Annotated in this window: 30 protein-coding genes (1 of these 30 running past the window's edge); 13 read left to right on the top strand and 17 right to left on the bottom strand. The window is 56.5% G+C overall.

Features of this window, described 5'->3' with window-relative positions:
* From csrA to pncC, 5 genes are all read right to left on the bottom strand, one after another.
* Window positions 1-51, bottom strand: partial view of a carbon storage regulator CsrA gene (gene csrA / locus ACMV5H_RS18010; protein WP_004091602.1) — the 5' end (the start) only. The gene continues 135 nt to the left of window position 1, outside the view; 51 of the gene's 186 nt are visible here — the first part of the coding sequence; it begins with the start codon at window positions 49-51; the stop codon falls past the left edge of the window.
* Window positions 52-305: 254 nt separating this feature from the next.
* Window positions 306-2,933, bottom strand: a complete 2,628-nt coding sequence (gene alaS, locus ACMV5H_RS18005; protein ID WP_071682370.1) for an alanine--tRNA ligase — start codon at window positions 2,931-2,933, stop codon at window positions 306-308.
* A gap of 131 nt (window positions 2,934-3,064) precedes the next feature.
* Complete coding sequence (gene recX / locus ACMV5H_RS18000; RefSeq protein ID WP_414822246.1) at window positions 3,065-3,598, bottom strand: recombination regulator RecX; 534 nt, start codon at window positions 3,596-3,598, stop codon at window positions 3,065-3,067.
* Between the two features lie 58 nt (window positions 3,599-3,656).
* Window positions 3,657-4,721 carry a recombinase RecA gene (gene recA, locus ACMV5H_RS17995; RefSeq protein ID WP_065686951.1) on the bottom strand — a complete coding sequence of 355 codons (1,065 nt, stop codon included), beginning with the start codon at window positions 4,719-4,721 and terminating at the stop codon, window positions 3,657-3,659.
* Between the two features lie 112 nt (window positions 4,722-4,833).
* Window positions 4,834-5,322: a nicotinamide-nucleotide amidase gene (gene pncC, locus ACMV5H_RS17990; RefSeq protein ID WP_059199884.1), complete on the bottom strand. Its 489-nt coding sequence runs from the start codon at window positions 5,320-5,322 to the stop codon at window positions 4,834-4,836.
* A gap of 203 nt (window positions 5,323-5,525) precedes the next feature.
* On the opposite strand from pncC, the gene ACMV5H_RS17985 reads away from it, so the two are divergent.
* From ACMV5H_RS17985 to ACMV5H_RS17965, 5 genes are all read left to right on the top strand, one after another.
* Complete coding sequence (locus ACMV5H_RS17985; protein ID WP_209524145.1) at window positions 5,526-6,917, top strand: MFS transporter; 1,392 nt, start codon at window positions 5,526-5,528, stop codon at window positions 6,915-6,917.
* Between the two features lie 685 nt (window positions 6,918-7,602).
* On the top strand, window positions 7,603-28,902 hold the full coding sequence (locus ACMV5H_RS17980; RefSeq protein WP_414822245.1) for an Ig-like domain-containing protein: 21,300 nt from the start codon (window positions 7,603-7,605) through the stop codon (window positions 28,900-28,902).
* A 186-nt stretch (window positions 28,903-29,088) separates the two neighbouring features.
* Window positions 29,089-30,486 carry a TolC family outer membrane protein gene (locus ACMV5H_RS17975; protein WP_414822244.1) on the top strand — a complete coding sequence of 466 codons (1,398 nt, stop codon included), beginning with the start codon at window positions 29,089-29,091 and terminating at the stop codon, window positions 30,484-30,486.
* Between the two features lie 25 nt (window positions 30,487-30,511).
* Window positions 30,512-32,650 carry a type I secretion system permease/ATPase gene (locus ACMV5H_RS17970; protein WP_209528804.1) on the top strand — a complete coding sequence of 713 codons (2,139 nt, stop codon included), beginning with the start codon at window positions 30,512-30,514 and terminating at the stop codon, window positions 32,648-32,650.
* Between the two features lie 10 nt (window positions 32,651-32,660).
* Window positions 32,661-33,830 carry an HlyD family type I secretion periplasmic adaptor subunit gene (locus ACMV5H_RS17965; RefSeq protein ID WP_209524209.1) on the top strand — a complete coding sequence of 390 codons (1,170 nt, stop codon included), beginning with the start codon at window positions 32,661-32,663 and terminating at the stop codon, window positions 33,828-33,830.
* Window positions 33,831-34,402: 572 nt separating this feature from the next.
* Here the strand turns inward: ACMV5H_RS17965 and mltB are convergent.
* A complete protein-coding gene (gene mltB / locus ACMV5H_RS17960; protein WP_414822243.1) occupies window positions 34,403-35,482 on the bottom strand; it encodes a lytic murein transglycosylase B in 1,080 nt (359 codons plus the stop codon).
* A 267-nt stretch (window positions 35,483-35,749) separates the two neighbouring features.
* Between mltB and ACMV5H_RS17955 the strand changes: the two genes are divergently transcribed.
* The 4 genes from ACMV5H_RS17955 (at window position 35,750) to ACMV5H_RS17940 (ending at window position 40,762) form a co-directional block, all read left to right on the top strand.
* Window positions 35,750-36,487, top strand: a complete 738-nt coding sequence (locus tag ACMV5H_RS17955; protein ID WP_059199878.1) for a carbonic anhydrase — start codon at window positions 35,750-35,752, stop codon at window positions 36,485-36,487.
* Between the two features lie 196 nt (window positions 36,488-36,683).
* Window positions 36,684-37,157: a (2Fe-2S)-binding protein gene (locus ACMV5H_RS17950; protein WP_021179470.1), complete on the top strand. Its 474-nt coding sequence runs from the start codon at window positions 36,684-36,686 to the stop codon at window positions 37,155-37,157.
* Window positions 37,154-39,424 carry a xanthine dehydrogenase family protein molybdopterin-binding subunit gene (locus tag ACMV5H_RS17945; RefSeq protein WP_115160233.1) on the top strand — a complete coding sequence of 757 codons (2,271 nt, stop codon included), beginning with the start codon at window positions 37,154-37,156 and terminating at the stop codon, window positions 39,422-39,424. Before ACMV5H_RS17950 ends, ACMV5H_RS17945 begins: the two co-directional genes overlap by 4 nt.
* Window positions 39,425-39,430: 6 nt before the next feature.
* Window positions 39,431-40,762, top strand: coding sequence for a c-type cytochrome (locus ACMV5H_RS17940; protein ID WP_414822242.1), 1,332 nt, complete (start codon window positions 39,431-39,433; stop codon window positions 40,760-40,762).
* 212 nt (window positions 40,763-40,974) lie between these two features.
* Here the strand turns inward: ACMV5H_RS17940 and ACMV5H_RS17935 are convergent, their stop codons facing one another.
* Genes ACMV5H_RS17935 through ACMV5H_RS17925 form a run of 3 tightly spaced genes read right to left on the bottom strand, consistent with a single transcriptional unit; the run spans window position 40,975 to window position 44,240 of the window.
* The gene (locus ACMV5H_RS17935) at window positions 40,975-42,318 is read right to left on the bottom strand and encodes a sigma 54-interacting transcriptional regulator (RefSeq protein ID WP_115160342.1); all 1,344 of its coding nucleotides are present in this window, start codon (window positions 42,316-42,318) and stop codon (window positions 40,975-40,977) included.
* On the bottom strand, window positions 42,305-44,077 hold the full coding sequence (locus tag ACMV5H_RS17930) for an ATP-binding protein (RefSeq protein WP_414822241.1): 1,773 nt from the start codon (window positions 44,075-44,077) through the stop codon (window positions 42,305-42,307). Before ACMV5H_RS17930 ends, ACMV5H_RS17935 begins: the two co-directional genes overlap by 14 nt.
* Complete coding sequence (locus ACMV5H_RS17925) at window positions 44,067-44,240, bottom strand: hypothetical protein (RefSeq protein WP_181817575.1); 174 nt, start codon at window positions 44,238-44,240, stop codon at window positions 44,067-44,069. The genes ACMV5H_RS17930 and ACMV5H_RS17925 overlap by 11 nt, the downstream gene beginning before the upstream one ends.
* 153 nt (window positions 44,241-44,393) lie before the next feature.
* Between ACMV5H_RS17925 and ACMV5H_RS17920 the strand changes: the two genes are divergently transcribed.
* The 3 genes from ACMV5H_RS17920 to ACMV5H_RS17910 all read left to right on the top strand — a co-directional run bounded on the left by ACMV5H_RS17920 (window position 44,394) and on the right by ACMV5H_RS17910 (window position 47,238).
* Entirely contained in the window at window positions 44,394-44,846 is a 453-nt protein-coding gene (locus tag ACMV5H_RS17920) for a periplasmic heavy metal sensor (RefSeq protein WP_115160344.1), read from the top strand.
* A 322-nt stretch (window positions 44,847-45,168) separates the two neighbouring features.
* Window positions 45,169-45,636 carry a glycine zipper 2TM domain-containing protein gene (locus ACMV5H_RS17915; RefSeq protein WP_115160345.1) on the top strand — a complete coding sequence of 156 codons (468 nt, stop codon included), beginning with the start codon at window positions 45,169-45,171 and terminating at the stop codon, window positions 45,634-45,636.
* Between the two features lie 147 nt (window positions 45,637-45,783).
* Window positions 45,784-47,238 carry an alpha/beta hydrolase gene (locus tag ACMV5H_RS17910; RefSeq protein ID WP_209524117.1) on the top strand — a complete coding sequence of 485 codons (1,455 nt, stop codon included), beginning with the start codon at window positions 45,784-45,786 and terminating at the stop codon, window positions 47,236-47,238.
* A gap of 45 nt (window positions 47,239-47,283) precedes the next feature.
* Here ACMV5H_RS17910 and ACMV5H_RS17905 read toward each other — a convergent pair whose 3' ends face one another.
* The 7 genes from ACMV5H_RS17905 to ACMV5H_RS17875 form a co-directional block, all read right to left on the bottom strand.
* Window positions 47,284-47,862, bottom strand: coding sequence for a helix-turn-helix domain-containing protein (locus tag ACMV5H_RS17905; protein ID WP_223665112.1), 579 nt, complete (start codon window positions 47,860-47,862; stop codon window positions 47,284-47,286).
* Window positions 47,863-47,984: 122 nt separating this feature from the next.
* Complete coding sequence (locus ACMV5H_RS17900; protein WP_115160348.1) at window positions 47,985-49,169, bottom strand: fimbrial protein; 1,185 nt, start codon at window positions 49,167-49,169, stop codon at window positions 47,985-47,987.
* A gap of 122 nt (window positions 49,170-49,291) precedes the next feature.
* Complete coding sequence (locus ACMV5H_RS17895; RefSeq protein WP_414822240.1) at window positions 49,292-50,488, bottom strand: fimbrial protein; 1,197 nt, start codon at window positions 50,486-50,488, stop codon at window positions 49,292-49,294.
* Between the two features lie 63 nt (window positions 50,489-50,551).
* Entirely contained in the window at window positions 50,552-53,200 is a 2,649-nt protein-coding gene (locus ACMV5H_RS17890) for a fimbria/pilus outer membrane usher protein (protein WP_414822239.1), read from the bottom strand.
* A 75-nt stretch (window positions 53,201-53,275) separates the two neighbouring features.
* Entirely contained in the window at window positions 53,276-53,977 is a 702-nt protein-coding gene (locus ACMV5H_RS17885) for a fimbria/pilus periplasmic chaperone (protein ID WP_115160351.1), read from the bottom strand.
* 53 nt (window positions 53,978-54,030) lie between these two features.
* Window positions 54,031-54,576 (bottom strand): fimbrial protein, encoded by a 546-nt coding sequence (locus ACMV5H_RS17880; protein ID WP_059199865.1) that lies wholly within the window; start codon window positions 54,574-54,576, stop codon window positions 54,031-54,033.
* 118 nt (window positions 54,577-54,694) lie between these two features.
* Window positions 54,695-54,919, bottom strand: a complete 225-nt coding sequence (locus ACMV5H_RS17875; protein ID WP_414822238.1) for a winged helix-turn-helix domain-containing protein — start codon at window positions 54,917-54,919, stop codon at window positions 54,695-54,697.
* A gap of 875 nt (window positions 54,920-55,794) precedes the next feature.
* Between ACMV5H_RS17875 and ACMV5H_RS17870 the strand changes: the two genes are divergently transcribed.
* Window positions 55,795-56,613, top strand: a complete 819-nt coding sequence (locus ACMV5H_RS17870; protein ID WP_115160353.1) for a winged helix-turn-helix domain-containing protein — start codon at window positions 55,795-55,797, stop codon at window positions 56,611-56,613.
* A gap of 149 nt (window positions 56,614-56,762) precedes the next feature.
* Here the strand turns inward: ACMV5H_RS17870 and ACMV5H_RS17865 are convergent, their stop codons facing one another.
* Window positions 56,763-57,152, bottom strand: a complete 390-nt coding sequence (locus ACMV5H_RS17865; RefSeq protein ID WP_024484143.1) for an SHOCT domain-containing protein — start codon at window positions 57,150-57,152, stop codon at window positions 56,763-56,765.
* Between the last annotated feature and the right edge of the window lie 519 nt (window positions 57,153-57,671).

The raw sequence follows: 57,671 nt of genomic DNA, 5'->3' as shown, positions 1-57,671 counted from the left end.
CTCATCGCCAATCATGAGGGTTTCACCAACTCGACGAGTCAGAATTAACATTCTTTGCTCCTTGAAAGATTAAAAGAGTCGGGTCTCTCAGTTTCCCCGCCATTATCCATTATATGCAGTGAAAACGTAAGTCAAGAACCCACAATAAATGTAAGCAGACTTGGTGTCACTCCAGATTAAGAATAAGTTTAGCCGACCTGGAAAACTTTGTTCCCGCAATTGTCACTACATTGTGTTAGCACAGTCTAAAAACGCCATAAGCCACAGTGGCTTACGGCGTCAGTAACGCGCCTATTTATTTATATTCACAGTTTCGCGGCCACCCAGGCCTCTACGCTGTTTAATGCCGCAGGCAAGGCGTTGGCATCACTGCCCCCAGCCATTGCCATATCAGGGCGTCCACCGCCCTTGCCGCCAACCTGCTGTGCGATGTTGCCGATCAGCTCGCCGGCCTTAACCCGGTCGGTCAGATCTTTGGTAACCCCCGCAATCAGGCTGACTTTGCCTTCTTCCACCGTGGCCAACACGATGATCGCAGAACCCAGCTGATTTTTAAGATCGTCAACCATGGTACGCATGATCTTCGGCTCAACGTTATCCAGCTGACTGACCAGCAGCTTCACACCATTGACCAGCTTGGCTTGACTCGACAGCGAAGCACTTTCCTGCGCAGCTTGCTGATCTTTCAGCTGTTGCAGCTCTTTTTCCAGCGCACGAGTGCGATCGAGCACCGCACGCACTTTATCACTCAGGTTATTGCTGTCACCCTTCACCAGGTGAGCAACATCCTGTAACAAGTCACTCTGTTGATGCAAGGTCGCTATCGCCCCTTCACCCGTCACAGCTTCAATACGACGGATACCGGCTGCGGTACCAGACTCACTCTGGATGCGGAACAGGCCGATGTCACCGGTACGGTTGGCATGCGTACCGCCACACAGTTCGGTAGAGAAATCGCCCATCGTCAGCACACGCACGTGGTCATCGTACTTCTCGCCAAACAGTGCCATCGCGCCCTTCTCTTTGGCATCATCCAGCGCCATCACTTCGGTCTGCACCGACAGGTTACGACGGATCTGCTGGTTAACCAAATCTTCTACCGCGCGGATTTGTTCTGGCTTCATCGCTTCGGAGTGCGAGAAGTCAAAACGCAGGTACTTGTCGTTAACCAACGAGCCTTTTTGCGCGACGTGCTCACCCAGGATCTGGCGCAATGCCGCATGCAACAGGTGAGTGGCGGAGTGGTTCAGGCGGATACGGTTACGGCGTTCGCTGTCGATCACCGCATCAACGCGGTCATTCAGCTTCAGCGAGCCGCTAGCCAACTTGCCCAGGTGACCGATAGCCTGGCCATATTTCTGCGCATCGCTCACCACGAACTCGATGCCGGCCGCTTTAAGCACGCCTTTATCGCCGACCTGGCCACCCGATTCGCCATAGAATGGCGTTTCGTCCAGCACCACAACGGCCTCTTCACCCGCATGGATCTCATCCACCGGCTGACCATCACGGAACAAAGCGGTCACTTTCGCCTGTTGCTCTTCGCGATCGTAACCATTGAACTGGCTTGCGCCGTCAACACGGATCAGGCTGTTGTAGTCCGCGCCAAAACCGCTGGACTCACGCGCACGGCGGCGTTGAGCCTCCATGGCCTGCTCAAAACCTTGTTCATCAACCTTAAGACCACGCTCACGGCAGACGTCGGCGGTCAGATCCACCGGGAAACCGTAGGTATCATACAAACGGAATGCCGTTTCGCCATCCAGGGTATCGCCCTGCAGCTTGGCCAGTTCATCATCCAGCAGCGCCAAACCGCGCTCCAGCGTACGGGCAAACTGTTCTTCTTCTGATTTCAGTACCTGCTCAACCTGTGCCTGCTGACGCTTCAGTTCGTCGGCAGCCGGGCCCATCACTTCGATCAACGGAGCAACCAGCTTGTAGAAGAAGGTATCCTTCGCACCCAACATATTGCCATGACGGATCGCGCGGCGAATGATACGGCGCAGCACGTAGCCACGGTTTTCATTCGACGGGATCACGCCATCGGCGATCAGGAAGGCACAAGAACGGATATGGTCCGCAATCACGCGCAACGACTTGTTACCCATATCGGTTGCGCCGGTCAGTTTGGCGACGGCGGCAATCAGGGTGGTGAACAGATCGATTTCGTAGTTGGAATTGACATGTTGCAGCACCGCAGCGATACGCTCGAGGCCCATGCCGGTATCCACCGAAGGCTTCGGCAGCGGCAGCATGGTGCCATCCGACTGACGGTTGAACTGCATGAACACGATGTTCCAGATCTCGATATAGCGATCGCCATCTTCTTCCGGGCTACCCGGAGGGCCACCCCAGATATGGTCGCCGTGATCGAAGAAGATCTCGGTGCACGGACCGCATGGGCCGGTGTCGCCCATCTGCCAGAAGTTATCGGAAGCAAAGGCCGCGCCTTTGTTATCGCCGATGCGGATGATGCGTTCCGCAGGCACGCCAATCTGCTTCTGCCAGATGTCGAAGGCTTCGTCATCGGTCTCATAGACAGTAACCCACAACTTTTCTTTCGGCAGGTTGAACCAGTTTTCACCGGTCAGTAGTTCCCACGCGTAGCTGATGGCATCGTGCTTGAAATAGTCACCGAAGCTGAAGTTGCCTAACATTTCAAAGAAAGTATGGTGACGGGCGGTATAGCCGACGTTTTCTAGATCGTTGTGCTTGCCACCGGCACGCACGCAACGCTGTGAAGTGGTGGCACGCGAGTAGGCGCGCTTGTCCAGCCCCAGGAAAACGTCTTTAAATTGGTTCATGCCGGCATTGGTAAACAGCAATGTCGGATCATTGTTAGGTACCAGGGAGCTGCTTGCTACAACCTGGTGGCCTTTACTATGAAAGAAATCGAGAAACGCTTGACGGATCTCAGCGGTGCTCTTGCTCATAATTTTCCCGGAAAGACTAGAATAACGATGCGTGAACGAGGCTCGACATCCTGACGATATCCTCTGGTTCACGAACTAAATGTGGGGATAAGATAAATTTTCTTCGGGGGGAAGTAAAACGCCGTGTGCATTCATTGCGCAAAATCACGATAAATCGACTGAATTTCCTCCTGGAAGAAGCCGCGATAGAGCAGATAGCGCAACACCTTGGCTTTCTCTTTCCATTCTACCGGTAACGGATCGCCAAATTTGCGCAGCGCGATCTCCCTGGCTTGCTCACACCAGTCGATTTCGCATTCCGCCAGGGCGTCCTGCACTATTTCTTTATCTACGCCCTTTTGCATCAGTTCTGAGCGAATGCGTTGCGCGCCATATCCCTTGCGGCTGCGGCTGGCAATAAAGCTATTGGCGAAACGCCGATCGTCCAGCCAGTTATGCTGGTAGCAATAGCTAATCACCTGTTCAATGATTGCAGGATCGAGGGGTTCTTCGGAGGGTTCTGTAGGGGATTTGCTACCGAATCTGGCGTTAGCCATAAATGGCGGCGCCGCAAGTTTGCGGCGCAGTTCGGCTTCACTATGATCGCGTTGGGACAATAGCCGCATCGCACGGCTAATCAACGTATTTTGCTGATTACCAGCAGATTGGGAACCTACATCATTCATATCTGCAAGCCTTGGTGATCGGTATACGCCCTAAGGGGCGTATACCCACCGGCAAAGATTAAAACTCTTCGCTGGTTTCTGCTTCGTTGTCATCGGCCTTCTCGGCACTGGCAGCAGCTGGCTCACCATTGCTGTGCAGCAACAGGTCGCGCAGTTTTTTATCCAGTTCCGCAGCAATGGCCGGGTTTTCTTTCAGGAAGTTACAGGCATTGGACTTACCCTGACCGATCTTCTCACCGTTGTAGCTGTACCAGGCACCGGCCTTCTCGATCATCTTGTGTTTCACGCCCAGATCGACCAGTTCGCCACGGCTGTTGATCCCTTCACCATACAGGATCTGGAACTCTGCCTGTTTGAACGGTGCAGCGATTTTGTTCTTCACCACTTTCACGCGGGTTTCGCTGCCGATCACTTCATCACCTTCTTTGATCGCACCGATACGGCGGATATCCAGACGGACAGAAGCGTAGAACTTCAGGGCGTTACCCCCGGTGGTGGTTTCCGGGTTACCGAACATCACGCCAATTTTCATACGGATTTGGTTGATGAAGATCAGCAAGGTGTTGGCGTTCTTCAGGTTACCGGCCAACTTACGCATGGCCTGGCTCATCATACGTGCCGCCAGCCCCATATGGGAGTCACCGATTTCGCCTTCGATTTCCGCTTTCGGCGTCAATGCCGCTACGGAGTCAACGATGATGACGTCAACCGCACCAGAGCGGGTCAACGCATCACAGATTTCCAGCGCCTGCTCACCGGTATCCGGCTGAGAACACAGCAGGTTGTCGATATCCACGCCCAGTTTCTTGGCGTAGATAGGATCCAGCGCATGCTCGGCATCGATAAACGCACAGGTTTTACCTTCGCGCTGTGCAGCGGCAATAACTTGCAGAGTCAGGGTGGTTTTACCGGAGGATTCCGGGCCATAAATCTCGACGATACGGCCCATTGGCAAGCCGCCTGCGCCCAGTGCGATATCGAGTGACAGCGAGCCGGTGGAGATCGTTTCTACGTCCATGGAGCGGTCTTCACCCAGACGCATGATGGAGCCTTTGCCGAACTGTTTCTCAATCTGGCCCAGTGCTGCAGCTAACGCCTTTTGCTTGTTCTCATCAATAGCCATTTTTGCTCCTTCGTTGCGCAATGTCAGTGTGACTCACATTGCCGCTGAATGTATGTTGTGCAGGAAATTGCTGCTAATTATACTGTATGGTCATACAGTATCAAGCCTAATTTTACAAAAATTCATCAAGCGCCGTTTGCAGCGCAAAAAGGGTTGCCTGCAGGCGCACCGCATCGCGATCGCCGGTAAATTGCATTTTGCGCGCCAGCACCCGGCCGGAACGTTCGGCAAAACCAAACCAGACGGTACCCACCGGTTTTTCCACACTGCCACCGTCTGGGCCGGCAATGCCGCTGACCGAGAGCGCAAGATCGGCTTTGGCCGCGTGCATCGCGCCCTGCGCCATCTCGCGCACCACTTCCTCACTGACCGCGCCATGAGCCTGCAAGGTCGCTTCCGCCACCCCTAGCAGTTCGTGCTTTGCCGCGTTGCTATAAGTGACAAAGCCGCGATCGAAATAGGCCGAGCTGCCGGCGATATCGGTAATTGCCTTGGCAATACCACCGCCCGTACAGGACTCTGCACAGCTGATCCAACGCCCATTGGCCTTTAGCCTTTGTCCGACGGCAATACTGAGCTCACGCAACCGCTTCTCACTCATGGACTCTCCTTTGAATCAATCAAGGTATATGCGCCTGATGGTAGCATTTATCAAGCCTCTACGGCATTTTACCGGCCGAAATGCCATGCGCTTCGCAGTGCTGCGGTTTTAAGCCGTTGTACTAACTGCTAGTATCGGGGATACGTCCAGCTTGTTGCGGCAAACCCGTTTGCCTCAATCTTCGACTAAAACAGGAAGGCCGAGTGAAAAAAACGTTAGGTGTATTCTTTCCGCTGTATACCACCACCCTGCTGATGCTGCTGGGTTCAGGGTTACTGACCACCTACATTTCCCTGCGGTTAACCTCCATCAACGTCAGTGGCGCCCTGATCGGGGCCATTATCGCCGCCAACTATATCGGCCTGGTGATCGGCGGCAAGGTCGGCCACTTTCTGATTGCCCGCGTAGGGCATATCCGCGCCTATGTCTCCTGCGCCGGGATCATTACCGCCGCGGTGCTGGGCCACGGCCTGACGGAATACATCCCGGTTTGGGTGGTGCTGCGGCTGATTATCGGCCTGTGTATGATGTGCCAGTACATGGTGCTGGAGAGTTGGCTGAACGATCAGTCCGAATCCAATCAGCGCGGCATGGTATTCGGCTTTTATATGGCGGCCTCCTACCTTGGCATGTCGCTGGGGCAGATTGTGCTTATGCTACAAGCCAACCTTGGCATCAGCACGCTGCTGCTCATCGCGCTGTGTTTTTCCCTCTGCCTGGTGCCGATCGCCCTGACAACCCGTACCAATGCCCGGCATATGTCGCCCGCCCCGATGGAGCTGCGCTATTTTGTGCATGCCATTCCTAAAGTGTTGGCCACCACGCTGGTGATCGGCATGGTGGTAGGCTCCTTCTACGGGCTGGCACCGGTATATGCCAGCCAGCAGGCATTGACCACTCAGCAAACCGGTCTGTTTATGGCCATAGCTATCTTTGCCGGGCTGGTGGCGCAGTTTCCGCTGAGCTGGCTGTCAGACCGTTACAACCGCACGCTGCTGATGCGGGTTAATGCACTACTGCTGGTGATTGCCGCCTTACCGCTGGCCCTGTTGCCCCATATCGATTTCCCGGTGTTACTGATCGTCGGCTTCATAGTCAGCATGTTGCAGTTCACCCTATATCCGCTGGCGGTAGCGCTGGCCAACGACATGATTGAGCCAGAGCGCCGCGTCTCCCTGGCTGCCTGTCTGCTCATGGCATTTGGCGTGGGGGCCAGCATCGGGCCGCTGGCCGTCGGTGCGCTGATCCAGCCTTTGGGTGGGAATATCCTGTACGTGTTTTTCGCACTGTGTGGCCTGTTGATTATGGCCTTCAGCAGAACGGTCAAACAGGATGAGTCGCAGTTTGTACAAGATGCGCCAGTGCCCCATATCGCCATGCCAGACAGCCTCTCCAGCTCCCCACTTTCCCCGGCATTAAACCCGACGTTCGATGAGCAGACCATTCAAGATACGATGCCAGCGCCGGAGGCCGCTCCCGACCCGCTAGCAGAAACTCCGTTGGCAGAACTGCTGCCTGAAGAAGAGCCCGCCCATCCCCAAGGTGCAGATCCCGAAGAAGACACCGGGCTGAAAAAAGCCTACACCATGCTATAGGTCAGCCAGGCGTGGTCCGCCACGCCTCCTCACCCCAGAATATGAAGATTTTCTTATGACGCATAGATAAATCAGTAACATAACTAATAAATAAAAAGCATTAGCCTCACACTTTCAAAAAACATCTCTTTATTAGCCCGCAAAGACATGCCAATAAAACCCGTAAAAACCGTTAACTTTGTAATGTAATTATCTTATTTACTCCACCCGGTAGCACCAGTTATAAAATAAGTAAAACCTTTAACGTAAAAAAAATTAACCTATTGATTTTAATAAATTAACTATGTAATGGCAGCTAATTTAAATGGTAATTAAAATACAAATTATCTAATTTAAAATTAAAACACCCCGCTGAATTAAGAAACCATCAATTATCCATGGGTACTTACCCACCTTGGTAAATAAGAATTTTTATCAATAGCAAATTCGCACAATAATCATTACTACGTATGGCATTTTTATCAAAGCTCGCTTATACCTTACCTCACGGATAAATTAGGAAGATTAATCTTAAAACCCTTTCAGGGATGAGTTTAGTGTTAACTTTGTATTAATTAGTCATCTAAACACCAGGTTAAATTTAGCTCTAGGGCACCCCCTCGGGCATTCCAGCGCGCCTACAAAAGCCACACAAACGGCTTTGGCGCGCTATGCAAATTAACTTTGGCGTTCAGAGGCTAACCACATGGCACAATCCAATTTTACCCTTGGGGCTGTTGATATTATTGCTCGTCATGGCGGCGCGAAAATCGCTGACGTAGCAACCGGTACCCGTTCCGTCAGCCTCACACAAAGCAGTATTGTGCGGATCCATGGTACTCAGGCTTTGGTGAGCAGCTATGAACGCCAAGGTAACGACCTGATCGTGCATATGAAAGATGGCACCACGGTACGTTATCAGAGCTTCTTTGAAGTGGACGCCGACGGTAAACACAGCGAATTGGTGTTTGATGATGGCAATGGCGCCATCCAGCACGCGATATTCCCGGCAACCGCCGCTACCACTGAACCAATGCTGATCACGCCGCAGTTTGAATCACTGTCTGACGTTTCACCTCTGCTAATTGGCAACCATGATTTATCCAACGGTGCCATCGCCGCCATTCTAGCCGGCCTGGCGCTGGGGGCTGGCGTCGCCATAGCTACCGGGACGGGGAAGAACGACCACAACAATGACGAACCGTCCGTACCACCAGAACAACCTACCCTGACCGTAGGAAAACTGGGTCAGGACAACGTTCTCAACGCCAGTGAAGTTAAAATTGCCCAGTTACTGAGCGGCCTGACCACCGGCGTTGCCGCAGGCGTGACCATCACGCTGACGCTCAACGGCAAAAGTTACACCACTACCGTCGGGGCCGATGGCAAGTGGAGCTTTGATTTCAGCTCCGCTGCGCTTGCTGGCCTAAAAGACGGCAATTATCAACTGACGGTTAAACTGACTAACCAGGATGGGATCAGCGTCGAAAAAACGATCAGCGTACTGGTCGATACCACCCCGCCTGTCTTGACCGTCAACAAGCTGACTGGCGATGACCACCTGACCGGTGCCGAGTTAAAAGCGGCGCAGGCGCTGAGCGGTACCGGCGAGGTCGGGCTGACAATTACCATTACCCTGAACGGTAAAACCTACACCACGACGGTGGGTAGCGACGGCAAATGGAGCCTGCAACTGCCTGCGGCAGATCTGGCTTTGCTGAAAAACGGTAACTACGAGTTAATCGTGACCTCCGTCGATAAAGTGGGCAACCAAACCACGGTCGATCATCAGATCTCGGTTGATACCACCGTAGTTAATCCTACCCCGCAGATCACGATTAACGCCCTGACCGGCGATAACGTAATCAACGCCAACGAAGCGAAAAGCACCCAAACGCTGAGCGGCCATACGCAAAATGTTCAAGCAGGGCAAACCGTTACCATCACCTTGAACGGCAAAACCTATAGCGCAGTGGTTCAAGGCGATGGCAGTTGGTCGCTTTCACTGCCTGCCGCCGATCTGGCCGCGCTGGCCAATGGCTCGATCACGCTCAATGCCACCGTCACCGACAAAGCAGGCCAAAGCGCCAATGCGCATGAGAACATCACCGTCGATTTGACCGCCCCGGTGCTGACCGTCAACAAACTGGCCGGAGACGACGTACTCAACGCCGCCGAGGCGCAAACATCACAGACCCTGAGCGGCACCAGCAATCCTGGCCAGACCATTGTCGTTACCCTGAATGGTAAAACCTACACGACAGTCACTGGCGGGGATGGCAAGTGGAGCCTGGTACTGCCTGCCGCAGACCTGCAGGCGTTGGCTCAAGGGGATAATACCCTCAACGTGACGGCTACCGACGCCGCAGGCAACAGCACTACCGTGACGGAGCACTTGCAGGTAGATACCGTGCCACCGGTGCTGACGTTGGATAAATTTACCGGCGACGATTTGATCACCGTCGACGAGCAAAAATCGGCGCAAAACATCACCGGCACCGCTTCCGTCAGCGAGGCTGGGCAGGTGGTCAGCGTTTCCTTCAATGGTAAAACCTATACCGGCATCGTAGGTGCCGATGGCAAATGGAGCATCAGCGTGCCAGCCGCGGATATGGCCGCGTTGATCGACGGTAGCTATCAGATGATCGCCACGCTCAGCGATCAGGCAGGCAATACCACCACTACCGCCCCACAAGTGATCACCGTAGACAGCAATGCTTCGGCAATCAATATCGGTATTGTCTCTTCAGACGATAAACTCAACGCCGTCGAAGCCGGGCTTCCTCTTGCCATCAGCGGCACCACGGCCAACGTCGCCACCGGGGCTACCGTTACCGTCACGCTCAATGGCAAAACCTATACCGCGCTGGTATTGGCAGACGGCAGTTGGACATTGCAGGTGCCTAGCGCCGATCTGCAACTGCTGGCCGAAGGCAGCAACACCATTTCTGCCAGCGTGACAGGCAACGATGGTTCTACCGTGACCACCACGCACAATCTGGATGTTTACACTCATGATTTGCCTGCGGTGACTCTGGACACGCCGTTTGGTGATGGCATCCTGAATGGCGCAGAAGCGGGTCAGCCACAGACGCTTACCGGCACCACCGGCATCACCAGCCCGGGCCAGACCATCACCATCACCCTGGGCGGTAAAACCTATACCGGCACCGTGGATGGCAGCGGCCATTGGAGCGTCACCATCCCTGCCGCCGATCTGCAAGCGTTGCCAGACGGCACGCCGGCCTTGACCATCACGGTTACCGATGCGGCGGGCAACAGCAATACGCTGAACACCACCGTCACCGTCGATGAGACCGCGCCAACCCTCACCATCAACACCATCGCGGGCGACGATATCCTCAACGCTGCTGAGGTGCTGGTGGCGCAGACCGTCTCCGGCACTGCGTCCGTTGCCGATGCGGGCCGCACCGTCACCCTGACCTTGAACGGCAAGACCTACACCGCTGTGGTACAAGCGGACGGCACCTGGAGCGCTTCACTGCCAGCAGCTGACCTCGCCGCTCTGGCCGACGGCAACCATAATCTGGTCGCCACCCTCACCGATGCGGCAGGCAACAGCACCAGCGTCACCCACGGCATCAACGTCGACGCCAACCCGGCCAATCTGCCAACGCTCAGCATCGGCGTGTTCGCCGGTAACGACATTGTAGACGGCGCAGAGGTGAAAACCGCTCAGACCCTGACCGGTACCACCACTCATGTGGAAGCGGGCCAGACCGTCACCATCACACTAAACGGCAAAACCTACACCGCCACCGTGCTGGCAGACGGTTCCTGGAGCACCAGCGTACCGGCTGCCGATCTGGCGCTGCTGACCAACGGCCAGACCACCATCACCGCCACCGTCAACGACAGCGCCGGGAACCCGGCCAGTGCCAGCCATGACGTGACCGTCGACACCAGCCTGAGCGGGCTGTCTATCGCCGTCATTGCCGGTGATGACAAACTCAGCCTGGCAGAAAGTCAGTCTCCATTGGTCATCAGCGGCAGCAGTGCCAACCTGGCCGTCGGAACTACGGTCACCCTGACCCTGAACGGTAAAACCTACACCGGCACTACCCTGGCGAACGGCTCCTGGAGCGTCACCGTGCCTGCCGCCGATCTGGCGTTGCTGGCCGATGGTTCCGCCTCCGTGACAGTGAGCGCCGTCGATCAGGCCGGTAACCCGGTTAGCGACAGCCACAACCTGGACGTATTTATCCATGGCCTGCCGGACGTCACCCTGAACACGCCGTTTGGCGATGGCATCCTGAACGGCGCAGAGGCGGGCCAACCGCAGACATTGACTGGGACGACTGGCATCACCACGCCAGGGCAAACCGTCACGGTCACCCTGGGCGGTAAAACCTATACCGGCACCGTGGATGCCAACGGCAACTGGAGCATCACCATTCCTGCGGCCGATCTGCAAGCATTGCCAGACGGCACGCCGGCCTTGAGCGTCACGGTCACCGATGCGGCGGGCAATAGCAATACGCTGAACACCACCGTCACCGTCGATGAGACCGCGCCAACCCTCACCATCAACACCATCGCAGGCGACGATATCCTCAACGCTGCTGAGGTGCTGGTGGTGCAGACCGTTTCCGGCACTGCGTCCGTTGCCGATGCGGGCCGCACCGTCACCCTGACCTTGAACGGTAAAACCTACACCGCCGTGGTGCAGCCAGACGGTTCATGGAGCACCAGCCTGCCTGCCGCCGATCTGCAAGCGCTTAGCGACGGCAGCCATAACCTGGTCGCTACCCTCACCGATGCGGCAGGCAACAGCACCAGCGTCACCCACGGCATCAACGTCGACGCTAACCCGGCCAATCTGCCAACGCTCAGCATCGGCGTGTTCGCCGGTAACGACATTGTCGACGGCGCAGAGGTGAAAACCGCTCAGACTCTGACCGGTACCACCACCCATGTGGAAGCGGGCCAGACCGTCACCATCACCCTGAACGGCAAAACCTACACCGCCACCGTGCTAGCAGACGGTTCCTGGAGCACCAGCGTACCGGCTGCGGATCTGGCGCTGCTGGCCAACGGCCAGACCACCATTACCGCCACCGTCAGCGACAGCGCCGGGAACCCGGCCAGTGCCAGCCATGACGTGACCGTCGACACCGACCTCAGCGGGCTGTCTATCGCCGTCATTGCCGGTGATGACAAACTCAGCCTGGCGGAAAGCCAGCTGCCGCTGGCCATTAACGGCAGCAGCGCCAACCTGGCCGTCGGGACTACGGTTACTGTCACCCTGAACGGTAAAACCTACACCGGCACCACGCTGGCAGACGGCTCCTGGAGCGTCACCGTGCCTGCGGCCGATCTGGCCTTGCTGGCCGATGGTACCGCCACCGTGACCGTCAGCGCCGTCGATCAGGCCGGTAATCCGGTTAGCGATAGCCACAACCTGGGCGTCTTTACCCACACCCTGCCAGAAGCCACCCTGAACACACCGTTTGGCGATGGCATCCTGAATGGCACGGAAGCGGGTCAACCACAGACCCTCACTGGCACCACAGGTATCACCACGCCAGGCCAAACCGTCACCGTCTCACTCGGCGGTAAAACCTATACCGGTACCGTGGATGCCAACGGCAACTGGAGCGTCAGCGTCCCTTCTGCCGATCTGCAAGCGCTGCCAGACGGCACGCCAGCCTTGACCGTCACGGTCACCGATGCGGCGGGCAACAGCAATACGTTGAACACCACCGTTACCGTCGATACGACGGCACCAACTCTGACCGTGGGCCTGATTGCTGGCGATGATGTGCTGAACGCCGCCGAAGTGCTGGTGGCACAGACCGTGTCTGGCACCGCTTCCGTGGCCGATGCGGGCCGCACCGTGACCCTGACCTTGAACGGTAAAACCTACACCGCCGTGGTGCAGCCAGATGGTTCATGGAGCACCAGCCTGCCTGCGGCCGACCTCGCCGCCCTGGCCGACGGTAGCCACAATCTGGTCGCTACCCTCACCGATGCGGCGGGCAACAGCACCAGCGTCACCCACAACATCAACGTCGACGCCAACCCGGCCAATCTGCCAACCGTCAGCATCGGCATCTTCGCCGGTAACGACATTGTCGATGGCGCAGAGGTGAAAACCGCCCAAACCCTGACCGGTACCACCACCCAGGTGGAAGCGGGCCAGACCGTCACCATCACCCTGAACGGCAAAACCTACACCGCCACCGTGCTGGCAGACGGTTCCTGGAGCACCAGCGTACCGGCTGCCGATCTGGCGCTGCTGGCCAACGGCCAGACCACCATTACCGCCACCGTCAGCGACAGCGCCGGGAACCCGGCCAGCGCCAGCCATGACGTGACCGTCGATACCGACCTCAGCGGGCTGTCTATCGCCGTCATTGCCGGTGATGACAAACTCAGCCTGGCGGAAAGCCAGCTGCCGCTGGCGATCAATGGCAACAGCCAGAACCTGGCCGTCGGGACTACGGTTACCGTGACCTTGAACGGTAAAACCTACACCGGCACCACGCTGGCAGACGGTTCCTGGAGCGTCTCCGTGCCTGCCGCCGACTTGGCCTTACTGGCCGATGGCACCACCACCGTGACCGTCACCGCCGTCGACCAGGCCGGTAATCCGGTCAGCGGCAACCACGATCTGGGCGTGTTTATCCATAGTCTGCCAACCGCCACCCTAAACACACCGTTTGGCGATGGCATTCTGAATGGCGCAGAAGCGGGTCAGCCACAAACCATCACGGGGTCTACCGGCATCACCACGCCGGGGCAGACCGTTACCGTCACCCTGGGCGGAAAAACCTACACCGGCACCGTGGATGCCAGCGGCAACTGGAGCGCCACCATTCCGGCAGCCGATCTGCAAGCGCTGCCAGACGGCACGCCTACCCTGTCCGTAACCGTTACGGATGCCGCCGGTAACAGCAATACGCTGAACACCACCGTTACCGTCGATGAGACTGCCCCAACCCTCACCGTTAACGTAGTGGCTGGGGATGATGTGTTGAATGCCGCGGAAGTACAGGTGGCGCAGACCGTGTCCGGTACCGCCTCGGTCGCCGATGCGGGCCGCACCGTCACCCTGACCTTGAATGGCAAAACCTACACCGCCGTGGTGCAACCAGATGGATCGTGGAGCACCAGCCTGCCCGCCGCCGATCTGCAAGCGCTTAGCGATGGTAGCCATAACCTGGTCGCTACCCTCACCGATGCCGCGGGTAACAGCACCAGCACGACCCATGTCCTCGGTGTGGATGCCAACCCGGCCAACCTGCCGACGCTCGGCATCAACGTGTTCGCCGGTAACGACATTATCGACGGCGCAGAGGTGAAGACCGCTCAGACCCTGACCGGTACCACCACCCATGTGGAAGCGGGCCAGACCGTCACCATCACGCTGAACGGCAAAACTTACACCGCTACCGTGCTGGCCGATGGCTCCTGGAGCACCAGCGTACCGGCTGCCGACCTGGCACTGTTGGCTAACGGCCAGACCACCATCACCGCCACCGTCAGCGACAGCGCCGGTAACCCGGCCAACGCCAGTCATGACGTGACCGTCAATACCAATCTCAGTGGGCTGTCCATCTCCGTGATCGCAGGAGATGACAAACTGAATCTGGCCGAAAGTCTGCAGCCGCTGACGATCTCCGGCGACAGCGCCAACCTGCCGCTTGGTGCCATCGTCACCGTGACGCTGAATGGCAAGATTTACATCGGCCTAACCCTGCCAGACGGTTCCTGGAGCGTTCAGGTCCCAGCCGCCGATTTAGCGCTGCTGGCCGATGGCACCGCCACCGTCAGCGTCAGCGCCGTCGATCAGGGCGGCAACCTGGTCAGCAATAGCCATAATCTGGGCGTGTTTATCCACACTCTGCCGGACGCCACCCTGAACACGCCGTTTGGCGATGGCATCCTGAACGGCACGGAAGCGGGCCAACAGCAGACCATCACGGGCTCCACCGGCATCACCACGCCGGGGCAGACCGTTACCGTCACCTTGGGCAGTAAAACCTATACCGGCACCGTGGATGCCAACGGCAACTGGAGCGTCACCGTCCCTACTGCCGATCTGCAAGCGCTGCCAGACGGTACACCGGCCTTGTCTGTAGTGGTCACCGATGCCGCTGGCAACAGCAATACGCTGAATACCACCGTCACCGTCGATGCAACCGCGCCAACCCTGACCGTGGGCCTGATTGCTGGCGATGATGTGCTCAACGCCGCCGAAGTGCTGGTGGCACAAACCGTATCCGGCACCGCCTCAATTGGTGATGCTGGCCGCACCGTCATCCTGACCTTGAACGGCAAAACCTACACCGCCGTGGTGCAACCGGATGGTTCGTGGAGTGCGTCACTGCCCGCCGCCGATCTGCAGGCGCTCAGCGACGGTAGCCATAACCTGGTCGCTACCCTCACCGATACTGCGGGCAACAGCACCAGCGTCACCCACGGCATCAACGTCGATGCCAACCCGGCCAACCTGCCGACCATCAGCGTCGGTGTATTTGCTGGTAATGACATTATCGACGGCGCAGAGGTGAAGACCGCTCAAACCCTGTCTGGCACCACTGCCCATGTGGAAGCGGGCCAGACCGTCACTATTACCCTGAACGGCAAAACCTACACCGCTACCGTGCTGGCCGATGGCTCCTGGAGCACCAGCGTACCGGCTGCCGATCTGGCACTGCTGGCCAACGGCCAGACCACCATTACCGCCACCGTCAGCGACAGTGCCGGGAACCCGGCCAGTGCCAGCCATGACGTGACCGTCGACACCAACCTCAGCGGCCTGTCGATTGCCGTGATTGCCGGTGACGACAAGCTGAATCTGGCCGAAAGCCTGCTGCCACTCACCATCAACGGCGGCAGTGCCAACCTGGCCACGGGGACAACCGTGACAGTCACGCTCAATGGTAAAACCTACACCGGTACCACGTTGGCAGACGGTTCCTGGAGCGTCACCGTGCCTGCCGCCGACTTGGCGTTGCTGGCCGATGGCACCGCCACCGTGACCGTCACCGCCGTCGATCAGGCCGGTAACCCGGTCAGCGGCAGCCACGATCTGGGCGTGTTTATCCATAGCCTGCCAGACGCCACCCTGAACACGCCGTTTGGCGATGGCATTCTGAATGGCGCAGAAGCGGGTCAGCCGCAAACCATCACGGGGTCTACCGGCATCACCACGCCGGGGCAGACCGTTACCGTGACCCTGGGCGGTAAAACCTATACTGGCACCGTAGATGGCAGCGGCAACTGGAACGTCAGCGTCCCTTCTGCCGATCTGCAAGCGCTGCCAGACGGCACGCCAGCCTTGACCGTTACGGTTACTGACAGCGCAGGTAACAGCAATACGCTGAATACCACCGTCACCGTCGATGCAACCGCGCCTACCCTCACCGTGGGCCTGATTGCTGGCGATGATGTGCTGAACGCCGCCGAAGTGCTGGTGGCACAGAGCGTCTCCGGCAGCGCCTCGATCGCGGATGCGGGTCGCACCGTGACCCTGACCTTGAACGGCAAAACCTACACCGCCGTGGTGCAGCCGGATGGTTCGTGGAGCACCAGCGTACCCGCTGCCGATCTGCAGGCGCTCAGCGACGGTAGCCACAATCTGGTGGCAATCCTCATCGATGCGGCTGGCAACAGCACCAGCGTCACCCACAGCATCAATGTCGACGCCAACCCGGCCAACCTGCCAACCGTCAGCATCGGTGTATTTGCCGGTAACGACATCATCGACGGCGCGGAAGTGAAAACCGCTCAGACCCTGTCAGGCACCTCCACCCATGTGGAAGCGGGCCAGATCGTGACCATTACGCTGAACGGTAAAACCTACACAGCCACCGTACTGGCCGATGGCTCCTGGAGCACCAGCGTACCGGCTGCCGACCTGGCGTTGTTGGCCAACGGCCAGACCACCATTACCGCCACCGTCAACGACACTGCAGGTAACCCGGCCAGCGGCAGTCATGAGGCGACCGTCGATACCGACCTCAGCGGGCTGTCGATTGCCGTGATCGCCGGTGATGACAAACTCAACCTGGCGGAAAGCCAACTGCCGTTGGCAATCAGCGGTAGCAGTACCAATCTGGCCGTCGGCGCCACGGTTACCGTGACCTTGAACGGTAAAACCTACACCGGCACCACACTGGCTGATGGTTCCTGGAGCGTCTCCGTACCTGCCGCCGACTTGGCATTGCTGGCCGATGGCACCGCTACCGTGACCGTCACTGCCACCGATCAGGCCGGTAACCCGGTCAGCGACAGCCACAACCTGGGCGTCTTTACCCATAGCCTGCCAGAAGCTACCCTGAATACGCCGTTTGGCGACGGCATTCTGAACGGTGCCGAAGCGGGCCAGCCTCAGACCCTCACAGGGTCTACCGGCATCACCACGCCAGGGCAGACCGTCACGGTCACCCTGGGCGGTAAAACCTACACCGGCACCGTGGACGGCAGCGGTAACTGGAGCGTCAGCGTTCCTTCTACCGATCTGCAAGCGCTGCCTGACGGCACACCAGCCTTGTCCGTAGTGGTCTCCGATGCCGCCGGTAACAGCAATACGCTGAACACCACCGTCACCGTTGATGCAACTGCGCCTACCCTCACCGTGGGTCTGGTTGCCGGGGATGATGTGCTGAACGCCGCAGAAGTGCTAGTGGCACAAACCGTGTCCGGCACCGCCTCGGTCGCGGATGCGGGTCGCACCGTGACCCTGACGTTGAACGGCAAGACTTACACCGCCGTGGTACAGCCAGATGGATCGTGGAGCACCAGCCTGCCTGCCGCCGATCTGCAAGCGCTCACCGACGGTAGCCACAATCTGGTCGCTACCCTCACCGACGCGGCTGGCAACAGCACCAGCGTCACCCACAGCCTCAATGTCGATGCCAACCCGGCCAATCTGCCAACGCTGAGCATCGGCGCATTCGCCGGGGACGATATCGTTAATGGGGCCGAAGCGCTGGTCACTCAGGCCCTGTCCGGTACCACCACCAATGTCGAAGTCGGCCAGACCGTGACGCTAACCCTGAACGGCAAAACCTACTTCGCCACCGTGCAGGTAGGCGGCGGCTGGAGCGTTAACGTTCCGGCGGCGGATATGGCGCTGTTGGCCAACGGCCAGGCTACCATCACCGCCAGCGTCAGCGATCGGGCAGGCAACCCGGCCACCGGCAGCCATACCATCAGCGTTGATACGGCGGTGGAAAGCATCGCCATTAACCTGATTGCCGGCGACGATAAGCTGAACCTGACCGAAGCCTCACAGCCGCTGACCATCAGCGGGACTACGGTCAATGTGAACGCAGGCCAAACCGTTACCGTAACCTTGAACGGTAAAACCTACACCGGCGTCGTTCTGGCCAACGGCAGTTGGAGCGTATCGGTGAACAGCGCCGATCTGCTGGCCCTGCAAGACGGCCTGACCACGGTCACCGCCAGCGTCTCCAACCCAGGAGTCGATCCGGTCAGCAACAGTCATTCGCTGGATGTGCATATCCATACCCTGCCAGAGCCAACCATCAATCTGCCGTTTGGCGATGGTTTCCTCAATCAGGCTGAAGCCGCCACGGCACAACTGCTGAGCGGCAGCACAGGCATCCCTGGTGCAGGACAAAGCGTGATCGTCACTCTGGGTGGCAAAACCTATACCGCAACCGTGGATGGCAGCGGTAACTGGAGCGTTTCCATCCCATCGGCCGATCTGCAAAACCTGCCAGCGGGCAGCAATACCATTAGCGTATCCGCTACGGACTCCGCGGGTAACAGCGTACCTGGCAGCACTACGGCACAGGTCGATCTGGTGCCACCCACTCTGGCGGTCAAGCCGTTTGCCGGGGATGACAAGGTTAACGCCCTGGAAAGCCTCAGCGACCAGGTGGTTTCCGGCACCGCTTCCATCGGTGACGCCGGTCGTACCGTCACGATAACCCTCAACGGTAAGTCCTATACCGGGGTAGTCGCCAACGACGGCACCTGGAGTGCCACCATCCCAAGCGCCGATCTGCAAGCAATTGGCGATGGCAGTTATCCATTAACCACCACCCTGAGCGATGCGGCGGGCAACACCACTACCGTCACCCATACCGTGACGATCGACGCCAATCCGCTGGATCTGCCAACCCTGAGCATCAATGTGTTTGCCGGTAACGATATTATCGACGGCGCAGAGGTGAAAACCAGCCAGACGCTGAGCGGCACCACCACCCACGTGGAAGCAGGCCAGTTGGTGACCATCACGCTGAATGGCAAAACCTACACCGCCACCGTGCTGGCAGACGGTACCTGGAGCACCAGCGTATCCGCCGCCGATCTGGGCCAACTGGCTCAGGGCAACAGCACCATTAACGTCACCGTTAGCGATACTTCCGGCAACCCGGCTACAGCAACGCACAACGTGCTGGTCAACACGGCCCTGAGCGGCATCGCCATCGACGTGATTGCCGGTGACGATAAGCTGAACCTGGCCGAAAGCCTGTTGCCATTAGCTATCAGCGGCAGCAGCCTCAATCTGGCCATTGGCGCAAGCGTGACCGTAACGCTGAACGGCAAAACCTACACCGGCATTACGCTGGCGGACGGTTCCTGGAGTGTGCTGGTTCCACCGGCCGATCTGGCGCTGTTGGCAGACGGCAATATCAACCTGAGCGTTTCCGCTGTCGACCAGGCCGGTAACCCGGTCAGCAGCAGCCATACCTTGGGCGTATTTATCCATAACCTGCCAGACGCCACCCTCAATACGCCGTTTGGCGATGGCATCCTGAACGGCACGGAAGCGGGCCAGCCGCAGACCATCACCGGCTCCACCGGCATTACCACGCCGGGGCAAACCGTGTCCGTGATCCTTGGGGATAAAACCTACACCGCCACGGTGGACGGTAGCGGCAACTGGAGCGTCACCGTTCCGGTTGGCGATCTGCAGGCATTGCCGGATGGGACGCCATTGCTCAACGTTGTGGCCACCGATTCTGCGGGCAACAGCAACACCCTGAGTGGCACCGTCGTGGTCGATAAGGTCGCTCCGACCCTCACCATCGGCGTCATTGCCGGGGATGACGTGCTTAACAGCGCAGAAGTGCTGCTTAACCAGACCGTCTCAGGCACCGCCTCCATCGGCGATGCTGGTCGTACCGTAACGCTGACGTTGAACGGTAAGACTTACACCGCAGTGGTTCAGCCTGATGGTTCGTGGAGCACTTCACTGCCAAGCGCCGATCTCACCGCACTGTCCGATGGCAGCTATAACCTGGTCGCCACTTTGACCGATAGCGCCGGTAACAGCACTAGCGTCACCCACGCCATCGGGGTTGATGCCAGCGCGTTGAACGCACCGGTGCTGACCATCGGCACCTTTGCGGGCAACAATATTATTGACGGTGCCGAGGTGCAGGCAACGCAAACCCTGAGCGGCAGCAGCCTGAACGTTGAAGCCGGGCAGATCGTTTCCATCACCCTCAATGGCAAAACCTATACCGCCACCGTGCAGGCAGACGGTTCCTGGAGCACCAGCGTACCGACGGCCGATCTGGCTCTGCTGACCAACGGTAACTTAACGATCACCGCCGACGTCACCGATAAAGCCGGTAACCCGGCCAGCGCCACCCATGATGTTACGGTCGATCTCACCCAGAGCGCCCTGGCGATTGCTCCAATCACTGGCGATAACCAGTTGAACGCCATCGAAGCCGCCGCAGGGATCAGCATCAGCGGGAGTTCCACCAACGTTGCCGCCGGTGCAACCGTCACCATTGCACTGAACGGTAAGTTCTACGAGGCAATAGTGCAGGCCGATGGCAGTTGGACGACAACCGTTCCTTCAGCGGATCTGACAATCCTGGGCGATGGCAAACTGACCGTCACCGTCAGTGCCACCGACGAAGCGGGCAACCTGGTCACCGGTTCGCAGCAGTTGGGCGTGCTGATCAACAGCCTGCCGGTTGCCACCCTGAACACGCCGTTCGGTGATGGCTATCTGAACAAGGCGGAGTCCACCAGCGATCAAACGCTAAGCGGCACCACCGGGGTGAGCGGCAGCGGGCAAACCGTCAGCGTGGTGCTGGGAGGGAAAACCTATACCGGCATTGTCGATAACAACGGCAACTGGAGCGTGAACGTACCAAGTGCCGATCTGGCGGCCCTGCCTGACGGCCCAACCAACATTGGAGTCACCGTCGGCGACGTGGCTGGCAATACCTCCAGCATCAACTCCAGCGCCACAGTCGATCTGACCGTGCCGGTGCTGACCATCAACACCATCAGCGGTGATGACATCATCAACATCGCCGAAAGCCAGCAAGCGCTGCAAATCACCGGTACTGCACCGATCAACGACAGCGGCCAGCCAGTGGTGGTGAAAGTCACCATCAACGGCTTGACCTATAACGGGCTGGTGCTGGCGGATGGCAGTTGGAGCGTCACCATTCCGGCTGGCGATCTGGCTAACCTGCCGAACGGTGCCTCTTCCATCACCGCCACCTTGACCGACGCCGCTGGCAACACCGGCAGCGTCAGCCACGGCATCACCCTGGATACCGACCCGGCCCAGGCGCCGCTGTTGACCATCAACACCCTGTCCGGCGATGACTACCTCAGCCTGGCGGAATCCAACCTGCCGCTGACCATCAGCGGGGGTAGCCAGCGCGTCGAACAGGGGCAACAGGTCACCGTAACGCTCAATGGCAAAACCTACACCGCCATCGTCGGAGCGGACGGCAGTTGGAGCCTGCAGGTTCCGGCTGTGGATGTGGGGGCCTTGCCAGACGGTAAAGACACCCTCACCGCCACGGTTAGCGATACCTCTGGCAACCAGGCTACCGCCAACCACAACCTCACCGTGATCACCGATGCGGGCAATCTGCCACAGCTGTCGGTCAACGTGATTGCCGGTGATGACATCATCAACGCCAATGAGGCGAAAGCTGCCATCATCATCAGCGGGGGATCCAGCCACGTGCAGCCTGGCCAGGTGGTCAGCGTGCTGCTTAACGGCAAAACCTACACCGCCGTGGTACAAGCAGACGGCAGTTGGAGCGCAACGGTGCCATCAGCCGACGTGCAGGCATTGCCGCAAGGTTCGCAGACCGTGACTGCCTCGGTGACCGATATCGCCGAGAACCCGGCCAGCGCTACCCATAACGTCACTGTTGATACCGTGCCGCCGTTGCTGGAGATCGATATCTTCGCTGGTGACGGCATCCTGAACCTGGCGGAAGCACTGCTGGGGCAAGTGTTGAGCGGGCATACCGATCCGGGCCTGACCGTTACCGTCACGCTGGGTGCCAACGTTTATACCGCCCTGGCGGATCCGACGACCGGCGCGTGGAGCGTCAATATCCCAAGCAATATCCTGCAAGGGCTGTTGGATGGTAGCGTGACCATCGGCGTGAGCGTCACCGACGCCGCAGGTAACGGCGTGTCAGACTCCATCACGGTGGCGGTCAATACCCATACGCTGCCATCACTGACGTTGAACCCGCTGTTCGGTGACAATATTCTCAATATTGCCGAACTGGGCATCGCTACGCCAATCGGTGGTGCAGCGGCCAACCTGCTGGTTAACACCCCGGTATTGGTCAAGATTGGCACCTACGTGGTGAACGGTATCGTGAATAACGATGGTACCTGGAGCGCGCTGATCCCAGCCAATGCCCTAGCCTTGCTGGCAGACGGCACCGTGCAGGTGGTGGTCTCCGCCGTGGATGCGGCCGGTAACCCTGCCAGCGCCGGTGGTTCACTGGAGATCCTGTCGCATATCCTGCCGAATCCAACCATTAACCTGCCGTTTGGCGACGGCGCACTGAACCTGGTGGAAGCCGGGGTCAATCAGCTGCTGACCGGCACCACCGGCATTATTGGCAACGGTCAAACGGTGGTAGTCAGCCTCAACGGTAAAGACTACAACGCCACGGTCGGCAACAACGGCCAATGGAGTGTTACACTGCCAACCGCCGATCTGCTGGAACTGTTGGATGGGCCGCACACCATCAGCGTGGTCGCTACGGATAAAGGCGGCAACAGCCACGGCGCGACGTTGGACTTTGACAGCATCCTCACCGGGCTGCCGGTGGCCGGGTTTGACACGCCGTTTATCGATGGCATTGTCAACCATGCCGAAGCCTTGTTGGGCGGAGCCCTCACCGGTTCCACCGGGCTTGCCAGCGACGTAGGCCAGAAAGTGATGGTCAACGTCAACGGCCTGAACCTGGCCGCTACGGTAAATGCCGACGGCAGTTGGACGCTGCCACTCGACAGTGCCACCCTGCTCGGCCTGCCGGATGGCAACTGGCCGATCACGGTGACGGTTACCGATGCAGTGGGTAACACCAGCAGCACCAACGGCGCGCTGGAGATCCTGGTCAACAAGCTGCCGTTGCCAACCCTGGACCTGCCCTTTGGCGATGGCCTGCTGAATATTGCCGAAGCCGCGCTGACGCAAACCCTGACCGGCAAAACCGGGCTGATCGGCAGCGGCCAGATCGTCACGGTGACGGTGGACGAAGGCCTGCCAAATCAGCAGACCTTTACCGCTCAGGCCGATGGACTGGGTGGCTGGTCTCTGCAACTCACCGCAGCACAACTTGCCGTGTTCACCAACGGGCAACATACCATTGAGGTCACCGTCGAGGATCGTGGCGGCAATACGGCCACCACCGCGCCGCTGGACGTTAATGCCCTGCTGACGCTGCCGACTCCTACCATAGTTCCGCCGTTTGGCGTTGACGGTGTGCTGAGCATCAGCGAAGCCGCCGGTGCGCTGACGATCACCGGCACCACCGGGGTAAATGGCTCAGGCCAGGCGGTGAAAGTGGTTATCGATGTCAATGGCGTTAGTTACAACGCGCAGGTTGATATCAACGGCAACTGGTCGTTACCGCTGCCTGCGGCCACCCTGAGCACCTTGCTGGATGGGCCACACGTGCTGACCGTCACGGCGACCGACGCCGCGGGCAACACCAATAGCAGCAGCCTGAACTTCACCAGCGATCTCACTGCACCGGTGCCAACCATCAACACACCGTTCGGTGACGGTTTCCTCAACCTGGCCGAGGCCAACCTGGGGCAAATTCTCACAGGCAGCGCAGGTGATGCGACTACGGTCAGCGTGAAGATTGGGACGCAAACCTTTACCGCACAGGTCAGCGGCGGCAACTGGAGCCTGGCGCTGACTACTCCGCAGTTAAAAGCGCTGGCCGAGGGCGATAATACCATCACCGTGACCGCCACGGATGCCGCTGGCAACCAGGGCACGGCCGGTTCTTCAGTACATATTTCCGTCAACTCGCTGCCGTCTGTCACCATCAGTAACTTTACGGCGGATAACATCATCAACTATGCCGAGAGCCAATCGGTACAGTTGATAACCGGTACCTCCACCAACGTCGCGGTTGGGCAACAAGTGACCGTTACGCTCAATAGCAAAACCTATACCGGTGTGGTGTTGGCCGATGGCAGTTGGAGCGTGTCTGTCCTGCCTGCCGATCTGAAAGCCCTGAGCGGGACGCCAAGCATCACGGCTCAGGTCAGCGATCAGGCCGGGAACGTCGCCGTCGACAACCACAACTTCACCGTTAACCTGACGCCTCCGGGCCAGATCATCACTCTCGATCCGGTGACAGGCGATAACATCGTTAACGCCAGCGAAGTTGGGCTGATCATCAACCTGACCGGTAAAGTGGTTGGCGGGATCGGGCTTGGTCAGGTTGTCACCATTATCGTTGGTGGCTTGCCACTAGGGATCCCGGTGACCACCCTGGCGGATGGCACCTTCAGCACCGTGGTGACCTTCCCGGTTGACGGCAATATCGTGGTTTCGGCCAGCACCACGTTGCTGACACCACTGCCAACGGTATTTACCGCCAGTGAAACCGTGTTGGTCGATCGCATTCCACCAACGCTCACCATCAATACCTTCGCGGGTAACGACGTGTTGAACGCCAGTGAAAGCTCAGTCGCCCAGGCGATCTCCGGTACCGCTTCGGTTTCGGAAGCGGGCCGCATTGTCACCGTCACGCTGAACGGCAAAACCTACAGTGCGCAGGTCAGTGGAGCCGGCACCTGGTCGGTCAACGTGCCACCGGCAGATCTGGTTAACCTGCCGCAGGGCAGTAGCACCATTAATGCCACCCTGTCCGACGCGGCAGGCAACACCACGCCAGCAACGCATGTCATTACTACCGATACCACGGCACCACTGCTGTCGGTCGATCTGCTGACCGGGGACAATATCCTGACGCTGGCAGAAGCCCTGCTCGGCCAGACATTGACCGGGACTGGCGGCATTGGCGAAACCGTCACCGTTACGTTAGGGCCGTTGACCGCCAGCGTGGTGGTTGGCCCGGATGGCAAATGGAGCATTCCGCTGCCGTCGCTCAATCTGCAAAGCTTGACCGATGGGCCGCAGATCATCGGCGTCACGCTGACCGACACCGCTGGCAACAGCAGCCATACCGACGTAACGCTGAACGTGGCGTTGAACAAAACGCTCGGCGCGGGGGTTAACGCCCTGTTTGGCGGTGATGGCGTGCTGAACCTGGCCGAATCGCTGCTGACTCAGGTGATCAGCGGTAACGCCACTGGCGATTACAACGGTGCGGTGGTGCATGTCACCGTTGCCGGGATAACGCTGGATGCCAACGTGGGCGGCAACGGCCAGTGGAGCGTCTCACTGCTGCCAAGCCAACTGAGCCTGTTGGGTGACGGTCTGGCACAGATACAGGTGCAAATCGTTGATTCCCACGGCAACGTGGTCAACGACCTGATCGATATCGATGTCCTTACGCAGAACCTGCCGGTGATCGGCCCGGTCACCGCCTTTGGCGATGGCCTGCTGAATGCGGTTGAAGCCGGTGTGTCTCAGACCATCAGCGGGGTGATTAACGGCCTTGGTATCGGCGGCGGCAGCGTTAGCGTCAGCCTGGGCACCAAAACCTATACCGTTAGCGTGGGCGCGGGCGGTGTCTGGAGCCTGTCGATCCCACCGCTGGATCTGGCTGCCCTGAGCGACGGCAATCTGGCGCTGGGCGTCTCGGTGACCGACTCTGCTGGTAACGTGGTGAGTAAAAACATCGATATCACCGCTATCATCCACAATCTGCCGCATATCGTGCTGGATCCGATCTTTGGCGACGGTATCCTCAACGTGGCCGACCTGCTGCTTAACCAGACCATCAGCGGCACCGTCACCAATCTGGCGAAGGGTGCCACCATCAATCTGGATATTGCCGGTTCGCAAACGCTGACGGCCACCGTAGGCGACGGCGGCAAATGGAGCGCCACCGTCACGCCGGATATCCTCGGTATCCTGCAAGGGCTGGGCAACGGTAACTTTACCGTCACCGCCTCGGCGACCGACTCGGTGGGTAACACCACCAGCGCCACCGCCGGGCTACAGCTGGATGTCAAACTGCCGGTGATCACGCTCGATCCGCTGTTTGGCGGTGATGGCTTCCTCAACGCGGCGGAAGCGTTGGTGGCACAAACCGTCAGCGGTACCGTGGCCTTCGCCAGCGCCGGTGCGCAGGTGCAGGTTTCTCTTGGCGGTAAAAACTTCCTGACCACCGTCGGTGCCGACGGCAAGTTCAGTCTGGTGCTGCAACCTGCCGATCTGCATACCCTGCTGGACGGCAATATCAACGTTGGCGTTTCGGTGCTGGATGGTTCCGGTAACACCGGCGTGCTGAATACGGCGATTGATGTGATCGTCAACAAGCTGCCAACGCTGGCGCTGAACCCGCTGTTTGGCGGCGACGGCTTCCTCAATGCGGCCGAAGCGTTGCTGACCCAGACCATCAGCGGGACCACCACCAATGCGGCGGCAGGTTCCCAGGTGGTGATCAAGGTCGGTACGCTGCAACTGAACGCCACGGTCGGTGCCGACGGTAGCTGGAGCGCCACCATCAATCCGCTGCAGTTGGCGGATCTGGCGGCGGGCAATCTGATCGTCAGCGCCACGGTCACCGATCCGGCAGGTAACTCCAGCGGTGCCAGCGTAGGCCTCAACGTGGCGACCATTCTGCCAACGCTGACGCTGAACCCTCTGTTTGGCGACGGCACGCTGGATCTGAGCGATCTGCTGTCACCGCAGATCCTGAGCGGCAACGCTGGTAACGTGTCGGCCGGGACCACCATCACTCTGACGCTGGGCAGTCACACCTACACCACCAGCGTCGATGCCACCGGCAAATGGCAGTTGCCGATCCCAGCTCTTGATCTGCAAGGGCTGTTGGATGGCCTGACCAACGTCACCGCCAGCCTCACCGATGCGGCAGGTAACACCGTGAGCAAGGTCAGCCCGCTCAACGTGCTGATCAACGCCCTGCCAACCCTGACGCTGGATCCGCTGTTCGGCGGCGATGGCCTGCTGAATGCGCTGGAAGCGACCGGCAACCAGATCATCAGCGGGCACGCTACCAACGCACCGGGCTCTACCATTCAGGTTCATCTGGGCAGCAATACCTTCACCACCCAGGTGAAAGCGGATGGTAGCTGGTCACTCAGCCTGACGCCGCTCAACCTGTCCAGCCTGCTGGACGGCAATCTGTCACTGGGCGTTTCGGTCACCAACTCCGCAGGAAAAACCGGCAGCATCAGCGCCGATCTGGGTGTGGGTATCCACAACCTGCCGACCGTCAGCCTGGGCAGTCTGTTTGGCGATGGTTTCCTCAACCTGAGCGAAGCCAACCTGAACCAGCTGATCGGCGGCACCACCACCAACGCCATCGGCGGTAGCGTCAGCGTTAATGTGGGGGGACTGGTATTGACCGCCGCCGTAGGCAACGACGGGAAATGGAGCGTCAGCGTTCCTACCCTGAACCTGGTCAATCTGGCTGATGGGCCATTGTCGGTCGGCGTTACCGTCACCGACCGCTACGGTAACACCAGCTCGGCCAACGCCAACGCTACGGTGAAAATCCACGCGCTGCCGCTGTTGGGTATTGATGCTCTAGGGACTCTGACGGGTGCGCTGGGCATTCTGACCAACGGCCTGACCGTCAGCGGTACCAGCCTGAACGTGCAGCAAGGCGCGAAAGTCAGCGTCACCTTGCTGGGCAGTACGCTGCTAGGCACCGTAGACGCCACCGGTCATTGGTCGGTGAAATTCGACACCACCAACGCCCTCAAGGGTCTAAATGTGCTCAACCTGATCCCTACTCTGTTGGGCACCGTAGTGGCAGCTTCGGTCACCGACCTGGCGGGTAACGGGGTTAGCGTCTCTGCAGGGCTGACATCCGGTATCGAATTGCCACTGCTGCTGACGGCCAACGCGGCGGTCGAAACGCTGTCACTGGATACGTCGGGTTCCGAAAACACCAGCACCGACAGCGCGACCGATCTCACTACAGTACAGCATGCTCAGGTAGCCGCCGTGCAACACACCACGACAGAAACCAGCACGCCAACCAGCGAGGTCAGCAGTACCCAGACCACCACGGAGACCAGCGAGCCAGTCACCAGCACGCTGGTGGTGAACCCAACGCTGCCGGTTGATACCGCTGGTGTTACCACGGTTGAGGACACCACCTTCAGCATTGGCGGCGTCACCATCAATCTGGCGGATGGCACTACTGCCAGCGGCGACACCATCCACGGCAGCAGCGGTAACGATGTGATCCACGTCAACGCCCTCGACTTCCTGTCGATCGACGGCGGCGCGGGTATCGACACCCTGGAGCTGGATGGCAACAACCTCAACCTGGATCTGACGGCGCTGGGCCTGAAGGTGCAACACATCGATATCTTCGATTTGGGCACCAGCGGCACCAACAGCATCACGCTGGATCTGCACGAGGCGCTGAACGTCAAGGATGCGGCCAGTGACAACCTGCTGATCAAGGGCAGCGTCGGTGACCAGGTCAATCTGACCCAGGCCGAAGGCGGCACCTGGAGCTCGGTGGGCCAACGGACGGTCGATGGCCAAGTGTTCGACGTTTACCACAACTCCGCCCTTGAAAGCGGCAACACCCTGGGAGATGTCCTGGTGCAACAAGGCCTGCACGTCAATCTGGTGTAGTACCCGGCCCATCCGTCAGCCACTGGCTCGTACGCAGCGAGCCAGTGGCATGGGAATGACAGAGTTCAGGCCAAGGCAGTGCGGCGGTTCCGTTCGGGAGACGGGCCGCCGAAATTAACGATCGTCACAATAACAAAGCCGAAACGGCAACCCAGCGCAGTTATCGGCATAGATGTGGTAGCGATAATGAAAAGACACCTTTATGGCATGGATGGAACTCGGCTCACGCTACGGCGTGCGGCCACAATCGGACTGTTTTTGGGCGGACTAGGCGGGCTGACAGGTCAGACTCTCGCCGCACCGCAGGTCGAATTTAACTGGCAAGCAGCACCGACAGAACGTTCGGTCATGACGCTGACGTTACAGGATGCGATCCTGCGAGCCTTTGCTCGTAACCCGCAGATCGCCCAGGCTTCGGCGCAGATTAACGTGGGTAAGGCCGATCTGGCGCTGGCACAAAGCGCCTGGTTCCCGCAAATTGCCCTCAACAGCAATTTTGGCAAATCCAGCCAGACCGACTCCTCTGGCACCTTGAACAACAACGCCTCGGCAGGCGTGACCCTGAATCAGTTGCTGTATGACTTCGGCAAAACCAGCGGCAGCATTGAGGAACAAAATAACCTCTCCGACGCCTATCGCTACACGCTGTACCAAACCATGACCGAGGTGGGCCAACAAACGCTGCAGGCTTACCTACAGGTCAAGCGCTATCAGGACTTGGGTACAGCGGCGGAGCGCAACCTGGTGTCACTGAACCGGGTCAAGGAAATTGCCGAGCTGCGGGCCAATGCTGGCCTCAGTTCACAATCCGACGTGTTACAGGCGCAAACCCGCATCGCCGGGATGAACGCCACGCTGGAACAGTATCGCGCCCAACACCGTTCGGCCCTGGCGCAGCTTTCCGTACTGACCGGCGTCGTGCCGGATAAATTGCCCGACCTGCCGCAACAACTGTTGCAACAGAAAATCACCCTCAAGTCGCTACCCTATCAAAAAAGCAATGCGGTGCTCAGCGCGCAGGCCAAGCAGGAAGCCGCGACCCAGCGCATCCGCCAGGCCGAAGCGCAGCACTGGCCTACCATCTCGGTCCAGGCTGGCCGCACCCGCTATGAGAGTGATGGCAAAGACGCCCAATCCTATTGGAACGATCAGCTGCAGCTCGTAGTGCAGGCACCGATCTATCAGGGCGGCGCGGTCAATGCCAAGGTCGATGCCGCCGAGGGCGATCGCCAGGCGGCACAGGCTCAGGTCGAGGCCGCCAAGCTGGATATGAACCAGAAAGCCTCCACCGCCTATGCGGACCTGATCGGTGCCCAGCAGCGAGAGCTTGCCGGTGCACAGCAGTTGAGCAGCGCGGATTACACCCGAAGCGTCTACCAGGACGAGTACAAGCTCAGCAAGCGCAGCCTGAACGACCTGCTCAGCGTGGAACAAGACGTGCTACAGGCAGAAAGCTCACGCGTTATCGCCCTGTACGACGGCTGGGACGCGGCGGTGCGCTACGCCTCCGCGGTCGACAACTTATTGGATATGTTGGGTATCGAGCGCCAACGAGCCAGTGGCGACAGCTTACCGTCGCTGTAGTCTGAATGATTTGCCAGGAGCGCTTATGTCACAACCTGCTTCACTCGAAGCCTGGATCGCAGCCATGGCCCGAGCGGCCAACGGCTACGGTCTGGCTGTCGATATCAAATCCGTCCGCCAGCAAATGCGCTGGTATGAACAACTGCCAGCCCCGCGCCGCCTGGAACGCCTGGGCCACCTGATGGGGCTTAGCGTCAGCTTGCAGCCACGGGAGAAAGTCCGCTGGCGCAACGAGATCCTGCCCGCACTGATCGAGATCGACGACGGCGGCCTGATGGTGATCGAATCCCTCGATAGTGAGGGTAAGGCGCTGTATTGGCTCAACGACAGCGGCGACGTGCAACGAGAGGCCGAGCTGGTGGAGCTGCTGCTGAAAGGGCAAGGCACCATTGTGCTGCTGGGGGCGGCGAAGCGCGGGCAGGATGCGCGCATCGACGACTTCGTACAGCCCTATCGCAAACACTGGTTCTGGCAACATTTTCGCGGGGCAAAACGGCAAATCGGCGAGATCTCGCTGGCATCGATCATCAGCAACGTGCTGGCACTGGCCGGTATTCTGTTTTCGATGCAGGTCTATGACCGGGTTATTCCGGCCCAGTCTTACTCCACCTTATGGGTACTGTTCTTTGGGGTGCTGATCGCGGCAGCGCTGGAGTATGCCATCCGCCTGTCGCGCACCGTGATCTCCGATCTGATGGGCAAGAAAATCGACCTGAAGATCTCAGGCATGCTGTTTGCCCGCGCCTTGGCGATCAAAAACGAAGCGCGGCCAAAATCGACAGGCTCGTTTATCTCGCAGTTGAGGGAGATCGATCAGGTACGGGAATTGCTGACTTCCACCACCGTGGGCGCGGCGGCGGATATGCCCTTCGTGCTGCTGTTCCTCGCCATTATGGCGCTGGTTGGTGGCCCGCTGGTGTTTATCCCGATGCTGGCGATCCCGCTGATCGTCATTCCTGGCATCTTGCTGCAATGGCCGATGGCCAAGCTGGCGAAGGAAGGCATGCGGGAAAGCGCTCTGCGCAACGCGGTGCTGGTTGAGTCGATCGAAGGGGTTGAGGATATCAAGGCACTACAAGCCGAGCCCTACTTCCAGCGCCAATGGGAGCAGACCCACGCGGTCAGTGCCAACATCGGTATGCAGCAGCGGCTGTGGGGCGCGCGGCTCAGCGGTTGGGCCTCAACGGTGCAGCAGTTGACCTATGCCGGGATGCTGGTGTTTGGCAGCTATCTGGTGCTCGCCGGCGATATCACTACCGGTACCATGGTGGCCTGTAGCCTGCTTTCCTCACGCACCATCGCCCCCCTGATGCAGTTGACCATGGTGTTCTCACGCTGGCAGCACGCCAAAACCGCCATGACCGGCCTTGACGATCTGTTGAAGAAGCCGCTCGATAAACCGGAAGAGGGCAAGATGGCTCATTGCCCGGTGCTCAGCGGCCATTTCCAACTGCGCAATCTGCAATACAGCTACGACGTGGAGAAAGGGGAAAACTCGATCACCGTCAATAATCTGGAGATCAAACCCGGCGAACGGGTAGCGATCCTCGGCAAGGTCGGCGCGGGGAAATCGACGCTGCTGAAGCTGCTCTCCGGTCAAGCCAGCGCCACCCGGGGCAAGGTGATCATCGACGGGGTCGACATCAGCCATATCGATCCCAGCGATGTACGCCGCCAACTGGGCTTTCTCTCGCAGGAGTCGCGGCTGTTTTTCGGCAGCCTGCGCCAGAACCTGATGCTCGGCCACCCTCATGCTACCGAATCGGAAATGCTTCAGGCGCTGCGGATCTCGGGGGCACTGAGCCTGGTGCAACAAGATGCCGCCAGCCTGGATCGCATTATTCATGAAGGAGGCCGCGGCCTGTCCGGCGGCCAGCGCCAGATGGTGTTGTTGAGCCGTATGATCCTGCGTAACCCGCAAATCGTGCTGCTGGATGAACCCACCGCCTCCATGGATGAACAGTTGGAAGAGTACGTGATCCGCCAGATGCACGGCTGGCTCAGCGGCCGCACGCTGGTGCTGGTCACCCATCGGCCAGCGCTGTTGAAGCTGGTAGATCGCATTGTGGTGCTGGATAACGGCCGCGTGGTGGCCGATGGGCCAAAGGATCAGATCCTGCAGGCAGCCAATAAGCCGATCAATAAAGAACAGGGCGTAGCATGAGGAGCAAGCAATGAGCAATATCACCATGCAAGACGATCTGGCACGCCAGGGGCGGCGGCATTCCTCGGTACTTTGGTTGACGCTGTTGGGAATGATCCTGTTTGTGGTCTGGGCCTATTTTGCCCTGCTCGATGAGGTCACCGTCGGCACCGGCAAGGTTACGCCCTTAAGCCGGGCACAGCTGATTGAGAGCCTGGACGGTGGGATTATCGACCACCTGTATGTGCATGAAGGGGACATCGTCAACAAGGGCCAGAAACTGGCGCAGTTGGATGTGAAACGCTTCCAGTCCAACTATGGCGAGGCCTTTTCCCGCGTACGCACCCTGCGCGCCTCCGCCGAACGCCTGCGTTCCGAGCTGACCGGCGAGCCATTGCAGTTCAGCGCCGATACCTTGAAGGAGCCAAGTCTGGTGGCCCGTGAACGCCAGCTGTACGAGTCTCGCAAGCGTAATCGCGATGAGACCGTCAGCAACCTGCAACAGTCGATGCAGTTGGTCCAGCAGGAGTTACGCATGACCGAACCGCTAGTCGCCAAAGGGGCTGCCGGCCAGGTTGAAGTCATCCGTCTGCGGCGGCAGGTCAGCGAACTGCGCGGCAAGATTGACGAAGCAATTAACCAGTATGCCGTGCGGGCGCGTGAGGAGCAGGTAAAAAACAACGCCGATCTCGACGCCCAGTTAGAGCTGGTGAACGGTAAGGAAGATCAGTTGGAGCGTGCCACCATGGTTTCGCCGGTGCGTGGGATCGTCAAAGACATTCAGGTGACCACCGTGGGCGGCGTGTTGCAGCCGGGCGGTAAGCTAATGGAGATCGTGCCGTTGGAAGATCAGTTGCTGATCGAAACCCGTATCAATCCACGAGATATCGCCTATATCCGCCCTGGCCTGCCAGCCACCGTCAAGGTGACCGCCTATGATTCGTCGATCTACGGCAACCTGAATGGCGAGGTGGAGAAAGTTTCCCCGGATACCCTTCAGGACGAGGTCAAACGTGACCAGTATTACTACCGGGTTTACGTGCGCACCAAGCAGGCGGAGCTGATGAATAAGGCGGGTAAGAAGTTCCCGATCGTGCCGGGAATGGTGGCCAGCGTGGAGATCAAAACCGGGCAGAAAAGCGTGCTGGATTACCTGATCAAGCCGCTGAACAAGGTGAAAGAGTCGTTGCGGGAACGTTGATGCCCCCTCACCCCAACCCTCTCCCACAGGGAGAGGGAGCTGATAGCCCCTGCTCTGTTGGGAGAAGGAGGTCATTTCAGCAACCTCTGATTGTCACTTCAACCATTGGTGCTTATGTAGAATCACTACATTTTAAGTCCCACTCGATCGGTCCCCTCTCCCTGTGGGCTGAGGAATCCCCACTAATTTTTTCTTAGTGGTTTCAGAGAACTAGAGCGAGTGTTTTACGATCAATCTGTTCCATTTTGGTCGTAAATTGGCAGTGAGAGAATGACGAACCACTTCTTCTCGTCTGCTTGAGGCTATTTTTTAGTCCGCTTTTGGCTAAAAAACAGCCTATTTCTCATCTCGATTTTTCTGGGGATTCCTCAGCCCTGTGGGAGAGGGAGCTGATAGCCCCTGCTCTGTTGGGAGAAGGAGGTCATTTCAGCAACCTCTGATTGTCACTTCAACCATTGGTGCTTATGTAGAATCACTACATTTTAAGTCCCACTCGATCGGTCCCCTCTCCCTGTGGGAGAGGGTTAGGGTGAGGGGCAGATCTCCGAGCTAAAATCAATCACCCAAAAAACTCACTGCCCGCGCCGAGCCCTGCCCACCGCTTCACCCAACTGCCACACCGCCATCGAATAATGCACGCTGTGGTTATAGCGGGTGATGGCGTAGAAGTTCGGCAGGCCGTACCAGTATTGATAACGGTTGCCCATATCCAGGCGCAGCAGGCTGACCTGCTGATTACCTTCCAACGAGCCTTGCGGCGTCAACCCAGCCGCAGCCAGCGTAGCGACCGAATAATTGGTTTTAAAACCGGTCTCTAAACCAGGAGCCTGGCCATTAGCCGGCACCGCCACCGTTGCCCCACGCGTCCAGCCATGAGCTTTGAAGTAGTTGGCTACGCTGCCGATGGCATCCACCGGATCCCACAGGTTGATATGGCCGTCGCCGTTGAAGTCAACCGCATAGCTCTTGAACGACGAAGGCATAAACTGGCCATAGCCCATCGCACCGGCGTAGGAGCCGCGCAGGGAAAGCGGATCGTCACCTTCGGCACGCGCCATCAGCAAGAAGGTAGCCAACTCACCGCTAAAGTACTCGGCACGGCGTGGGTAGTTAAACGACAGCGTCGCCAACGCATCGATAATGCGCGTTTTGCCCATCACCCGGCCCCAACGGGTTTCCACCCCAATAATGCCCACGATAATTTCTGGCGGTACACCGTAAACCTGATAGGCGCGCTGGAGATCCGCCTCATATTTATTCCAGAACACCACCCCGTTCTGCACGTTATCCGGCGTCAGGAACTTGTTGCGATAGCGGATCCAGGCGCCGTTTGGCGACGTCGCTGGCTTGCCAGCGGGTGCCTGCTTATCCATCAGAGCCACCAACCAGTCCAGCTGTTTGGCCTGGGCCAGTACGTCATGCAACTGCTGGCGCTCAAAGCCGTGCTCCTGCACCATCTTGTCGATAAAGCGCGCCGTCGCCGGATTATTGGCAAAGTCGCCGCCCAACGGATGAATGGCATGCTCCGGTTCAAGCACAAAACCACTCTGCACCAGGCTATCTGGGGGGGCCAGTTGCTCGGTAGGTTTAGGCTCGCTGCTACAGGCAGCCAGCAAAGGGATCAGGGGTAAAAGCGTAACCAGATGACGCATCGGATATCCATATAGGCCAGGCAAAAATAGTTGTCGCTATGTTAAGCCATTGTCTGGCGCGAACAAACAGGAATCTGGTTCCCGGCGGCCTCATTTTGTTCACAAAATATCCAGCTGAAAAGCAAGGGCACATATACACTTACTAGTGCTTACCTTTATCAAGGCGATACCCGTTCAACGCCACTACGCCCGGTTGTTTCATTACCTCTGGGAACTGGCGCAATCAACGTGTTTTCTCTCCAAAACAGCACACGAGGAATAACGTATATGAGTAAGCTCCCCGATCAAGAACCGCCACGCCGTGCCCTGCTAAAACGTACCGCAGCCCTTTCAGTATTAGCTATGACCGGCATTGCCGGTTTCACCGCACCTTCAGTGGCCTTTGCCGCCGCGATGACCAAAGAACAGCGCGATAAAATGACGCCGGACGACATCATCGCCAGCTTTAAACAAGGCAATATGCGCTTTCGGGAAGGCAAAATGCAGCAGCATGACTATGTCGCCCAGAAGCAGGCCAGCGCTCAGGGGCAGTTCCCAGCAGCAGTCATTTTAAGCTGCATTGACTCACGCGCCCCGGCAGAAATTCTGTTTGACGTCGGCATTGGCGAAACCTTTAACGCACGCGTTGCTGGTAACATTCAGAATGACGACATTCTGGGCAGCATGGAGTTTGCCTGTGCTGCTGCCGGAGCAAAAGTGGTCCTGGTGATGGGGCACACCGCCTGTGGTGCGATAAGAGGCGCTATCGAGAATGTCGAGCTGGGTAACCTGACCGGATTACTCAACAAGATCAAACCGGCCATCGACAAAACCGAATTCAAAGGCGACCGCAGCGGTAGCAACTATGATTTTGTTGATGCCGTCGCCAAAACCAACGTCGAGCTGACCATCGCCGATATCCGCAAAAACAGCCCGGTGCTGAAAAAGCTGGAAGAGGAAGGAAAAATCAAGATTGTGGGCAGCATGTACCATCTGGACGGCGGCAAGGTTGAGTTTCTCGCTTAACCCTTAGGTAACCCCTCACAACAGCGGTGGGCATTGGCTCGCCGCTGCTTATAACTCTTCTTGAGTATCAATGCATTACATCTTGTTTCAATAATTATTCTGCTAATTATTAAAAATCCCTCTTTTGATCAAACAAGCCCCCAGTCATCAACATAGAATTCACAAAAAATTAAACTCATCAAGGATAGGGTTTTACATGGAAATTAAGGTTAATGGCCGTTTGGTCGCACTGAGCAACATCCCACCAGAGACTCCCCTGCTGTATGTCCTACGCAACGATCTACAACTCAACGGCCCCAAGTATGGCTGTGGCCTGGGCGAATGCGGCGCCTGTACCGTACTGATCGACGGCGTTGCGACCCGTTCTTGTTCCACCCCGTTGTCTGCTGCCCAGGGGAAAGCGGTCACCACGCTGGAAGGGCTAAGCCATGAAGGCCATTTACACCCGGTGCAACAGGGCTTTATCGATGAACAGGCCGCACAGTGTGGCTACTGCACCAACGGCATGATTATGACGCTGGTGGCGCTGTTTGAACGCGATCCCCAAGCCAGCGAGCAACAGATCAAAAACGAATTAGCCTTCAACCTGTGCCGTTGCGGTACCCATCTGGAAATTCTGGCTGCGGCGCAACAGGCCAAGCGGCTTCTGGCCGAGCGCGGTGCCCAATGATGGAGATGCAAATAACCCGTCGCCGCCTACTGCAGGCGGGTGGCGTAGTGATGGTCAGCAGTCTGTTACCCTTCAACGCGCTGGCGAGCAGCCCTGCAGCCACTGGTAAAGCGATCCCCCTGGACCGTATCAGCAGCTTTATTGCCCTCAGTGCCGATGGCAAAGTGACCGCGTTTAACGGCCACGTCGATCTCGGCACCGGCATACGCACCTCACTGGCACAGATTGTCGCCGATGAACTGGACGTGGCTTTCGACGATGTCACGCTGATCCTGGGCGATACCAATCGCACGCCCGATCAAGGCCCAACCATCGCCAGCGCCACCATTCAGGTAACCTCGGTTCCCCTGCGTCAGGCGGCTGCGCAGGTGCGACAATTGCTGGTGGAACTGGCCGCTATTGCCTTCAAGCGCCCGGCCACACAGCTGACAACCGCCAATGGCTTCGTGTTTGCCCCAGATGCCCCCTCAGCCCGCCTGAGCTACGCCGAACTGGCGCGTGGGCAGGATCTGCATCTGCCGCTGGACAGCAATGTGGTGCTGAAAAGCCCGCAAAGCGGCCAGTATGTGGGCAAACCGGTGGCACGCGTCGATATTCCAGCCAAGGTTCGCGGCCAACTGACCTATGTGCACGATATGCGCCTACCAGGCATGTTACATGGGCGGGTAGTGCGCCCGCCTTATGCCGGAGCAGACAGCAGTGCACCATTGGGAAAAGCGATGATTTCCGTCGATCGGGGATCCATCGCCCACCTGCCCGGTATTGTCAAACTGGTGGTCATCAATGACTTTATCGGCATCGTCGCCGAGCGTGAGGAGCAGGCGATCGCAGCCATGCGCCAACTAAAGGTGCAATGGCAACCCTGGGCCGGGTTACCGGATCTGTCTTTGGATAAGCTGCACGCGACGCTGGAAGCCATGCCGAAAGCCGAGCGAATTCTGCGCGACGATCCTGGCACCACCGACGCCCTTGCCGCAGTCGCAACGCAGGTCAATGCCGACTACGTCTGGCCTTATCATTTGCATGCCTCTATCGGCCCTTCCTGTGCCGTGGCCGAGGTAAATGCGCATCAGGTGGAAATCTGGTCCGGTACGCAAAACCCCCACGACCTGCGCAAAGACATTGCCAAATTGCTTGGCCGTGAGCCGGAGCAGGTGCATATCAACCGCATGGAAGCTTCCGGCTGCTATGGACGTAACTGTGCCGACGACGTTTCTGCAGATGCGGCCTTACTGTCACATGCCACCGGCAAGCCAGTGCGGGTGCAGTTGATGCGCGAGCAGGAGGCGGGTTGGGAACCAAAAGGTACCGGGCAATTGATCCGCGTACGTGGCGGGCTGGATGCCAATCATCAGGTCGCCGCCTACGAGCTGAGAACCAGCTATCCCTCCAACAATGCCGTCACCCTGCCGCTGGTATTAACCGGCAAGGTTGCCAATCGGCCAGACGTACAGCAGATGGGGGACCGTACTGCCGTGCCGCAATATGAATATCCGCATATGCGGGTGATTGCGGAAGATGCAGCGCCCATCGTGCGGGCTTCCTGGATGCGTGGCGTGTCGGCGCTGCCGAACGTGTTTGCCCATGAAAGCTGGATCGACGAGTTGGCCTACCTCGCCAAACAGGATCCGATCGCCTATCGGCTGCAATATTTAACCGATCCGCGCGCCATTACGTTGATCCACGCGCTGAAAAAACAGGCCAACTGGCAGGATGGCCCCGCCCATCATAATCCGGTGGTCGAGGATCAAGAGGAGGTCAATGGTCGAGGTTTCGCCTATGCCCGTTACTTCCACAGCAAATTCCCCGGGTTTGGTGCCGCCTGGGCAGCCTGGGTCTGCGATCTCAGCGTTAATCGCCGCAACGGGCAGATCACACTGAACAAGATCTACGTGGCCCACGACTGCGGGCAAATCGTCAATCCGGCCGGGGTGCGCCATCAGGTGCATGGCAACATCATCCAGTCGGCCAGCCGGGTCCTGAAAGAGTTTGTCACTTTTGACAGCAGCGGTGTGACCTCACTGGATTGGGGCGGTTATCCCCTACTACGGTTTGACGAACTGCCAGAGGTGGATATCCAACTACTGGATAACCCGCATGAACCGCCGATGGGAGCAGGGGAATCCGCCTCCGTACCGAGCGCTGCCGCCATCGCCAATGCGTTATTTGATGCGCTGGGCGTCAGGCTGCGCGAAGTCCCCTTCACCCCGGAACGGATCCTGAAGGCTTTAGCTACCGCCACCTCTTCCAGCCATGCAAACGGGTAACATATTATGCACAAGATAAAGAAAATCGCCGGGCTGGGCGCGCTGGCCGTTGCCATCATCGTTGCCGTGGGGGCGATTGCCACCTGGCAGCCAGAAATGGTGCAAATCGATCGCCTGGATACCCATAACTTCAGCCAGGCGCAGATTGAAAAAGGTGAGCGTCTGGCCGCCGTTGGTGATTGTGCGGTTTGCCACACGCGCCCCGGTGGCGAACGCAATACCGGCGGGCTGGCAATGGAAATCCCGTTCGGTACCATCTATACCAGCAATATTACGCCCGACCTGGAAACGGGGATTGGCGGATGGTCCTATCCCGCCTTTGAGCGCGCCATGCGCCACGGGGTCGATCGCCAGGGCAATTACCTCTACCCGGCATTCCCCTATACCGCATTTACCCGCACCAGCGACGAAGATCTCAAGGCACTGTACGCCTACCTGATGACGCAGCCAGCGGTGCACTACCAGCCGCCGAAAACCTCATTACATTTCCCGTTCAATATCCGTCAGGGGATCGTGACCTGGAACTGGCTCTATCTGACGCCCGGTGCCATGCAGCCAGACGCAAGCCAGAGTAAAGAGTGGAACCGGGGGGCCTATCTGACGGAGGGACTGGGCCATTGCAGCGCCTGCCATTCGCCACGAAACTTCCTGTTTGGGGAGCAAGGGGGCAGTAAACATTTGAGCGGTGGTGTCGCAGAGGGCTGGACCGCTCCGGCCCTGACCGCCAACGCTCAGTTACCGCTGGCCTGGAGCCAGCAGGATCTGCTGACCTTTATGCAAACCGGCTACTCCGCTAACCACGGTGTGGCTGCTGGGCCGATGGCACCGGTGATCGAGGAAGGCCTTTCTCAGTTGCCGCCAGAGGATTTGCAGGCGATTGCCACCTATTTGCGCTCTTTCCATTCTCAGGATGAAAGCCTCTCGGGTAAGGCCGCAGAGATCAACCGGTTGGCAGAGCAAAGGGTTGAGCCGCTGACTTCACAGGGATCACGGATTTTCTCCGGTGCCTGTATGGCTTGCCACTCTCAGGAGAAAGGCGCGCAGATGCAGGGCGTACGCCCTTCCCTGGCCCTGAACAGCAACCTGTATAGCAGCAGCCCGGATAATGCCATCCGCGTGGTGCTTTCCGGTATCCAGCAGCCGGCCAAAGGCGAGTTAGGCTATATGCCTGCGTTCCGTTATAACCTCAACGACGAGCAAATCGCCGCGCTGCTGAACTATCTACGGCAGGACTTTACCAAGCAGAAACCGTGGCCTGATTTGCAGCAGCGGGTGACTGAACTGCGGGCGGAGACTGACCCCTCACCCCAACCCTCTCCCACAGGGAGAGGGGGCTGAACGGAGCGCGTGGCAGGGAGCAAAGTTATTCTGTAACTATTTGATAGTTAATTTGTAGCACGCTTACTCCCATTCCCAATTGACACTGCGTTGTCGTCAGCACAGGAGTTAGTCTGTAAACAATTGATGTAAAGACAATTTACTATAATTAAGTGGTGGCTCGATCGGTCCCCTCTCCCTGTGGGAGAGGGTTAGGGTGAGGGGTCCAGAAGCTACTTCTGTAACTTGGCCAACAGCGTTTTACGGGTAATGCCGAGCTGTTTGGCCGCCTCGGTCTTGTTACCGGCGGTTTGTTCCAGCGCCGCCAAAATCGCCTGTTTCTCGACCTGCTCCAACGGCTGGATCGCTTGGCCACATTGGCGATCCGGCTGCACATCGACGCACTGGCTGATACTCAGCGGCAGCTCTTTTTCACTGATAAAGTCCCCACTCAGCAGGATCACCCCGCGCTCAACGCTGTTCTCCAGCTCACGCACGTTGCCCGGCCAGGGGTATTTCAGCAGCATATCCATCGCCAGCGGGGTGAATCCTTTAACCGGCTTACGGTTACGCTCGGCAAATTTGGCCAGAAAATGCATTGCCAACAGGGGAATATCTTCGCTGCGCGCCCTCAGCGGCGGGCTGTCCACCGTCACCACGTTCAGCCGATAGTAGAGATCCTGGCGGAACCTGCCAGCCTCCACGTCCGCCAACAGATCCCGGTTAGTCGCTGCGATCAGACGTACATCCACCGACAGGGTCTGATTACTGCCCACCCGCTGGATCTCCCTCTCCTGGATCGCCCGCAGTAATTTTGCCTGCATCAGCGGCGAGACTTCTCCAATCTCGTCCAGGAACAGCGTACCCTGGTCAGCCTCCATAAATCGCCCTTCCCGGCGTTTATCGGCACCGGTAAATGCCCCTTTCTCATGACCGAACAGCTCCGACTCCAGCAGAGATTCGCTCAAGGCGGCGCAGTTAATGCTCACCAATGGCCGCTCCTTGCGCAGGCTGTTGGCGTGTACGGCCCGGGCTATCAGCTCCTTGCCGGTGCCGGATTCGCCGCTGATCAACACCGTCGCTTCGGAAGGGGCGATCATGGCGATCATTTCCAGCAGCTTGCGCATCGGTTCACTGCGGCCAATAAAATTTTGCTGATCGAACCGCAAACGCTGCTTCAGATCCTGGTTCTCGCTCTTTAACGAGGTATGCTCCAGCGCGCGTGCCAGCGTGAGCTGCAACGTATCGAAATCGAGAGGCTTGGTCAGATAGTCATAAGCCCCCGCCTTTATCGCTTCCACGGCAGACTCCACGTTGGAGTAGGCGGTCATGATCAGGATCGGGATCGCCGGGTTATAGCTTTTGATGGCCTTCAGCGCCGCGATGCCGTCCATTTCCGCCATCCGCACGTCGCTCAGGATCAGATCGAACGGCTGTGCCCTGACCTGTTCCAACGCTTGTCGGCCGTTATGCGCCACGCTGACCCGGTAGCCCCAGCCGTTTATCAGAGCCTCGAGGATAGTGCAGTGGCTGAGATCGTCCTCAACCAGCAAAATATGTGCATTAGACGTCTGCATGAGCCTCCCCTTGTTGATTGTTGTGCCTGAGCGGGATCACCATTGTAAAGCAAGTGCCCGCTGGCTGGCCGCTGGTGACAGCGATCGTCCCCTGGTGCTCCTCGATCACTTTCTGCACCATGGTCAGCCCCAGGCCGGTGCCCGTCGCCTTGGTGGTGAAGTAAGGGTTAAAGATTTTTCCCAGGTCGTCAGGTGGGATACCAGCCCCCGAGTCGCTGACGGTAATGCGCATCGCCCCCTCCTTGGTCGCTTCAACGTCAACCTCGAGTACGCCATCCGAGCCAATCGCCTGGATGGCATTGAGATACAGATTCAACAACACCTGAGTGAGGCGATCGGGGTCGATCTCCACCAGCGGCAATGCTTCATCACAGCGGGAACGGAGGGCGATATTGTTACTCTCAGCATCCTGACGGATCAGGTGCAGCGAATGCTCGATCACCTCGTTAATCGCCACCCGCTGCAAACGCAGATCGGCAGGGCGCACCAACGCCAGTAACTCGGTGATCACCCGGTTGAGACGATCGACCTCTTTCGCCATCACCTTGGCCAGTTCATGCTGTTCGCTACCCGCAGGCGAGCGGTCGGCAAAATACTTGGCGAAGCCTTTGATGGAGGAAAGCGGGTTGCGGATTTCGTGGGCCACGCCAGCCGATAAATCGCCGATAGCCGCCAGCTTTTCTTTGCGGCGGATCTCCGCTTGCAGTTGGCGAATCTCCCGCATATCGCGGAAGATAAACACGTTGCCCAGAAAATGGCCGCTGTGATTAACAATATTCGCCACGCTGATGCTCAACGGCAGGCTCTGCCCACCAGCCAGACGATGGTCAATATCCTGTTCGATAATAGGCTGGCCGTGGCTACTTTTCTGCGCCAGTTGCTGCCATTCGGCTGGCAGCGCCTGATGGCTAGGCTGGCCAAACAGCTCGGCGGCACTACAACCCAGCATCACTTCTGCCGCATGGTTAACCACCCGGATCTGGTGCTGATCATTGGTGGTGATCAAGCCCATCGGCAAGTTACTGATAATTTCGCTGGAGAAGGCCCTTGAGTCCTGCAACTGTTGGCTGGAACGTTGATAACGCCGCCCCCAGAACAGCGCCAATAAACTGGCTAACGCCAGCAACAGCAGGATGGACAGCAAAATGGAGGTGTTGCGCATATCCTTTGCCTGGGCGGCATCCAGCGCGACAGTGTCTAACGCCGCAAAAATGACGGCCTGCTCATCATCCTGAGGCTCGGCAGCCTCCTGCATACGCGATCGGTTCATCATATGGCCGGAGTGGTCGCTACCGCGCTTAAGCGGCTTAAACCAACGGTAGGCTTCAAAAGCATTCTGCTGCTGAGCCTGCGGCTCATCAAAGGTCGTCATATGCCACTGTGCATCGCTGGAAATCTTCAGCTCAGCCATCTGTTGCGGGCTATACAGCTGCTGGCCAACACGTTGCGGATCGCTGTGCGCCAGAATGCGGCCAGAGCGATCGGTAATGGCGATGTACAGCACGTTCGGCTGATAGGCCATCTCCTCCAACAGGGTTTGACGCTGATCGTGACGCCAGCGCATGCCCATACCGGTACGAGCACCGGATTCAAACGAACTCATCAACACCGCGCTTTTTTCTCGTAGCGTCTGGATCTCCACCTCACGCCCACGCTGCAGATCTTTAATGGCCAGCGTGATGATAATGCCAAGCAGTAACGCGACCGCGGCGATCGCAATCCAGGCAGGTAAGAGCGTCGATTTGGTTTTAAATTCCATGGGCTTCCTCTGCAACCGGCACGCCAGCGTGCGGGTAATTATTACCCACACTATCAGTATGGCGAGTAAAAATAACCCACTTTATCTCTGGATGGCGACCAGCAAACGGCCATCCTCCACCATCAGTTATTTTTATTACTGTCATAAACTTAACGCGCTGCATACTGGAGTTCCTTGGCTGGCGCCCGTTGGCTGAGATAGCCAAGCCCTAACGGCAATCCTGTATCTATACAATTCCCATGCCAGCCTGAAGCTGGCACGACGGTTGCAACTAAAGAAATGGAATCCATGAACACCCAACCAAAGGAAATCAATCATGACGCTAACTAAAACCACCTTCGCCGCCATTATCTCCGTTGCCCTGCTGGCCGGTGTTAGCACTACCGCGCTGGCGCAAAATGGCAACCGCGCAAACATGACCAATGCACAGGGAACTCATCAGGGGATGGGTTATCAGCACGGTAACCGCGCGAACTTGACGCCTGAACAGCAAGCCGTCAGCCAGAAAGCCTTTGATGAATTCCAGTTGAAAACCGCCGATCTGCGCCAACAACTGATGTCCAAGCAATACGAATATCAGGCATTGCTGACCAGCAAGCCTTTGGATGAGCAGAAGGTCTTGGCCGTGAGCAAAGAAATCACCGCATTGCGTGATAACCTGTACCAACAGCGTGTGGCGCTCGATACCGATCTGGCCAAGGCTGGCGTACCGATGATGAGCCACGGGATGGGTGGAGCGGGGATGCACGGCGGACGTGGCTGTCGTTAAGCCTTAACGTTATCCTCAGATAACATCGGGAGAACACCAGATCTGTTCTGGTTTCTCCCGTCAATTCTTCCCCCTTCCCGGATCGTTCAGGCTGTCACCCCCGCGATACATTTATCCCCTGCTGAACAATTAACAACACTGATTAATGAGAATATTCTTGGTTAATTGACGTAAAACAACACACTAAAACGCTTAATCCTTATTCTTACGCCCGATTATAATTTTTTTTCGTACCGCCTGAATAAAATCAAGTTCCTGCCATACTTATTTGCATGAGACAGCGACTGTCTCTTTGCGCACTTAACTTGCCCGGAGTTTTCTTATGAATAAAACCATCATTGTTGTCGCTCTTGCTGCCGCCGTTCTCAGCGGATGTAACGCTAATCGCACCGCTTCCGGCGATACCTTTACTGCAGCACAGGCCAGGCAGGCCAACTTCGTCACTTATGGCACGCTGGTGTCCGTGCGGCCGGTCACCATCCAGGGGGGTGATGGCACCAACGCCGCTGGGGCTATTGGCGGGGCCGTAGTCGGTGGCTTCCTGGGTAACACGGTAGGTGGTGGCTCCGGACGCAATCTGGCAACCGCAGCGGGTGCCGTCGGGGGCGCAGCCGCTGGCTCAGGTATCCAAAGTGCCATGAATCGCAGCGCCGGGGTGGAACTGGAAGTGCGCCGAGATGATGGCGTGAATATCGTGGTCGTTCAGGCACAGGGCTCAACCCAGTTCCATACAGGGCAACGCGTTGCACTGGTGACCAATGGCACCACCACCACCGTCTCACCACGCTAAAAGGAATAGGTTACTTCAAGGTTTAGGAGCCAGACCGCAATATGGCTCCTTACTACTGCGATACCGGCTCCAGGGACGATCTCTCCTTGCGGGATAATAGCGAGTTTTCCGGCTCGGCCATTACAATAAAAAACGGAGTTAAACCTGATGTTTATCAAATGGATTAAACGCATTGCCCTGCTGCTGGTGGTGTTAATCGTCGGAGCGCTGGGCATGCGAGTTTATGATACTCAGCGTGGGCCATCGTTACAGCTTTGGCATACCTTTGTCCCAAATGAAATGCGCGCCGATGAGATCGATAAGGCCAGTTGGGCGGATTATCTAACTGCCGAGGACGCCATTTTCAAAGAGGTCCGCCAGAATGTGACCGACAAGCTGGACAGCAGTCAGCAGACCTCGTTGAACCGCTACTATGCCGACAGCCCAATCTATCCCGAAAAGTTTCCTACTGACTGGAACCGCTCCTACATTATGATGCCGGAAGGCAAACCGAAAGGCGCCGTGGTGCTGTTACATGGTTTGACCGATACCCCTTACAGCCTGCGGCATATCGCGGATAATTACCGTGAATATGGTTATGTGGCGGTCGGTATTCGTTTACCGGCGCACGGCACCGTACCAGGAGCACTGACCGACGTAGACTGGCAGGATTGGATGGCGGCCACCCGTTTGGCGATCCGTGAAGCCAAACGCCTGGCGGGTGACGACGTACCGCTGCATATCGTAGGCTTCTCAAACGGCGGCGCGTTGGCGATGAAATACACGCTGGATGCGTTGGATGACCCCCGCCTGACGAAACCCCAGCGTGTAGTGCTGATTTCGCCGATGATCGGCGTCACCAGCTTTGCTCGTTTTGCCGGTATTGCCGGTTGGCCTGCCATCTTCCCGGCGTTTGCCAAGGCGGCCTGGTTGGGGATTGTGCCGGAGTTTAACCCGTTCAAATACAATTCGTTCCCGGTAAATGCGGCACGCCAGTCCTTCCAGCTTACCCAGGCATTGCAAAAGCAGATTGCCGCCGATTCACGCAACGGCAAAATGGGCGAATTGCCGCCGATCCTGACGTTCCAATCGGTGATGGATTCTACCGTCAGCACCCGTGCGGTAATCACCGCCCTGTATAACCACCTGCCAGCCAACGGCAGTGAGGTGGTGTTATTTGATTTAAACCAGGCGGTGGCGTTTGGGCCGTTACTCAGAAGCTCATCCTATACCGCGCTGCCGCGGCTGCTACCACCGCCTCCGCGTAACTATACGGCCACCATAGTCACTAACGTAACGCCAGAAACTACCGATACTGAGGCTCGTACCATCGTCGCAGGGCAAACGGCAGAGACCACGGATCTGCTCGGTATCACCTACTTGCCGGATATCTTCTCGCTGTCGCACGTGGCCTTGCCGTTCCCGTTGAGTGATTCCCTGTACGGACGTTACCCGGAACCACGCAATCAGTACGGTATCAGCCTGGGGACCTTTGCCGCACGTGGCGAGCGGGCAGTGCTGGTGGTCGGGCTGGACTCACTGATGCGTCTGTCCTCAAACCCGTTCTTCCCTTATATGCTCAAGCGTATTGATGACAATATCGGCCCGGCTCCAACAAAATAAATTAGGTTAACCCCGGCCAGTCCCCAATCGGTGCTGGCCGGAGTTTCAACCGGCAAAAATGGCTGAATTGAGCACGCTGGTTTTTATTGGGCATGCCTGAAACAGGTTACGCACCCCCAATTTATGCAAAGCATTACGCCGGTGGGTATACACGGTTTTGGTTGAGATACGTAAGCTGAGGCCGATGGCTTGCATATTCATACCATCGATCATAGACAGCAGTACGGCCTTCTCTCTGCGGGTTAAGCTATCATGGAGAAAAGTAGCAACAGGAAGCTCCCCACCGACTATGTTGACTAACTCATTAAACACCGCGTCTACATCAGCATCCTCTGCCAAGGCAATATGCCGCTCAACACTCAGATTGAACTTTATTTTCATTGCGGTTGGCAAAAAAATTATTTTCCCAGGGAATTTGGCAACGGCAATCAAGAACGACATTTCACTGATTGAATTCAACATATAAAACACCAGCACATCCTCTTTACCAAAGCTACTGGCACTGGTGTTTTTCAGTTCATTGAGTGCCATTTGGTTAATCACTCGCCCCTCGGCATGCAAATACGCCTTGAGCCCAACAAAAAAATAATAGTTATCAGTAATGATATTAATTTTCCCAGGCATAGTAATGGCGCTCCTTTATAAAAACACATCTCCATCTCATCGCTGTCACAGCAAACCGAGGCCCAAATATGGCGAGTGGAACGTTCGTATAGTTATGAGTTATGCTATCTACGGGCCACAACTCAATAATAGTTAATGGTAAATACCACTTTGCCATTCGCCTTGCCCGGCGTCGGTGTTGCAGCCGTTTTAATATAGCGGGCAGCCAGGGGGATCCGAACGGTTGAGCTACCGTCTTTCGGTAATGTGATGCTCTGCTCTGCCGAGAAGTTAAACGGCGTCGGTGCTTGAGCACTCTCCCCCCAGCCGAGTTGGATGCCCACGCCGCTGGCCGCTCCGGATACCGTTGAGTCGATAGCCATAATGCCATTGGTGGCATCCAGCACCGTGGTTGTTGGCGTTAGGCGCACACCCAGGCTGTTATTCAGCGAAGTGGTAGTCGTGCTGCTCCCGGTATTGTAATTCATTAATAGCGGCGCATTTGTCGAATTATAAAAGCCGTAGAATTGAGGACAGTTAGTCAGGTTAATTGATGCATCAACCCAGGGGGTGGCGGCATTCGCCGTGCTAAAATGCTCATTTATATCGTAACTCCCCAAGTAAACGGCAACAACAGGTGTGGAACAGGTCTGTGCTGATACCGTTATACTGCCTTGAAAACTGAAGGTCCAATAATACAATGGTAACCCACTGATCGTTACGGCATTAGTGTGGCTAGTGGGTGAATAGTCAATCGCCTCCTGAGTGGTAGGGAAATTTGCACCATTGATGCTGTAGGTTCCTGGTACCAGAGGGCCCGTTTTAACCAATACAATACTTCTCGGTGAGCTTGCGCCGATAGGGGTAATTCTAATACCTAATGATGAGTCTAATAAATTCTGCCCCTCAGCATAAAGTTTTGTGGGGGTTATCGCTCTATTTGACACGCCGGTGATAATCGCCACACCGATACCTGGGATACCGGTTTCATACACTCCATTGGCATAAGGTCCGGTTGTCAGGCCGGAGAGCGGTTTTGGCGTAGTCTTTAAACTCAATGATGTCGCATAATACAGATATTTTCCAACATCGGTGGCAACCCATTTCCCTTCAATATAGGTATCTTTCATGGTCAAGCTTGCCTGATATATTACCGTCCCCACTGGCACATCTACACCGGCCGAAATCACCGGTGGGCTCAAGGGAACGATGACGGTTTGCTGGCCGCCTGTCAGCGTCGCGGTAAACGTTGCCCAGCTTGGGCAAGAGATAACCGCTAGCACTATTCCCATCAACAATCCTGATACTTTATCTGTCGATCTTTTCATGAGTAATATCCTCTTTCTCATTATCTATGTAGGCCATGACAGAAAGAATAAAGTTGGAATTGGTGGCTGCGCTAACTAGGGTCAACCGTCTTTATTTATCCGAGAGGCAAATTTTTTGTTGCTCAATAGTAATTAATCGTAAACGTCACTTTGCCATTCGCCAGACCCGGCGTAGGGTTCGCAGCCGTTTGAATATAACGGGCAGACAAAGGGATGCGAATGGTTCGGCTGCCATCTTTCGGCAGTGTCACCGTTTGTTCCGCGGCAAAGTTGAACATCGTCGGCGCCTGGCTACTTTCCCCCCAGCCAATCTGGATGCCTACGCCTGAAGCCGCGCCAGATACCGTCGAATCAATAGCCATAATCCCATTGGCAGCATCGATCACCGACGTTGTCGGGGTTAATCTCACACCAATATTGTTATTCAGTGCATTGGAAGCCGTCGCCAATCCCGTGTTGTAATCCATCAGTTTCGTGGTATTGGTCGCATTATAAAAACCGTAAAATGTCGGGCAGTTGGTCAGATTGATAGACGCATCAAGCCAAGGAGTGGCCGCTCCCACTCGGCCAAAATACTCGCCTATTTCATAAGCCCCCATGTAAACAGCAACCACCGGGGTGGTGCAAGTTTGCGTAGAGACCGTCAGGGTCCCCTGGAAATTGATATTATAAAAAGTAAACGGCAGCCCGGTGACAGCGACGGAGCCAGGATGGCTATTCACCGGTTGTTCAAGCATAGTCTTGATACTCGGGAGATTTGCCCCGCTTAATGTAAAGCTACCGGGGGTGATCGGCCCTGTTTTAATTAGCGAGATATAACGTGTTGAACCGGTAAAGTTAAGCGCTCCACCTAACTCATTGCCAACCTGCCTGATAGGGTTCTCTACATCGGTGGTCACCGCTGGCCGATTAGGTATTATCGGGCTGCCATCAGGGGTACGTGAGATAGCCACGCCAATCCCGGGAATATTCGTTTGATAGACTGCGCCCGCAAACGGGCCGGTCATCAAGCCGCTCAGAGGCAACGGAGCATTGCTAATCAGCGTTGAGCTACTGTACCAAAATGATTTACCCACGTCGGCCTGTGCCCACTGGCAGCCCATCTTGGTGTTTTTCATCAACCAACTGCCTTGATAAAGCACGGTCCCCACGGGAATATCAACCCCAGCAGAAATCACCGGCGGGCTCAGCGGCACCGTTTCCGTTTGGGTTGCACCAGCATCAAACGAGCAATTCGCCACAGCCCAACTATTGGCGCTGATAACACTTAACAAAATACCGCCGAGCAGACCCGACACTTTATTTATCGATAATTTCATCTTTCATTAACCCTCTTTCTGGCAGGCGTTACCAGAAAGGAAAACAGTTGTCATGCCTGGCTGTTAACCCTCGTTAACAGCCGATAGCGTGTCATTGTTCGCCAGTTTCGACCGCAGGGAACTGGCAGGGGCCATCGTCGTGCAAGGCGAATTGAATTGTTGTATCTGCTCTTGGCCCTTGGCCATAGGCATCAGCATATAGCTGACGGTACATTGCATCTCACCACCTTCGCCCCATTTCACTTGCAACTGGCCCTTGTCTTGCGCCACACGCGCATACAGTTGCCCGCCCTGGCCCACTGAGCCTACGCTGTTGCCTTTGCTATCAAAGATATCGGCCCCGAACGGTACCGGCTCCCCTTGATAGGTTGCGTTCACCAGAATTGGCCTCCCCTGCTTAGTAGTATATTTCACCTTCACCACCGCACCGGAATATGGCGCCACTTTCTGGCTGGTGTTATCCAATTCCACACCGGCCGCCGTCCCTTTCGGATCGAGACTGATCTCGTTCATCTGGTACGGATTCAGGTAAGGCACTATCGCGTACCCTCGTGAATCAATGCTCACGCCGGGATATGAGGAAACCTTAGCACCCTCTGCACCTTTGGCTTCCACCAGCGCGAAGGTGTCCGACGTGTACGGTGTAAAGGTCACCCCGCCAGAGTGGGCGATCACCGTACCGTTCATCCCGGCAGAGGCGCTTTGATAGCCTTTACCCGTGCTGTAAGTACCGCTCAATGCCGTGGCCGGGCTACGGTAGTTACCGTTCAGCGAGCCGCTGGAACCCATACCCTGATTGGCATTCATCGCCGTCACGCCATAGCTGAACTGGTTATCCTGCCCTGTGGTGCCGGATACCGTAGCCTGCTGGCCATAACGGCCGCTGCTGTCATGGGACAAGTCCATACGCAACTGTGGCGTGTGGGTTTCGTCGCTACGCCCCAACGGCAGGCTGAAGCTCAACAGATAGTTGGTCTGCGCCGTACCCAGGCTGGAGAAGCTGCGGTTAATGCTCAGGCCGTAGGACAGGTCCTTGTAGCGATTGTTGTAACCTATCTGGTACTGCTTCTCGCTGCCGTCTTTGTTCCAGTAATTCTGCAAGGAGCCGCTGATATACAGCTGGCCCCAGTTCTCCGGCAGACCTTGTCCCGCAGTCACCGTCAGGCGATTTTTGGCTCGCGAGATCGACTCCGGCGAGAACCCTTCTGCTACCGCGTCACGAGTCTGCATCGCGGTCATAAAGTCCATAAAGCCATCGGTTGAGAAGCGGTACGCTGCCAGCGACAGATTGCTGTTGGTTTCGCTGATCAGCTTGCTGTAGCTCACCTTGTAGCTTTGCCCACTCAGGCTATTACCCGACTCATGTCGGCCATTGGCATCGGTGCCGTTCCCCAAATGAGTACGCGCCTGGGTAACATCAAATGCCCAGGCACCAATCGGCGTGCCTACCGCCGCACCCAACTGCAGTGCGTAGTAATCCTGGCTGGCCTGCAGGCCACCATAGCCGGTGATGGCGTTAGTTAACCCCAACTGGTAGGTGCCCTGATACAGCGCCGGTTTCTCACGCAGGTTATCGCTACGTACTTCACCTGCGGTGATCGAATACCGTGATGACCCAGGCCGCAGCAGTTGGGCCACCGAAGCATAAGGCACGCTGAAAGTCTGCTCGGTACCGTCGGACTCACGTACAGTGACCTGTAGATCCCCGCCGTAGCCGGTCGGGTACAGATCGTTGATCAGGAACTCGCCCGGGGTGACCGTGGTTTCATACAACACCTGACCGCCCTGGCGTACGGTAACGCGGGCGTTGGTACGGGCAATGCCACGGATATCCGGCGCATAACCGCGCAGGGACTCCGGCAACATCCGCTCATCAGTAGCGAACTGAATACCGGTAAACGGCAGCGTATCGAACAGTTGCCCGGTGGTGTTCGATTGGCCCATCAACACGCGCGCCTTGAGTACTGGAATATCGCGCTGCAAATAAGTATTGAGGTTGTTGTACTGGTTCGGTCCGTTGTCCATCCGGGTATAAGACCCGTTGTGACGGAGATACCAGGCGCCGACATTCAGCCCGGCGTTCACGCCAGCAAACAGCGAATTGAAGGTATTACCGTGCGATTCGCTGGTGTAGCCGTTGACGTTGTAGCCCATCAAGAGTGCCGGTACGCCGCTGTCCCACATCTCCGGGCTAACGGTACCGCGGGCGGTGTTGAGCATGTAAACCTGCGGCACCACAATATCCAGACGTTGCTCATTACTGTCGTAATTCACCTGAGCTTCCGGCAACTTGCTCTGGAGATCGAAGCAGACATCCCCTTTGTCCAGCGAGGTTAAAAAATCCGCTGGCAGCTTGGCGTAATCAAACGCAATGTTTTTAATCAGTTCGCGGGTCAGGCAGGGATAAACGCTTTTATCTGTCCGCGCTTTGAATTCAATGTCAGTATTGCTGATCGGTTGATTATTAACATATAAAGCCGTTTTATAGATCCCAGGCAATCCCGAAGAGCCATTGGCAAAACGACTGAGGTCCACGGACTTCTCATCATCCACATTCAGGAATGACGCATCGAACTCAAGATTTTTGGCGATGTCTTGTGGTGCAGAAACCGCGCTCTCAGCATTAACGTTAGCCGCAAAAAAAGTTGATAAAATAGCTATGGCCAGTGGCGATAACTGGCTACACAGGCCATATTGAAAATATTTAGACATAGATATCCCTTCAAGAACTGATTCCTGAATAGCGGTCAACCGATTAATGCGAGAGTGTTTTATATAGCGGGGGCGTTATTTTATCACTTCATCAAAAGTATTAACCGCACCGTAATCATTTACGAAACTCCCTGTAACCTTACTACCTGCACTGCCCGCCAAGTCCAATGTCATGGTGCTACGGGGGGCCACCATCGCATGGTCAAGTTTTTTGCCATTAACCGACAGGTTGACCAACGAGACATAATACGGCGTTGGGTTGCTAGCCTGTACCCGGTTACCCTGGCTGTTCCAGGTTAGCGCTTTAGCCGCTTCATTGGCGTTACCTTGCAGACCCGCAGGGCGATAGAACAGCTTGATGCGCGAACGGAAAGCCATCTGCAAGCGGTTCTCGGTCACTTTAGCCTGGGTTTTGGCCGGAACTTCCAGTACGTTCAGCCAGAACACCGATTCTTTATCCATCGGCAGCGAGCCACCGGCGTAGCTGATACGTAACGTCTGGCCCTTGCTCGGCTCCACACGGTTCATCGGGGGCGTCAGGACAAACGGCACCTTGATCGCGGCCGGTTTGGCGTCGGCGTCACCGTTATCGATCCAGCTTTGCAACAACACCGGTGATGGACCGCCGTTACTGATTTTGACGCTGACTTCTTTGGCATCAGAGGGGTAAATCACCCGCGTACCACTAATCACCACGCTGGCCAGGCTACTGACGCTGAACAAGGCTGCGGCGGCAACAACGCCAACTTTTAGCACATTAGTAGAGAGTAATTTCATCATAAACTCCGGGAACTGACAGATTGGGAGGGGCGTACCCCTCCCACAGTCCATTACTGGTACTGAATAGAATAAACAACGTTGCTGACTACGGTACCCGCAGTGGTTGCTGCCTCTGCGTAATAGCGAACGATGTACGGCAGTGTGGTGCTACCACTGGTAACGTCTTTATAAGTCATCGCGGTGGTCTGCTCTTGGCTACCGGCTTTGATCACGGCCTGAGTCGGGCTGGAAGCGTCCAGCAATTGCAGGCTGACGTTGGTAGCCGTACCGGTTGTGTTAAACAGGCGGCCAGTCACCGTATCAACAGAAGAACCCGCCTGGAAGAAAGCGGAGGCAGTCTCCAGGGTCCCTGAACAGTTGCTCAGGGACATCACGAAGCCGGTATCACCTGCTGTGCGAGCAGCGTTTTGCAGTTGGTTGGTGCCGACGGTTGGCAGAATGACGGTCGCGTCCGCACCCTGGCCATCAACCACAACGTCACAGGTATTGGCAGTCAGTTCACCGTTAAAAGTGATGGTACCGGTAGAAGCTGCCTGGGCCAGGCCAACAGTACCGAAAACAGCGATCAGGGATGCAGCGATTGCTAACTTTTTCATATATATTCCTACTTACCTTGTATTATGAATACCATTTTAATATCCATTAAAATGGCCTGGTGAATACCCATGGGGATGGATATAGCTAGATGACTCCAGCATTTATATTAACAACAACTTACTTAACAAATAGCGAAGAGACTCGCTGGTTATCGACGGAGTAGCCAATACCATGAACGTTCGCTATAAAATCTTCCGGGAGCCCAAGTGACGCCAGTTTCTTACGCAATTCATTTATTGCATGCCATAAACGCTGACTGGACGAAGATAAATTAATCTCCTCCCAAACGTTTTTCATTATGTCATTTTTATAGATGACGGCATCCCGGCTATTCGCCAGCAAATAAATCAGTAATCGGGTCTAGATCTCGTTTAGAGAGATAACCTTGAAAAACAGGGTGCGCTCCGAAGCTCCATCAGAGTAATAAATGAGTCTTCGATTGGCAATATCGAATTGAATGTCATCATCAATTAGGAATCCATAAAGTCTATTTTCCATATGCATCTCGGATTATTATTTTGGTTTAATAACAAAAATAACAAACCTCCCTTAGGTGAGACATTATAGGAGCAATTTCCACTATGGCAACCGCGCCAAGATGATCACATTGCTATCTCTAAAAGTCTCATAACAGCGCTAAATGCTGAACAATTAATTTCAATCAGAATTTACCGCTAGATGACGCGAATCATTCTGGTGTTTTTCATAACTCATTACTTCACTTCATTTTAGTAGTCATAAATGTCAAAGATTTTTATCTTACAACATTTATAGCTACCCATTAAATTTTACTCATTAACATTCAATCCGTTACCTACAAACCCACGATTAGGATTTATCTGTTACACCGATATATAAAAGACGCTACCGGTGAATCTATCCTTTACCTCAGTAAGATGAAGCCGCTTTACTTCGCTCCCCCCTTGCTGATGGAATAAATACTAGGCTATTGATGGGATTATTCTGAGTGAAGTAGTTTTATTCTTGATAGAAAACAAAAAATGCATGTAATTCAATAAATTAAAGAATAACATTAAATCAGAACAGACTATTCTCAACCGTTCTTAAATGACAGTCACTCTCATTTAAGATTGATTATTAACATATTGTTTTTTAAATGAATGTGAATTGTTACTGATTTTTCATGCCACTATAAACGGTTAAACTATACTTTAAATAATCCGGACACTCAGATAACAAAAAGATAATATACTGAAATGAAACATAAAGTTATCATTAACGACACCGTACTGTACCTCCCAGAAGAGCACCGTCTGTGCCCGCTGCGCGCTCGAGGCAAAGAAACCGTTTTAAACGTTCCTGCAAGCCGTTGCCTGCAATTAATGTTGCAACGCCCGGGCGAGGTAATCAGTCAAAGCGACTTTTTCAATGAAGTCTGGCAAAAACATGGCCAGTATGTCACTGCCAATACCCTCTATCAGAACATCTCATTGGTAAGAAAAGGGATGCGGGAAGCCGGGCTGAGCAAAAACATCATCCGCACGGTTCCCAAAGTCGGAGTGGTTTTTTCCGGCACCGTTGAAATACAGCAAGAAGAGAGCGCCAACATCATAGTGCAGCAAAGCAATAAGCCAGATCCGCGCCCAGTCGAGAGCTCACAGGCCGAAACTCTGCCGCCAGAACGCACGGTTTTAAACCAGAACAAGCTATTGCGCTATGGCCTATTTACGGCGTTCACCCTGGCTATGCTGATCCTGCTGGCCAGCAATCAATCGCAAAGCGCACGTTTTTTTGACAGCCACACTAAAGCGGCCACGATCAATCAATGTTCTGTCTATATTGATAGAGACGATCTGGAAACCAATGTGGCCGACTACAAGGAGTATTTAACCATTAACAATGTAGTCTGTAATCCGGATGAGTTTGTCTACATTACCCGAACCCCGGCAAACCACAACACGCTGGTATTATTTTGCGATACCACTGCACAAGGCGATCTGAGATGTTCCTCACGATTTCAAATCGATAATCAGCACGACCCTCTTGCTGGCCTACGACCAGCAGGGAGGCAATAGCGGTTCAGCCATATAATGACCAACGGCGGCGCTTGGTTGAGCGGTAGATTGCAAGAGATCTCAAGGTGGGTTCACTGCCGAATATGGGTTATTAGGGGAGCTTGCGGCCCCCCTTCTCTCTCATGTCATATTTCCTGCCCACTTCAACCTCAGGCCAGTGCTTTAGCCTTCAACTGCTGGTATTCACTTTCGGTGATCACACCGTCATCCAACAGCTTTTTGGCATCCGAAATTTGCTCGGCCGGCGATTTGCCTGCCACCTCACGGATATACTCGTTGGTGGCTGAGACAGATTTTTGCACCTGCGCACGATGCCGCTCGGCCATGCCTTTACCACGGGCAATCAGATAGACCAGGGACGTTAACAGCGGGATGAACAGCAGGAACACAATCCATACTGCCTTATAAAAGCCGCTCAGTTGGTGATCGCGAAACAGGTCTGAGACGACCTGGAACAGGATAAACAGGTAGGCGATGAAAAAGAAAAATGAAAACGTGGTAACCAGAATATCCCACAGGGTAAGTAGGTGATAGGTCATTAGCGCTCCTTATGGTCTAGCAAAACCAGGATAAAACGGCTTTCAATAACAAATTGATGTTTTGCACCATAAGTATATGTCGAACTTTCATTTTTTCCATGTTGGGCGGGAAAAATACGGCACAGGGAGAGCATCTGGATGGGTAAAGCACGGGGCCCTCACCCTAACCCTCTCCCACAGGGAGAGGGAACCGATCGAGTGGACTGAAAATGTGGTGATACATCTTGGGTAGGGGGCGTTCAAGTTTACTGAGATGACTTCTTTACTTCCAACTGACAGCTCCCCTCTCCTGGGGACCGATCGAGTGGGCTGAAAATGCGGTGATATATCTTGGATAGGGGGCGTTCAAGTTTACTGAGATGACTTCTTTACTTCCAAAGAGTAGGGACTAACTGTTAGCGCCGATGTAAAAATGACCCACATGCCAATGTAAAATGGACCCACCATGGGTAAAACTGGCAGTTTTAAGCGAGCTGCCGATGCTAACATTGGAGTTAAGAGTGGAGATTGCTGTTCTTC

Origin of the sequence: Serratia sp. N21D137, assembly GCF_047530005.1 — a bacterium.
In the GTDB taxonomy this organism is placed as follows: Bacteria; Pseudomonadota; Gammaproteobacteria; order Enterobacterales; family Enterobacteriaceae; genus Chania; species Chania fonticola_B.
This window is presented reverse-complemented; position numbering and strand designations above follow the sequence as displayed.

Excerpts from the sequence above, each read along its gene's own strand:
- ACMV5H_RS17880 (WP_059199865.1), bottom strand. The coding sequence starts at position 54,576 with ATGAAAAAGTTAGCAATCGCTGCATCCCTGATCGCTGTTTTCGGTACT.
- ACMV5H_RS17865 (WP_024484143.1), bottom strand. The coding sequence starts at position 57,152 with ATGACCTATCACCTACTTACCCTGTGGGATATTCTGGTTACCACGTTT.
- mltB (WP_414822243.1), bottom strand. The coding sequence starts at position 35,482 with ATGCGTCATCTGGTTACGCTTTTACCCCTGATCCCTTTGCTGGCTGCC.
- pncC (WP_059199884.1), bottom strand. The coding sequence starts at position 5,322 with ATGAGTGAGAAGCGGTTGCGTGAGCTCAGTATTGCCGTCGGACAAAGG.
- ACMV5H_RS17870 (WP_115160353.1), top strand. The coding sequence starts at position 55,795 with ATGAAACATAAAGTTATCATTAACGACACCGTACTGTACCTCCCAGAA.
- alaS (WP_071682370.1), bottom strand. The coding sequence starts at position 2,933 with ATGAGCAAGAGCACCGCTGAGATCCGTCAAGCGTTTCTCGATTTCTTT.
- ACMV5H_RS17930 (WP_414822241.1), bottom strand. The coding sequence starts at position 44,077 with ATGGAATTTAAAACCAAATCGACGCTCTTACCTGCCTGGATTGCGATC.
- ACMV5H_RS17905 (WP_223665112.1), bottom strand. The coding sequence starts at position 47,862 with ATGCCTGGGAAAATTAATATCATTACTGATAACTATTATTTTTTTGTT.
- ACMV5H_RS17955 (WP_059199878.1), top strand. The coding sequence starts at position 35,750 with ATGAGTAAGCTCCCCGATCAAGAACCGCCACGCCGTGCCCTGCTAAAA.
- ACMV5H_RS17965 (WP_209524209.1), top strand. The coding sequence starts at position 32,661 with ATGAGCAATATCACCATGCAAGACGATCTGGCACGCCAGGGGCGGCGG.
- ACMV5H_RS17915 (WP_115160345.1), top strand. The coding sequence starts at position 45,169 with ATGAATAAAACCATCATTGTTGTCGCTCTTGCTGCCGCCGTTCTCAGC.
- ACMV5H_RS17900 (WP_115160348.1), bottom strand. The coding sequence starts at position 49,169 with ATGAAAAGATCGACAGATAAAGTATCAGGATTGTTGATGGGAATAGTG.
- ACMV5H_RS17925 (WP_181817575.1), bottom strand. The coding sequence starts at position 44,240 with ATGCAGCGCGTTAAGTTTATGACAGTAATAAAAATAACTGATGGTGGA.
- ACMV5H_RS17945 (WP_115160233.1), top strand. The coding sequence starts at position 37,154 with ATGATGGAGATGCAAATAACCCGTCGCCGCCTACTGCAGGCGGGTGGC.
- ACMV5H_RS17940 (WP_414822242.1), top strand. The coding sequence starts at position 39,431 with ATGCACAAGATAAAGAAAATCGCCGGGCTGGGCGCGCTGGCCGTTGCC.
- ACMV5H_RS17980 (WP_414822245.1), top strand. The coding sequence starts at position 7,603 with ATGGCACAATCCAATTTTACCCTTGGGGCTGTTGATATTATTGCTCGT.
- ACMV5H_RS17885 (WP_115160351.1), bottom strand. The coding sequence starts at position 53,977 with ATGAAATTACTCTCTACTAATGTGCTAAAAGTTGGCGTTGTTGCCGCC.
- ACMV5H_RS17895 (WP_414822240.1), bottom strand. The coding sequence starts at position 50,488 with ATGAAATTATCGATAAATAAAGTGTCGGGTCTGCTCGGCGGTATTTTG.
- ACMV5H_RS17920 (WP_115160344.1), top strand. The coding sequence starts at position 44,394 with ATGACGCTAACTAAAACCACCTTCGCCGCCATTATCTCCGTTGCCCTG.
- ACMV5H_RS17975 (WP_414822244.1), top strand. The coding sequence starts at position 29,089 with ATGAAAAGACACCTTTATGGCATGGATGGAACTCGGCTCACGCTACGG.
- ACMV5H_RS17935 (WP_115160342.1), bottom strand. The coding sequence starts at position 42,318 with ATGCAGACGTCTAATGCACATATTTTGCTGGTTGAGGACGATCTCAGC.
- ACMV5H_RS17970 (WP_209528804.1), top strand. The coding sequence starts at position 30,512 with ATGTCACAACCTGCTTCACTCGAAGCCTGGATCGCAGCCATGGCCCGA.
- ACMV5H_RS17910 (WP_209524117.1), top strand. The coding sequence starts at position 45,784 with ATGTTTATCAAATGGATTAAACGCATTGCCCTGCTGCTGGTGGTGTTA.
- ACMV5H_RS17890 (WP_414822239.1), bottom strand. The coding sequence starts at position 53,200 with ATGTCTAAATATTTTCAATATGGCCTGTGTAGCCAGTTATCGCCACTG.
- ACMV5H_RS17950 (WP_021179470.1), top strand. The coding sequence starts at position 36,684 with ATGGAAATTAAGGTTAATGGCCGTTTGGTCGCACTGAGCAACATCCCA.
- recA (WP_065686951.1), bottom strand. The coding sequence starts at position 4,721 with ATGGCTATTGATGAGAACAAGCAAAAGGCGTTAGCTGCAGCACTGGGC.
- recX (WP_414822246.1), bottom strand. The coding sequence starts at position 3,598 with ATGAATGATGTAGGTTCCCAATCTGCTGGTAATCAGCAAAATACGTTG.